The 56,825-nt window shown below is 71.1% G+C and carries 50 protein-coding genes, 4 tRNA genes and 2 pseudogenes (2 of these 56 running past the window's edge); 21 read left to right on the top strand and 35 right to left on the bottom strand.

Annotated features, from left to right (window positions below; all coding sequences use genetic code 11):
* The 3 genes in view from KZQ38_RS29580 to KZQ38_RS29570 are tightly spaced (each overlapping or abutting the next) and all read right to left on the bottom strand, a layout consistent with a single transcriptional unit that may run on beyond the window.
* Positions 1–401 carry the 5' portion of a response regulator transcription factor gene (locus KZQ38_RS29580; RefSeq protein ID WP_219446578.1) on the bottom strand. The gene continues 256 nt to the left of window position 1, outside the view, so 401 of the gene's 657 nt are visible here — the first part of the coding sequence; it begins with the start codon at positions 399–401; its stop codon lies beyond the left edge, outside the window.
* A complete protein-coding gene (locus tag KZQ38_RS29575; protein ID WP_219446576.1) occupies positions 383–1,486 on the bottom strand; it encodes a hypothetical protein in 1,104 nt (367 codons plus the stop codon). Before KZQ38_RS29575 ends, KZQ38_RS29580 begins: the two co-directional genes overlap by 19 nt.
* A complete protein-coding gene (locus KZQ38_RS29570) occupies positions 1,479–2,603 on the bottom strand; it encodes a sensor histidine kinase (RefSeq protein WP_219446575.1) in 1,125 nt (374 codons plus the stop codon). Before KZQ38_RS29570 ends, KZQ38_RS29575 begins: the two co-directional genes overlap by 8 nt.
* Before the next feature lie 341 nt (positions 2,604–2,944).
* On the opposite strand from KZQ38_RS29570, the gene KZQ38_RS29565 reads away from it, so the two are divergent.
* A complete protein-coding gene (locus tag KZQ38_RS29565) occupies positions 2,945–5,773 on the top strand; it encodes an AfsR/SARP family transcriptional regulator (protein WP_219446572.1) in 2,829 nt (942 codons plus the stop codon).
* Positions 5,774–5,790: 17 nt separating this feature from the next.
* On the opposite strand, the gene KZQ38_RS29560 is transcribed toward KZQ38_RS29565, so the two are convergent.
* The 7 genes from KZQ38_RS29560 to KZQ38_RS29530 form a co-directional block, all read right to left on the bottom strand.
* Positions 5,791–6,150 carry a hypothetical protein gene (locus KZQ38_RS29560; protein WP_219446570.1) on the bottom strand — a complete coding sequence of 120 codons (360 nt, stop codon included), beginning with the start codon at positions 6,148–6,150 and terminating at the stop codon, positions 5,791–5,793.
* A gap of 6 nt (positions 6,151–6,156) precedes the next feature.
* The gene (locus KZQ38_RS29555) at positions 6,157–7,212 is read right to left on the bottom strand and encodes a GNAT family N-acetyltransferase (RefSeq protein ID WP_219446569.1); all 1,056 of its coding nucleotides are present in this window, start codon (positions 7,210–7,212) and stop codon (positions 6,157–6,159) included.
* 94 nt (positions 7,213–7,306) lie between these two features.
* On the bottom strand, positions 7,307–10,075 hold the full coding sequence (locus KZQ38_RS29550; protein WP_219446567.1) for an AfsR/SARP family transcriptional regulator: 2,769 nt from the start codon (positions 10,073–10,075) through the stop codon (positions 7,307–7,309).
* A 321-nt stretch (positions 10,076–10,396) separates the two neighbouring features.
* A complete protein-coding gene (locus KZQ38_RS29545; RefSeq protein WP_219446565.1) occupies positions 10,397–10,666 on the bottom strand; it encodes a hypothetical protein in 270 nt (89 codons plus the stop codon).
* A gap of 72 nt (positions 10,667–10,738) precedes the next feature.
* Entirely contained in the window at positions 10,739–11,278 is a 540-nt protein-coding gene (locus KZQ38_RS29540; protein ID WP_308258660.1) for a TetR/AcrR family transcriptional regulator, read from the bottom strand.
* Between the two features lie 131 nt (positions 11,279–11,409).
* Positions 11,410–12,594, bottom strand: a complete 1,185-nt coding sequence (locus tag KZQ38_RS29535) for an MFS transporter (protein WP_219446564.1) — start codon at positions 12,592–12,594, stop codon at positions 11,410–11,412.
* A 494-nt stretch (positions 12,595–13,088) separates the two neighbouring features.
* A complete protein-coding gene (locus KZQ38_RS29530; RefSeq protein WP_257902509.1) occupies positions 13,089–14,645 on the bottom strand; it encodes an MFS transporter in 1,557 nt (518 codons plus the stop codon).
* 247 nt (positions 14,646–14,892) lie between these two features.
* Between KZQ38_RS29530 and KZQ38_RS29525 the strand changes: the two genes are divergently transcribed.
* A complete protein-coding gene (locus tag KZQ38_RS29525; RefSeq protein ID WP_219446563.1) occupies positions 14,893–15,366 on the top strand; it encodes a GNAT family N-acetyltransferase in 474 nt (157 codons plus the stop codon).
* 53 nt (positions 15,367–15,419) lie between these two features.
* Here KZQ38_RS29525 and KZQ38_RS29520 read toward each other — a convergent pair whose 3' ends face one another.
* From KZQ38_RS29520 to KZQ38_RS29515, 3 genes are all read right to left on the bottom strand, one after another.
* Positions 15,420–15,902 carry a hypothetical protein gene (locus KZQ38_RS29520; RefSeq protein ID WP_219446561.1) on the bottom strand — a complete coding sequence of 161 codons (483 nt, stop codon included), beginning with the start codon at positions 15,900–15,902 and terminating at the stop codon, positions 15,420–15,422.
* A 971-nt stretch (positions 15,903–16,873) separates the two neighbouring features.
* On the bottom strand, positions 16,874–16,996 hold the full coding sequence (locus KZQ38_RS36620) for a hypothetical protein (RefSeq protein ID WP_257902508.1): 123 nt from the start codon (positions 16,994–16,996) through the stop codon (positions 16,874–16,876).
* 307 nt (positions 16,997–17,303) lie between these two features.
* Positions 17,304–17,450: a hypothetical protein gene (locus tag KZQ38_RS29515; RefSeq protein WP_219446559.1), complete on the bottom strand. Its 147-nt coding sequence runs from the start codon at positions 17,448–17,450 to the stop codon at positions 17,304–17,306.
* 73 nt (positions 17,451–17,523) lie between these two features.
* On the opposite strand from KZQ38_RS29515, the pseudogene KZQ38_RS37625 reads away from it, so the two are divergent.
* Positions 17,524–18,157: pseudogene (locus KZQ38_RS37625) on the top strand (aldo/keto reductase).
* Between the two features lie 117 nt (positions 18,158–18,274).
* Here KZQ38_RS37625 and KZQ38_RS29505 read toward each other — a convergent pair.
* Both KZQ38_RS29505 and KZQ38_RS29500 read right to left on the bottom strand, forming a co-directional pair.
* A tRNA-Val gene (locus KZQ38_RS29505) sits at positions 18,275–18,346 on the bottom strand.
* 51 nt (positions 18,347–18,397) lie between these two features.
* Positions 18,398–18,826, bottom strand: coding sequence for a TIGR02611 family protein (locus KZQ38_RS29500; protein ID WP_219446557.1), 429 nt, complete (start codon positions 18,824–18,826; stop codon positions 18,398–18,400).
* 496 nt (positions 18,827–19,322) lie between these two features.
* Between KZQ38_RS29500 and KZQ38_RS29495 the strand changes: the two genes are divergently transcribed.
* The 4 genes from KZQ38_RS29495 (at position 19,323) to KZQ38_RS29480 (ending at position 20,173) form a co-directional block, all read left to right on the top strand.
* Complete coding sequence (locus tag KZQ38_RS29495; protein WP_073893954.1) at positions 19,323–19,748, top strand: SsgA family sporulation/cell division regulator; 426 nt, start codon at positions 19,323–19,325, stop codon at positions 19,746–19,748.
* Between the two features lie 148 nt (positions 19,749–19,896).
* Positions 19,897–19,969: transfer RNA gene (locus KZQ38_RS29490), tRNA-Gly, on the top strand.
* Between the two features lie 56 nt (positions 19,970–20,025).
* Positions 20,026–20,097, top strand: a tRNA-Cys gene (locus tag KZQ38_RS29485).
* 1 nt (position 20,098) lies between these two features.
* Positions 20,099–20,173: transfer RNA gene (locus tag KZQ38_RS29480), tRNA-Val, on the top strand.
* Between the two features lie 1,178 nt (positions 20,174–21,351).
* On the opposite strand, the gene KZQ38_RS29475 is transcribed toward KZQ38_RS29480, so the two are convergent.
* The 5 genes from KZQ38_RS29475 to KZQ38_RS29455 form a co-directional block, all read right to left on the bottom strand.
* Entirely contained in the window at positions 21,352–21,699 is a 348-nt protein-coding gene (locus KZQ38_RS29475; protein ID WP_219446556.1) for a DUF1036 domain-containing protein, read from the bottom strand.
* Positions 21,690–21,896: a hypothetical protein gene (locus KZQ38_RS29470; RefSeq protein ID WP_219446553.1), complete on the bottom strand. Its 207-nt coding sequence runs from the start codon at positions 21,894–21,896 to the stop codon at positions 21,690–21,692. Before KZQ38_RS29470 ends, KZQ38_RS29475 begins: the two co-directional genes overlap by 10 nt.
* A 65-nt stretch (positions 21,897–21,961) precedes the next feature.
* Positions 21,962–22,852, bottom strand: coding sequence for a hypothetical protein (locus KZQ38_RS29465; RefSeq protein ID WP_219446551.1), 891 nt, complete (start codon positions 22,850–22,852; stop codon positions 21,962–21,964).
* A complete protein-coding gene (locus tag KZQ38_RS29460) occupies positions 22,849–23,631 on the bottom strand; it encodes a hypothetical protein (RefSeq protein ID WP_219446545.1) in 783 nt (260 codons plus the stop codon). The genes KZQ38_RS29465 and KZQ38_RS29460 overlap by 4 nt, the downstream gene beginning before the upstream one ends.
* A 287-nt stretch (positions 23,632–23,918) precedes the next feature.
* On the bottom strand, positions 23,919–24,698 hold the full coding sequence (locus KZQ38_RS29455) for a glucose 1-dehydrogenase (RefSeq protein WP_219446543.1): 780 nt from the start codon (positions 24,696–24,698) through the stop codon (positions 23,919–23,921).
* Positions 24,699–24,828: 130 nt separating this feature from the next.
* Here KZQ38_RS29455 and KZQ38_RS29450 point away from each other — a divergent pair, with 130 nt between their 5' ends.
* The gene (locus tag KZQ38_RS29450) at positions 24,829–25,458 is read left to right on the top strand and encodes a TetR/AcrR family transcriptional regulator (protein ID WP_219446541.1); all 630 of its coding nucleotides are present in this window, start codon (positions 24,829–24,831) and stop codon (positions 25,456–25,458) included.
* A 122-nt stretch (positions 25,459–25,580) separates the two neighbouring features.
* Here KZQ38_RS29450 and KZQ38_RS29445 read toward each other — a convergent pair whose 3' ends face one another.
* The 4 genes from KZQ38_RS29445 to KZQ38_RS29435 form a co-directional block, all read right to left on the bottom strand.
* The gene (locus tag KZQ38_RS29445; protein WP_219446539.1) at positions 25,581–25,838 is read right to left on the bottom strand and encodes a hypothetical protein; all 258 of its coding nucleotides are present in this window, start codon (positions 25,836–25,838) and stop codon (positions 25,581–25,583) included.
* A gap of 331 nt (positions 25,839–26,169) precedes the next feature.
* Complete coding sequence (locus KZQ38_RS29440) at positions 26,170–26,640, bottom strand: RICIN domain-containing protein (protein WP_219446536.1); 471 nt, start codon at positions 26,638–26,640, stop codon at positions 26,170–26,172.
* A complete protein-coding gene (locus KZQ38_RS37535) occupies positions 26,640–27,485 on the bottom strand; it encodes a hypothetical protein (RefSeq protein WP_372452302.1) in 846 nt (281 codons plus the stop codon). The genes KZQ38_RS29440 and KZQ38_RS37535 overlap by 1 nt, the downstream gene beginning before the upstream one ends.
* A gap of 242 nt (positions 27,486–27,727) precedes the next feature.
* Positions 27,728–28,507, bottom strand: a complete 780-nt coding sequence (locus KZQ38_RS29435) for a hypothetical protein (protein WP_219446534.1) — start codon at positions 28,505–28,507, stop codon at positions 27,728–27,730.
* Between the two features lie 1,771 nt (positions 28,508–30,278).
* On the opposite strand from KZQ38_RS29435, the gene KZQ38_RS29430 reads away from it, so the two are divergent.
* Both KZQ38_RS29430 and KZQ38_RS29425 read left to right on the top strand, forming a co-directional pair.
* Positions 30,279–31,259: a helix-turn-helix domain-containing protein gene (locus tag KZQ38_RS29430; RefSeq protein ID WP_219446532.1), complete on the top strand. Its 981-nt coding sequence runs from the start codon at positions 30,279–30,281 to the stop codon at positions 31,257–31,259.
* 231 nt (positions 31,260–31,490) lie between these two features.
* Positions 31,491–32,636, top strand: coding sequence for a glycosyltransferase (locus tag KZQ38_RS29425; RefSeq protein ID WP_219446530.1), 1,146 nt, complete (start codon positions 31,491–31,493; stop codon positions 32,634–32,636).
* A 36-nt stretch (positions 32,637–32,672) separates the two neighbouring features.
* Here the strand turns inward: KZQ38_RS29425 and KZQ38_RS29420 are convergent, their stop codons facing one another.
* Positions 32,673–33,158 carry a gluconokinase gene (locus KZQ38_RS29420; protein ID WP_308258651.1) on the bottom strand — a complete coding sequence of 162 codons (486 nt, stop codon included), beginning with the start codon at positions 33,156–33,158 and terminating at the stop codon, positions 32,673–32,675.
* 188 nt (positions 33,159–33,346) lie between these two features.
* On the opposite strand from KZQ38_RS29420, the gene KZQ38_RS29415 reads away from it, so the two are divergent.
* Positions 33,347–34,390 (top strand): SGNH/GDSL hydrolase family protein, encoded by a 1,044-nt coding sequence (locus KZQ38_RS29415; RefSeq protein ID WP_219446528.1) that lies wholly within the window; start codon positions 33,347–33,349, stop codon positions 34,388–34,390.
* A gap of 119 nt (positions 34,391–34,509) precedes the next feature.
* On the opposite strand, the gene KZQ38_RS29410 is transcribed toward KZQ38_RS29415, so the two are convergent.
* The gene (locus KZQ38_RS29410) at positions 34,510–36,333 is read right to left on the bottom strand and encodes a S8 family peptidase (protein WP_219446526.1); all 1,824 of its coding nucleotides are present in this window, start codon (positions 36,331–36,333) and stop codon (positions 34,510–34,512) included.
* Positions 36,334–36,580: 247 nt separating this feature from the next.
* On the opposite strand from KZQ38_RS29410, the gene KZQ38_RS29405 reads away from it, so the two are divergent.
* Together KZQ38_RS29405 and KZQ38_RS29400 are read left to right on the top strand one after the other, a co-directional pair.
* Entirely contained in the window at positions 36,581–37,543 is a 963-nt protein-coding gene (locus tag KZQ38_RS29405; protein ID WP_219446524.1) for a helix-turn-helix transcriptional regulator, read from the top strand.
* 54 nt (positions 37,544–37,597) lie between these two features.
* Positions 37,598–38,218 carry an L-threonylcarbamoyladenylate synthase gene (locus tag KZQ38_RS29400; protein WP_219446522.1) on the top strand — a complete coding sequence of 207 codons (621 nt, stop codon included), beginning with the start codon at positions 37,598–37,600 and terminating at the stop codon, positions 38,216–38,218.
* Positions 38,219–38,221: 3 nt separating this feature from the next.
* On the opposite strand, the gene KZQ38_RS29395 is transcribed toward KZQ38_RS29400, so the two are convergent.
* Together KZQ38_RS29395 and KZQ38_RS29390 are read right to left on the bottom strand one after the other, a co-directional pair.
* Positions 38,222–39,028 (bottom strand): hypothetical protein, encoded by an 807-nt coding sequence (locus tag KZQ38_RS29395; RefSeq protein ID WP_219446517.1) that lies wholly within the window; start codon positions 39,026–39,028, stop codon positions 38,222–38,224.
* Between the two features lie 41 nt (positions 39,029–39,069).
* Positions 39,070–40,425, bottom strand: coding sequence for a Gfo/Idh/MocA family protein (locus tag KZQ38_RS29390; protein WP_219446516.1), 1,356 nt, complete (start codon positions 40,423–40,425; stop codon positions 39,070–39,072).
* A gap of 150 nt (positions 40,426–40,575) precedes the next feature.
* Between KZQ38_RS29390 and KZQ38_RS29385 the strand changes: the two genes are divergently transcribed.
* The gene (locus KZQ38_RS29385) at positions 40,576–41,451 is read left to right on the top strand and encodes an SIS domain-containing protein (RefSeq protein ID WP_219446515.1); all 876 of its coding nucleotides are present in this window, start codon (positions 40,576–40,578) and stop codon (positions 41,449–41,451) included.
* Between the two features lie 421 nt (positions 41,452–41,872).
* Positions 41,873–42,934, top strand: a complete 1,062-nt coding sequence (locus KZQ38_RS29380; protein ID WP_219446514.1) for a right-handed parallel beta-helix repeat-containing protein — start codon at positions 41,873–41,875, stop codon at positions 42,932–42,934.
* 11 nt (positions 42,935–42,945) lie between these two features.
* On the opposite strand, the pseudogene KZQ38_RS36610 reads toward KZQ38_RS29380, so the two are convergent.
* Positions 42,946–43,653, bottom strand: a pseudogene (locus tag KZQ38_RS36610) (AfsR/SARP family transcriptional regulator); the annotation flags it as partial.
* Positions 43,654–43,842: 189 nt separating this feature from the next.
* Between KZQ38_RS36610 and KZQ38_RS29375 the strand changes: the two are divergent.
* Positions 43,843–44,772, top strand: a complete 930-nt coding sequence (locus tag KZQ38_RS29375) for an XRE family transcriptional regulator (protein ID WP_219446513.1) — start codon at positions 43,843–43,845, stop codon at positions 44,770–44,772.
* Between the two features lie 155 nt (positions 44,773–44,927).
* Positions 44,928–46,418 (top strand): DUF262 domain-containing protein, encoded by a 1,491-nt coding sequence (locus tag KZQ38_RS29370; RefSeq protein ID WP_219446512.1) that lies wholly within the window; start codon positions 44,928–44,930, stop codon positions 46,416–46,418.
* Between the two features lie 132 nt (positions 46,419–46,550).
* Here KZQ38_RS29370 and KZQ38_RS29365 read toward each other — a convergent pair whose 3' ends face one another.
* Entirely contained in the window at positions 46,551–48,065 is a 1,515-nt protein-coding gene (locus tag KZQ38_RS29365; protein WP_219446511.1) for a chitinase, read from the bottom strand.
* 203 nt (positions 48,066–48,268) lie between these two features.
* On the opposite strand from KZQ38_RS29365, the gene KZQ38_RS29360 reads away from it, so the two are divergent.
* Genes KZQ38_RS29360 through KZQ38_RS29345 form a run of 4 tightly spaced genes read left to right on the top strand, consistent with a single transcriptional unit; the run spans position 48,269 to position 53,098 of the window.
* Positions 48,269–50,725, top strand: a complete 2,457-nt coding sequence (locus tag KZQ38_RS29360; protein ID WP_219446510.1) for an ABC transporter permease — start codon at positions 48,269–48,271, stop codon at positions 50,723–50,725.
* Complete coding sequence (locus tag KZQ38_RS29355) at positions 50,718–51,416, top strand: ABC transporter ATP-binding protein (RefSeq protein ID WP_219446508.1); 699 nt, start codon at positions 50,718–50,720, stop codon at positions 51,414–51,416. Before KZQ38_RS29360 ends, KZQ38_RS29355 begins: the two co-directional genes overlap by 8 nt.
* Complete coding sequence (locus tag KZQ38_RS29350) at positions 51,413–52,051, top strand: ABC transporter ATP-binding protein (protein WP_219446506.1); 639 nt, start codon at positions 51,413–51,415, stop codon at positions 52,049–52,051. Before KZQ38_RS29355 ends, KZQ38_RS29350 begins: the two co-directional genes overlap by 4 nt.
* Positions 52,052–52,057: 6 nt before the next feature.
* Positions 52,058–53,098 (top strand): GDSL-type esterase/lipase family protein, encoded by a 1,041-nt coding sequence (locus KZQ38_RS29345; RefSeq protein ID WP_219446504.1) that lies wholly within the window; start codon positions 52,058–52,060, stop codon positions 53,096–53,098.
* 129 nt (positions 53,099–53,227) lie between these two features.
* Here KZQ38_RS29345 and KZQ38_RS29340 read toward each other — a convergent pair whose 3' ends face one another.
* The 5 genes in view from KZQ38_RS29340 to KZQ38_RS29320 are tightly spaced (at most 18 nt apart) and all read right to left on the bottom strand, a layout consistent with a single transcriptional unit that may run on beyond the window.
* The gene (locus KZQ38_RS29340) at positions 53,228–53,875 is read right to left on the bottom strand and encodes a histone deacetylase (RefSeq protein ID WP_219446502.1); all 648 of its coding nucleotides are present in this window, start codon (positions 53,873–53,875) and stop codon (positions 53,228–53,230) included.
* Complete coding sequence (locus KZQ38_RS29335; RefSeq protein ID WP_219446501.1) at positions 53,854–54,429, bottom strand: GNAT family N-acetyltransferase; 576 nt, start codon at positions 54,427–54,429, stop codon at positions 53,854–53,856. Before KZQ38_RS29335 ends, KZQ38_RS29340 begins: the two co-directional genes overlap by 22 nt.
* An 18-nt stretch (positions 54,430–54,447) precedes the next feature.
* Entirely contained in the window at positions 54,448–55,635 is a 1,188-nt protein-coding gene (locus tag KZQ38_RS29330) for a dihydrolipoamide acetyltransferase family protein (protein ID WP_219446494.1), read from the bottom strand.
* Entirely contained in the window at positions 55,628–56,620 is a 993-nt protein-coding gene (locus KZQ38_RS29325) for an alpha-ketoacid dehydrogenase subunit beta (RefSeq protein ID WP_219446492.1), read from the bottom strand. Before KZQ38_RS29325 ends, KZQ38_RS29330 begins: the two co-directional genes overlap by 8 nt.
* Positions 56,617–56,825: the end of a thiamine pyrophosphate-dependent dehydrogenase E1 component subunit alpha gene (locus KZQ38_RS29320; RefSeq protein ID WP_219446490.1), read on the bottom strand. Its footprint extends 859 nt past the window's final position; only the last 209 of its 1,068 coding nucleotides appear in the window; its start codon lies off the right edge, out of view; the stop codon is at positions 56,617–56,619. The genes KZQ38_RS29325 and KZQ38_RS29320 overlap by 4 nt, the downstream gene beginning before the upstream one ends.

The raw sequence follows: 56,825 nt of genomic DNA, 5'->3' as shown, positions 1-56,825 counted from the left end.
GCCATCGAGGGCGGCGTGTACGGCAGACCCCGGCCCGCCGCGTGGATCGCGTGCACCAGGTGGCCCGGACCCTCGGTCTTCGCGAGGTAGGCGAACGCACCGAGTTCCAGGCAGCTGAGGATGGGGTCGCGGTCCTCCCTCATGCTGTACACGATCACCTGCCTGCCCGCGTCGATCAGCCGGCGCAGCTCGGCGTAGGCGGGCACCCCGGCGGAGAGCTGCAAGTCGAACACGACCACGTCCGCGGACAGGCCGGGGTCGGTCCACGCCACCAGCGGCGTCGGGCCCGAGTCGACCAACCGGACGGGCGGGTCGGCCGCCGCGCACCACACCCCGATCCCGGACACGATGGCCGGGTGGTCGTCCACCACCACGACCGTGGTCACGTCCGGGTTCGCCACGTGGCCTCCAACCAGACCGTGTCCCCGTCCACCAGGCGCGTCACGGTGATCCCGTGGTCCGAGTCGGTGCCCTCCCCGGCGACGCGGGCGTCGGCGACGACGCTCACCGTGACGCTCTCCGGCGTCCCGAGCACGGTCACCCGCGCCCGGGACCCGGCGGTCGTCACGACCTCCAGCACCGGTTCGGTCAGGGCGCGGCGCACCTCCAGCGGCGGTGTCGGGCCGGCGCCGCACGTTTCGAGGTGGACGACCACCCCGTTGCGCTCCGCCGGGTCCACGCACGCCGCCAGCTCGTGCAGCAACGGGTCCTCCACCTCGTCGTGCTCGGCGAACAGCCGGCGCAACCGGGCCGCGGCCACGGCGTAGGCGGCACGCACCCGCTCGTCGGACAGGTCGGCCCGGCCGGTCGTCAGGTCGGTCAGCAGCGGCACGGTGGTGGCCGCGAGGTCGGCGAACCGCTCCCGGCGGTCGGCGTGGAGCTGCTCGGCCACCGCGTCCGCGGTACGCACGCGCTCCGCCCGGTCGGTCTCGGCCACGACGGTGGCGGCAAGCGTGCGCAACGCCGCGGCGGCGGCCAGGACCGGCAGTTGCAGGCCGAGCACGACCGCGGTGACCACCACCAGGTCGGCCACCTCGTGGCCCTGCCCGACCAGGACCAGTTGAGCGAACGACATGACCGTGTGCACGCCGAGGAGCACGGCGGGTGCCGTCGTGCCGTAGTCCACCATCAGCAACAGCACGAACCAGCCGATCACGCCGTAGGACCACTCCTGCTCGGACATGAGTTCGGTGGCCGGTATCCCGGTGGTGGCCAGCACCGAGGCCGTGAACACCGCGACCACGAGAACCCAACGGGCCTTGCCCAGCGGTCGCCGCCGCACGACCCGCACCCCGGCCACGACCCCCGTGCCGGTCAGCAGGGCGAAGGCCACCACCTCCTGCGCCACGCTGCGGTAGACGCCGGGGTAGGCCGCCAGCAGCGGCAGGGCGAACACGGGCAGCACAGCGGCCGTGATGGCGAGCACGGCCAGGTGCAGTCCGGTGAGCAGCTTGTCCGCCACCAGCTCGCCGTTCGGCTCAGCCATCCGCCAGCTCCAGCCGGACCCGCGTGCCCGCGCCGGGACGACTCGTCACGTCCGCCCGCCCGCCGACCGCGGCCATCCGCTCCCGGACCGACCGCGACAGCCCGCGCCGGTGCGGCGGCACCCGGTCGGGCGCGAACCCCCGCCCCCCGTCGGAAACCTCGACGACCACCGCCCGGCCGACGTGGTCGACGACGAGTTCGGCCGTGTCCACCTCGGCGTGCCGGGCGACGTTGGTCAACGCCTCGCGGACCGCCGCGCCCACCGCCGCGGCGTGCTCGGCGCGTACCGGCAGGGTCGGCGGCGAGCGCAGCGCCACGGCGACCGGCGCCTGCCGCGCCACCTCGTCCAGCAACCGCACCAGGTCGGTCCGGCCGACGGGCAGGCCCGGCTGCGCGGCGAGCGCCGCCAGGTCGCGGGCGGCCTGCTCGGCGAGCCACGGGGCCTGGTCGCCGACCATGCGGGCCCCGACGGCGAGCAGCGTGGACGCCGCCGTGTCGTGCAGCAACGCCAAATGCTCGCGCTCGTCCTCACGCCGGGCCGCGGCCACGGCGGCGTCACGCCGCGCCCGCTCACCGCTCTCGACCGCCCGGTCCGCCCGCCGGGCCGCCGCCCGGACCAGTCGGAACAGCACCCCGGACAGGGCCGCCTCGCTGAACGCCCAGAGCCCCAACCGGACGGCACCGGTCGCGTCGCCCCCGACGGTGAGGAGGGACCCGGCCAGGTGCGCGGCGATGATCACCGTGGTCGACAGCGCTGCGGTGGCGGGACCGGTGAGCCACTGGTGCGCGACGGCGGTGGCGGAGACGACGGCCAGGACCCAGTTCGTGCTGGCGCCCAGTGCATCCGGCGGCACGGTCCAGCTCTGCGTGAGGCAGAGACCCATGACCACCAGTGTGTCCACGGGCAGCAGCAGCCGGCCGAGGTCGAAGCGCAGGTGCACCGCGTTCCACGCGACCAGCCCGACGACCGCGGCGGCGGTTGCCGCACGCTGTTCGGGCAACGCCTGGGCCAACGCCGCCCCGGACGCGCAGAGCAGCACCGCGGCGCGCATGACCACGACGATCCGGCGACCCAGCCGACGTACTTCGCCCTCGGTGGCACCGACCTGGAAGTCCATCCCGCCGAACAGTTTCCCCGAATCCCCGCCCGTCCGGACCACATCGCGGCCGGACCACCCGGACAGAGCAACGACCGGCACCACCGAAGTCCACAGTGGACGGCTGATCGTCCGCACAACTACGGGTTGGGGGCACACGCCAGGGGTCTTTCGCGAGCTGCCGAAGCGCGTCATTCCAGGACCGGTGGCATCGCCCGTGCTCGGTGCCCGAAAAGCCCGTGGAACCGGTGTGACGTGCACGATGCAGGGCCGATCGAGGGAAACCCCGGCGATCAACCGTGCGCCCCGAGCCCGTCCTGGTATCCCGGAACCGCACGGGAGCGGGCGATCCGGGAGTCGTGATGGTGGTGGAGTTCGGGGTGCTCGGTGGTGTGCGGGCGCAGCGGGACGGCACGCCGGTCGACCTCGGGCATCCCCGGCAGCGCGGCGTCCTGGGCGTGCTGCTGACCGAGGCCAACGCCCCCGTGCCGGTCGAGCGCCTGGTGGACCGCGTGTGGGGCGAACACCCGCCGCGCCGCGGCCGGGACACCCTCTACAGCTACCTGACCCGCCTGCGCAACGTGGTGGCCGGCCTCGACGGGGTCCGCCTGGAGCGCCACTCCGGCGGCTACCGCCTCACCCTCGACGAACAAACCGTGGACCTGCACCGGTTCCACGACCTGCTCACCCGCGCCAGAACCGTCCGAGACGACGAGCAGGCTGTGGCCTTGTTCGAACAGGCGTTGGCCCTGTGGCGGGGTGAAGCACTACCCGAACTGGACAGCCCGTGGGCCGCGGACCTGCGCGCCACCCTGGGCCGCCACCGGCTGGCCGCCGAACTCGACCACACCGACACCGCGCTGCGGCTGGGTCGGCACACTGACCTGCTGCCCGACCTGACCGACCGCGCCACCCGTCATCCCCTGGACGAACGCCTCGCGGGCCAACTCATGCTCGCCCTGTACCGCAACGGACGCCAAGCCGACGCGCTGGACCACTACCACCGACTCCGCACCCGACTCGCCGATGAACTCGGCGCCGACCCCGGCCCACCCCTGCGACAACTCCACCAACAGATCCTCACCGCCGACCCCGGCCTGGCCGATCCCGCGGTGGGCGCGAAGCGTTCCCGGATCGTGCCCCGCCAACTACCCGCCACACCACGACTGTTCACCGGCCGCACCACGGAACTGTCCGAACTGGACCGGATTCTCACCACCGCACCCGACGGCGGATCGGAGCCCGTCGCCACGGCGGAGTCCGAGAACTCACCGGTCACGGTCCTGATCTCGGCGATCGGTGGGTCGGGTGGGATCGGCAAGACCTGGCTCGCGCTGGCGTGGGCGCACCGCAACCTGGACCGGTTCCCCGACGGGCAGCTGTTCGTGGACCTGCACGGGTTCAGCCCCACCGGGCAACCCGTCACCCCCGATGTCGCCTTGTTCGGGTTCATCACCGCACTCGGCATCGCGCCCGAACACGTACCGTCCGATGTGGATGCCCGTGCCGCGCTGTACCGCAGCCTGGTCGCGGGCAAGCGGGTGCTGGTGGTGCTGGACAACGCCGCCACCCCCGACCAGGTCGAGCCCCTCCTGCCCGGCGGCCACGCCGGCACCGTCCTGATCACGAGCCGGCACAGGTTCCACCGGCTGATCGCCCGGCACGGCGCCCGCCACCTCGACCTGGAGGTGCTCACCGACACCGAAGCCCGCACCCTGCTGCGGCACCACCTCGGAACCGAACGCCTCGACGCCGAACCCGAGGCCGTCACCGCCCTGCTCGCCCACTGCGGAGGCGTCCCGCTCGCACTCGGCATCCTCGCCGCGCGTGCCCACACCGACTCGGACCTGCCCCTCGCCCACCTCGTCGTCGAACTGCGCGACTACGGCGTGGACGCGCTCGGGGACACCGACCCCGCCGTCAGCCTGCCCGCGGTGCTGTCCTGGTCCCTGCGCCACTTCACCGACCGGCAACGCACCGCGTTCGCGTTGCTGGGCATCGCACCCGGACCCGACATCAGCCTGCCCGCTGCCGCCGGCCTCTTCGGCCTGCCGGACCGCGAAACCCGCGGCACGCTCCGCAAACTGGTCGACGCCTCGCTGGTCAACCACGATCGTGGCGACCGATACGCGATGCACGACCTGGTAAGGGGTTATGCGACCACCATCGCCCACTCATTGCCCGAAGCGGTGCGGGTTGCCGCGTTGGAGCGGGTGGTCGACTTCTACCTCCACAGCGCCTACAGCGCCGATCGCCTCTTGGATTCCCGCCGCCCGCCGATCCACCTGGATCCCTCGCTCCCCGGCACAAGCGTGCTCTCGCTGTCCGACGACCCGGCCGCGCTGGCGTGGATGGACGCCGAGCACCGCCACCTCATGGCCGCCCAGCACTGCGCTGCCACGCACGGCAGGCACAACGTCGTCTGGCAGTTGGCGTGGACGTTGACCACCTTCCACGACCGACGCGGGCGACACCACGACAACATGGCCGCGTGGCAGGCCGCACTGGACGCCGCTGTTCATTTGCCCGATCCCGCCACGCGCATCCACGCCCACCGACGCCTCGGCCTAGCCCATGCCGCGTTGGGATCGCCCGACAAGGCCACCGAGCACTTGCAGCATGCCCTGGACTTGGCTCAACACCAACACGATCCCGTCCAGCAGGCTCATGCGCACTACACCCTCGCGTGGGCCTGGGAGCAACGGGGGATGCACCGTGACGCCTTGGACCACGCCGGCCGCGCCCTGGTTCTCTACCGCAGCCTGGGAAAGCACGCGGCGGAGGCCAACGCGCTGAGCGCGATGGGCTGGTACGCGGCCCGCCTGGGCGACTACGACACAGCGCGTGAACACTGCCAAGCCGCCATGGCCCTCTACCGCCACCAGGACCCCGCCGGCGAGGCACACGTCCTGCACAGCCTGGGCTGGATCGCCCACCACTCAGGTGATCACCAACAGGCCGTCACCCGCTACCACGAAGCACTCGGCCTGCTCGATTCGCTGGGCCACACCGAGGCGATCGCCGAAACCCTCGACAACCTCGGCCACTCCCACGTGAGCCTCGGCCAACAGGCGGAAGCCCTCGCCGCCTGGCACAGAGCGCTCCGGCTGTACCGGGACCAGGGCCACGACGACGACGCCGCACGCGTCCAACGGCAACTCGACGCCCTGGACCCGATCGAAGCCCCTTGACCCGCGACGCATGCCCCTCACGCGCTTCCCGAGGCGCCACCCAGCGACGCCAGGCGATCCCCCTCCTCGGTGTTGAGGAACCAGCAACCACTCCCCTGCGGCTGCCAGGACTTCGCTCGACAGTCCTCGATCACCCGCCTGATCAGACTTTCCCCCGTTCCGCCCCACGCCTCAAAAACGCCCGACCCGATGTCACCCGGCATCATCAGGCCATCCCGTATCAGCCGCACGATGAGCCTGCTCGCGACTTCGACGTAGTCGGACGGAGTTGATTCCGCGATGTCGCGCGCGTACCCGATCACGCGATCAACCGGCACCCAGTCCGTCAGCCCCTCGTCCAAAAGCTCGCGAACAGCGTCATCATCTTCAGCCGACATACGCCTTCAGCCTTTCGGAGCGCGACCGACCGCGTCACCGGACAATGACCCGAGGTCGGCCTCCAGCTCCGCGAGGTCGCGATTGACCGCGACCATGGTGCGGACCGTGGTGTACCCCAACTGGTGGTTCACCCGGATCATGTGCTCGTTGCCGGCGCCGGTCGTCGTGTAGATCCGGTCCAGGCCGGGGCGGTCGGCCAGCAGCCATGTGGTCAGGTGCCCCTTGACGCACCTCCCGAGCCCACGCCCCCGGTGCGCCGGCACCACCGCCGTGTCGCGCTGGTACCCCCGGGACGGGCGATGCGGGTGCACCTCCAGCTCGGTCAGCCCGACCACCTCACCGGTGCCCTCGTGCACGGCCACGACCGCCCGCAGCTCGATGTCGTTGCGCCGCAACTCCTCCTCGCGAGCCCGCACCCTCGCCACGCTCCACGTGGGCTCCTGGTAGCCCAACTCCCCCAACGGGGCGTCGTGCATGGCGTTGCGGGCAGCCGCGAACGACGCGACGAGGTCCTCGGGCGCGGCGCCCACCCAGCGCCGCAACCGGTATCCGGCGGGAACGTCGACCCGCCAACGGTTTCGGTCGACCTCAGGAATCATCAACGCCTGCAACACCACCGTGTGCACCGTGCGGAACCCCAGCGACTCCGCCCACCGCTCCCCCTCGCCGCCCTTGGTGATCTCCCACGTCTCGACCAGGCTCCGGCCACGAGCACGCAGCTCCGGGACGACCGCTTTCAGGATCGCGGTGCCGACACCCCGACGACGGACCCGCGGGTGGACGACGACCTCGGTCAGCCCGATGTGGCCGCTCTCCTCCTCCAGGAAGTAGACGATCGCCAGCCCCACCACCTCGCCCCGCGAGCGGGCCACCCAGTGGGCCACCGGGCCGAACCCGACGAACGGGTTCTTCAGGCGGCCCACCACGTTCTCATACGACAGGCGAGGCTCGTCCGGTCGGTCCGCCTCCTGCCTGGCCACCATCACCTCGTGATAGCCGCGAAGGTCCTCCTCGGTGGCGTGCGCGGGGTCGAACCGCCCGACCTCGACACCTGCGGTCACGAACGTCCCCCTTCCTCGGCCACAACGCTCCGGCGACCCGTGCCGCTGCATCGAACTCGTCGCACGCATTCTCGTATCGCGACGAGCCTTGGGGTCAAGGGGTTTTGACCGGGTCGATGTCGTCGAGTTGCCGTCGCACGCGGTCGGCGTCGTCGTCGCGGCCTTGTTCCCGGTACAGCCGGAGCGCTTCCCGCCACACCTCCCGGGCGTGGTCGGGTTGTCCGAGAACGGCGTGGGGGTGGCCGAGGTGGTCGAGGGTGTTCGCGACCTCGGAGTTGTGGTCGATGGCGCGAAAAAGGGCGAGCGCCTGGTGGTAGTGGTCGATGGCCTGGTGGTGGTTCCCGGTGTGGTGGGCGATCCAGCCGAGGCTGTCCAGGGTGCTCGCCTCGCCCTCGACGTTGTGGTGGTGGCGGTGGAGTTCGAGGGCTCGGCGGCAGTGGTCGCGGGCGGTGTCGTGGTCGCCCAGGCGGGCGGCGAGCCATCCGGTCATGGTGAGCGCGGCGGCTTCACCCACCGGCTGGTCGAGGCTGCGGAAGAGGTCGAGGGTGTGCTGGGCGTGCTGTAGCGCCTTCCGGTCGTCCCCCCGCAACGCCCACGCCACCGAGAGGCCGTTGCTGACGTGGGCTTGGCGGGCGATGTCGTGGTGGTGGTCGGCCAGCGCAAGGGCGTGGTGCAGGTGGTCGTCGGCTTGTTCGTGCTGTTCGAGCCTGGCGTAGGCCAAACCGAGGTACCGGTGGGCGAGGATGCGGACCACGGGGTCGGGTAGCTGGTCGGCGGCGGCGGTGGCGGCCTGCCAGACGGCCAGCGCTTCGCGGCGGTACCCGCGGCGTCGGTGGAGGGTGTGCAGCGTCCACGCGAGCTGCCACACGGCCTGGTGGCTGCCGGCGGTGTGTTGGGCCGCCAGCAGGTGGGGGTGGTGGCTTTCCAACCACGCCAGGGCGGCGGGGCGGTCCGGCAGCGGCTGGGGGTGGGTGCCGGGCACGGGTGGGTCGGGCCGGATCGATTCCCGTTGGGGGTACAGCAATTGGGCGGCGGCATGTGCGGTGTGGAGGTAGAAGTCGGTCACCCGCGCCAACGCCGCCCGCACGTGCTCGGACAGGTCGTGGGCGAGGGTGGCGGCGTAGGCGCGGACCAGGTCGTGCATCGCGTATCGGCCGCTCAGGGTGTGGTCGATGAGGGATGCGTCGGTCAGGGTCCGGAGCGCGGACCGCGCCTCCCGTTGGGAAACGCCGGCGAGGGACGCGGCGGCGGGCAGGCCGGTGTCGGGACCGGGTGCGATCGCGAGCAGTGCGAACAAGGTCCGCTGCTGATCGGTGAGGTACCGCAGGGACCAGGACAACACGGTGGGCAGGCTGGCGGCCGGGTCGGTGTCGTGGTCCAGCATTTCCAGCCCCAGCTCGCGCAGTTCGGTGGCGACCTCGGCCAGCGGGACCGCGGGATGGGTGGCGGCGGTGCGGGCGGTGATCGACAGTGCGAGCGGGTGGCCCCCGCACAGTTCGATCAGCTCCTCCACGGCGTCGGGCTCGGCGGCGACGCGGTCGGCGCCCAGGCGGGCGGTGAGCAGGGTGCGGGCCTCGTTGTGGGACAGGACATCCAGGGACAGGTGACGGGCGCCGTGCCGGTCGATCAGGGAGGCCAGCCGATGTCGACCGGTGACCAGCACCGTGCACGACGGGCTGCCGGGCAACAGCGGCACGACCTGTTCGGCAGTGGCGGCGTTGTCCAGCACGACCAGCACTTGCTTGTCGGCGACCAGGCTGCGGTACAGGGCGGCCCGCGCGTCGACGTCGACCGGGATGCGGTCGGGGTCGACGGCGAGGGCGTCGAGGAACCCGCGCAACGCCACCGCCGGCTCCACCGGATCCCCCGCCGGGCTGAAGCCGTGCAGGTCCACGAACAGCTGCCCGTCGGGGAACCGCTCCAGGTTGCGGTGCGCCCAGGCCAGCGCGAGCCACGTCTTGCCGATACCGCCCACACCACCGATCGCCGACACCAGCACCGTCGCACCCGCGTCGAACGACGTGTCCAGCTCGGCCAGTTCGGCGGCACGGCCGGTGAAGTGACCCGGCACGGCGGGCAACTGACGGGGCACCTCCCGGGTCCGGGCCGCCTCCGCCGGTTCGGCCAGGTCGGGGTCGACCGCGAGGATTTGCTGGTGGAGCCGCTGGAGGGACGGGCCCGGGTCGGTGCCGAGTTCGTCGGCGAGCCGGGCGCGGAGCTGCTGGTAGTGGGACAGGGCGTCGGCTGGGCGTCCGTTGCGGTACAGGGCGAGCATGAGCTGACCCGCGAGTCGTTCGTCCAGCGGATGACGGTCGGTGCGGCTGGTCAGCACGGGCAACAGGTCGGCGTGGCGGCCCAGGCGCAGGGCGGTGTCGGCGTGGTCGAGTTCGGCGGCCAGCCGGTGACGTTCCAGGGCAGCCCGCAGTTCGGCGGCCCACGGGCTGTCCAGCTCGGGCAGCGGCTCGCCCCGGTACAGGGCGAGCGCCTGCTCGTACAGCGCCATGGCCTGCCCGTCATCCCGCGTGGCCCTCACCTCGGTGAGCAGGTAGTGGAACCGATGCAGGTCCACGGCCCGCTCCTCAAGCGCGAGACGGTAACCGCCGGAGTGCCGCTCCAACCGAACCCCGTCCAGCCCGGCCAGCACGCCACGCAGACGGGCCAGGTAGCTGTAGAGGGTGTCGCGCCCGCGCCGCGGCGCGGGTTCACCCCACACCCGGTCCAGCAGCCGCTCAACGGGAACGAGCCGGTCGGCTTCCGCCAGCAGCACACCCAGCACCCCGCGCTGCCGGCGGTGCCCCAGGTCCACCGGTGTGCCGTCCCGGTGCGCCCGCACGCCGCCGAGCAACCCGAACTCCACCACCATGACGCGCCCCCTGGCCACCGCTCTCACCGGGCGCGTCCGGCATACCAGGACGACCGGCGGTCTCGGGTGTGTTCGCCGGGTTTTCCCCCGGTCGGCCCCGCACCGGTCCGTCGTCGTCGCGATGTCCGGCCCCAGCGGCGCGCCGAACCCGGCCGTCGTGGCGCGTACGGATGCGGCTGAGCCTGCTGCCAATGGGGCAATCGAGGACTGTTACCGCGCGGATTCCCTCCGACGTTCCGATCGGTGCTCCACTTGGGACTGTTGTCGAGCGAAACCGGCTCCACACAGCGATTGTCCGCCGGTGGGGCTGGTCGGCCGGAGTCAACGGGTCGCCGACCTCTGCCTGCCCGTGGTCAGCTGCCTGATCGCGAAGACGAACCGGGCAGCCGCGATGAACGCGCCCAGCCCCAGCACGAGGAACCACATCTGCCACGGCTCACCGAGGAACGCGATCAAGAGGCACGACGCCACCACGTGCGAGGCCAGTACGGACAGGCGGACCCCGGTCGGCCGCAGTGGCAAGACAGCCACTGCGACGGACGCGACGAACATGGCCACCAGCAACGGCCAGAGCGTCAATCCCGCTCCCATGCACCCGAGCGTAGCCGCCTACCGGCCAGTGGCACCGCAGGGTAGCGCGACGCGACGGGTTCGCCGGTCGACTCATCTCCTCCTGCGTCGGGAGCCGGTCGCCGTCGCTCCCGTTCCGGGCAGCAGGGCGCGCAGCATGGTCTCGAAGCGGTCGGCGGTGGGTGGGGTGTCGGTGAGCAGGGCTTGCAGCATCAGCCCGTCTACGGCGCCGACGACGACCTCGACCAGGGCGGGGTCGTCGGTGTGGCGGCGGGCGAAGTCGGCGACGGCCGCCATCCAGCGGTGCGTCGGGCCGCGCAGCGCCCGGTCACGCGCGGCGAGCAGGTACAGCTCGTACTCCGCCAGCAACCGGCCCGGGTCGGCGACGACGCGGGCCATGAGTTCCGCGAACGCCCGCAGGCTGTCCACGCCGCCGTCGGCGGCCTCCGCGAGCACGCGCATCCGTTCGGCGTCCTCGTCCATGCACGCGGTCAGGGCGGCGGTGAGCAGGTCGTCGATGCCGTCGAAGTAGTAGGCCGCCGCGGTGGCCGGCTGGCCCGCCTCCTGGGCGACGGTGCGGTGGCTGACGCCCGCCACACCCTGCCTGGCCACCACGCGGAGGGTGGCCTCGATCAGTTCCCGCTTGCGCCGCTCGCCCTTGAGCCTGCGCCCGTCGGTCGGCCGCTCGTCCAGGGGTCCACCTCGTACGCCTCGTCACCACGATGTCCAGCAGGACGATACCGGCCGAGCCGCGCCGCCCGCGGTCACCCGGCCGCGCGGGCCAGGGATCGCGTGCTCACCAGCGCGATGAGCAGGCCGACCGCACCGGCGACGACGGCGACGACGGCACCGCCCCGCGGCCCCCACGCGTCCACCGCCTGACCGGCCACCGCCGAGCCGAGGGCGACACCCGCGCTCAGGCCGGTGATGACCCACGTCATGCCCTCGGTGAGCTGCGCGACCGGCACGATCCGCTCCACCAACGACATCAGGACGATCATGGTCGGCGCGAAGAACACACCGGCGAGCAGCACCACCACGGCCAGCCCCACGACGTCGGACACGAACAACAGCGGCAGCGTGGTGGTCGCCGTGCCCAGCACGCCGAGAACCAGCAGGCGGGGCAAGGGGATGCGGAGGTTCAGCGCACCGAACGCCAGGCCGGCCACCGCCGAACCCACCGCGTACGCCGACAGCACCGCACCGGCCGCCGCGGGGTGGCCCTGCTGGTCGGCGAACGCCACGCTGATCACGTCCACCGTGCCGACGATCGCGCCGCCCGCCAGGATGATCAGCACCAACCGGACCACTCGCGGGTCGCGGATCGCCGACGACCCGGAGTCCGCGACCCGGGGGTCCACCGGTGGTTCGGTGCCGCGCTGCACGGCGAACAACAGCACCCCCGCGGTGAGCAACCCGGCCGCGACCAGGAGCCCGGCTTCGGGGAAGACCATGGTGGACAACGCGACGGACAGCGCCGGGCCGATGACGAAGGTCAGCTCGTCGACCACCGACTCGAAGGACAGCGCCGTGTGCAGGCGCGGCGAGCCTCGGTACAGCTCCGACCAGCGGGCCCGGACCATCGCCGCCATGTTGGGCATCGCGCCCGCCGGCACGGCACACACGAACAGGGTCCACTTCGGCGCGTCGAAGTGGGCGCACAGCAGGAGAAGGCCGAGCCCCACGACGCTGACGGCCGCGGCGGGCACCAGGACCCGCCCTTGGCCGCGGCGGTCGACCAGCCGGGAGACCCGCGGGCCGAGCAGGGCGGTGGACAGGGTGAAGACGGCGGCCACCGCGCCTGCCAGCGCGTACTCGCCACGGGGTTGGGACAGCATCGTGATGACGCCGATCCCGGTCATCGGCAACGGGATCCGGGCCAGGAACCCGGCGGCGGCGAAGGCCCGCGAGCCGGGCGCGGAGAACAACTCCCGGTAGGGGTTGGGCATGGGGTCTTCCCTCGGTGGCGATCGGGGGCGGTGGCACCCTCGGAAAAAAATTGAACACTCGTTAGATTTTCTACCACACGCCGGGCCGCGCCGGCAGCCACCCTGTCCGCACAGCGGACGCCACCACCCGCCGCGCCCTTGCCCGGCGAACGCGCGGGAACCTGTTGCGTCGCACGGGCTCGCGAGGTCAAACCACGGCCGACACGGGGCCGTACCGCCCCGCCCGGCTTGGCCTCGCTGCGGCAACGGCTCATCCCCCGCGAACTGCGCGGAAGGGCAGGCAGCGTCTACCGCCTCATCGGCTGGGGCGGCATCCCCATCGGCGCGGCGCTGAGCGGCGTCCTCGGCACCACCTTCGGCGTGCGGGTCCGCTTCTTCGTCAGCGGGGCGCTCCTACGGAGTCCAAGAACACCACCGCCAAACCGTGGCCGAAGTCGGCGTTCGTGCCGCCCTGTCACTGTCGCGCCCGGTGGCAGGTAACGGTGGAGCCCGGGTCAAGACTCCTGTCGAGGTCGTTCTCGGTGACCAGCGTTCTCGGTGATGGCTCGGCCGGAACGGGTGAAGTGCAGGAGTGCGACGGCCGCGGTCAGCAGCAGGCACAGCACGCCGACGCCGACCTGGGTGAAGTGCCAGGAACTGGTCAACGCATCGATCTCAGTGCCGTAGCCGGGATCACCGGCAGCGGTGAGACGGCCGGCCGCGACGTCGGCGGCATGCTGCGAATCGCCGAGCCTACTGGTGAGGAATCCCAGAAGGGATGCGCTGAACGCCGCGATCACGATCGCCTCGGCCGCACCGCGCAGCGTGTTGAGGAACCCGGCGGCAGTTCCCACGAGCCCGGCTGGGACCAGCGCCATGGCCTGCCCATCGGCGATGCCGAACGAGGTCCCCATGCCGATCCCGATCAGCAGCAACGGAAGTGCCACGAGCACGGTCGTGTTCTCCGGGCGCAGGACCAGCAAACCGGCATTGCCGACAACGACCAGCACAAGAGCGGTGATGATCAGGTGTCGGGCCGACATGCCGCGGTTCACCAGCGCGGCAGCGAGGATCGGCATCACGAGTACGGGTGCCGTCAGCAACAGCATGACAAGCCCGGCTGCCACCGGACTGTAGCCGGCGGCAGCTTGCAGGTAGGTCGGCAGGAAGACCAGCGCACCGAGGAATCCGATCGAGGTCGTCAGCGTGGCCAGGCACCAACCCATGAACCCCCGGTTGGCGACGAGTTCGGGTGCGAGGATCGGCGCGGAACCGCGACGCTGCGCGACCGCGAACAACACCGACCCGACAACACCGACACCGAAACCGGCGAGGACCATCGGATGGCCCCAGCCGTGCTCTGGACCCTCGAGCAGCGCGAACATGACCGCACTCAGTGCCATCACGAACAATCCGCTGCCGATCCAGTCGGTGCGAGCACGCTCGTGACGTGATTCGGTCAGCCGGGTTGCGGCGACGGCGATGAGCACGGAGGTGGCCGCGAACGCACCGAAACTGCCACGCCAGCCGATCAGATCGACCAGACCGCCGACCAGAGTCGGACCGACCGCGATACCGGTACCGGCCATGGTGCCCATGAACGCGAACGCCCGGTTCAGGGCCGCACCTTCATATGCCGACGCCAACAGCGCGCCACCGGCAGCCATGACCCCGGCGGCTCCGACCCCGGAAAGGATGCGTGCCGCGTCGAGGACGTGGATCGTGGGCGCGAACGCCGTGGCCAGGAACCCGACCGCGAACAACGTTGCCGCGCTGATGAAAACGCGCCGCCGCCCGGCACGGTCGGCGGCGGCGCCGGCGACCAGGGTCATGGCCGCGAAGGCGAGGTTGTACCCGGCGACAGCCCAGTTCAGTGCCGAGCCCGCGGTGTCGAGGTCGGTTCCGATGCCGGGCAACGCGATCGCCGTGCCAGAGATCGACATCGCCACCAGCGCGACACCGATCAGCACAGTCGGCAGCAGAAGAGGTGAGGCGGCACGTGGTGGCACGTCGCCCGCTGCCGGGCCGGGTTCGGTGGACGAGGTGGTGGACGAGGTCATCGCGAAGTCCATTCGATCGTGCTCCGGTCCGGAGGAGACCAGTTCACTACCTCAACCTAAGTTGAGGTCAACTCGAGGCTGCCCGCGGACCGTTGATCAAGGGTCAACACCTCAAGCCCGCTCGCCGTACCGGCGAGGCTGCGACGACCCTTCCACCACTTGCCCGGCGGGATCGATCGCGATCCGCACGAGCCGTGATTGTCGGATACCGCTGGTATATGTTGCGCGGCGAGTCGATGCCAGTGCGAGGAGGACGTCGGTGGTGGAGGTCGCTCTGCGGTCGGTGGAGGACTCCGACCTCGATGCCCTGTTCGACCAGATGCGCGACCCCGAGTCGGTCCGGATGGCCGCCTTCACCGCCAGGAACCCCAACGACCGCGAGGCGTTCGAGGCCCACATGGCCAAGTTGAGGACATCCAGCGACATCACCCTGCGTGCCGTGACCCGTGACGGGCACTTCGTCGGCACCATCTCCAGCTTCGTCATGGAGGGCGACACCGAGATCACCTACTGGATCGACCGATCGGTCTGGGGGCAGGGAATCGCCGGCCACGCCCTCACCCTGTTCCTCGACACGGTCGCGGTCCGGCCCTTGTACGCGCGCGCTGCGAGCGACAACCTCGGATCGCTCCGAGTCCTGGAAAAAGCGGGCTTCAGGGTCGTCGGCACCGAGTCCTCCTACGCCTCCGCCAGGGATGCCGAGATCCAGGAAACCATCCTCCGCCTCGACTGAACCCTCGGTGGCGGTTCGATGCGAACCTCCTTCGGCAGGGCGCGCCGTGCAACTCACTCGACCGCGACGACTCCGCGAACTTCTTCGGACCGCGCACCGGATCTCCGGACGAATGTAAAGCCGCAACCCTCGAAACCGACCACCACACGACCGCGGGGTACCAGCGTCACCGGATCAAGCTCGACACCCTCGACCGCGTCGAACGGTCCACCCGCAGAAACCAGTCGGACGAACACCACCAGGGACTCGCGATCATCCGCCGTGAGCCGAATCCAGCTGGACGTGGAGTACATCGAGTCGTCGATGTCGTAGCGGGGAAGGCGGTACTCGTCGTTCCAACGCCCCTCGTCCGCCTCGATGGGTCCGCGCACGCAGGCGTTGAACACGGCTTCGGCCATGTTCTCCCAATCGCGGTGCTGGTCCCCGTCACGCCAGCCCATCTTCAAGCGGTCGGCGATCGGGACCAGGGCGATCAACGCGTCGCGGAACGCACCGAGGAGGTCCGAAACCGATGAACGCAGCGTGTCGTCGTCCACGTCATTTACCCCACAGGCGCGGTGCCCGTTCCAGCGACTTCACTCGCACATCCATCGCGAACCAGCCCATCCGCCTCGCGCGGCTCCCAGGTGTTCTCCACGCTGCTACCGCTGAAGCTTCGACTCACTCGAACGTTTCGATAACCCGCGACGCGGTCCAGGCGAGCGCTGTCGACCGCGATCGTCCTGGCCTCGTCGACGGTCAGTTCCGTCGCGGGGACGGCATGGTCGGCGGAGCCTCTTGTGGTGGTGTGCTGCGCGGGACGGCGCGGCCACTGCGGCGATGATGTCATCGGCCAGGTCGGCGCCGCCCCGCGGGTGGGGTCAGGCCCGGTGGCCCCTGGCGCGGATCGGGCCTCGTCGAGCGGCGGGCACGGGGTGGTGGCGTGATCCCCGGGCCCTGCGTGACGGGGCGCGGCGTTGTCGGGCAGCGTCACGTCCGCCGCCGAACGACGGACCGTGACCGGGACCGTCGTCGGTGAACAGGCGCAGTCGGTCGCGGTCGCGGGTGCGCAGGTGGATGCGGTGGCGGGCGGGAGGCTGGGGCGTGCGGCCGGAACAGGTCAGGTGTCGGACATCGCGTGTGTCGACGATCCACAGCGCCTGGGTGTCGACAGCGGTCCGCTGACCCCCGACGGGCACGCTGGTGGTGCGCAGGGCTTCCATGGCTTCGGTGAACTCCAGTGCTCATGCGGGAGGCGGCCGGGGGCGCTTCGTGGCGCCGGGTCATCGCCTGGGGACCGGTGGCCGAGCGGCACGGTGAAGAGAGGCGGGGAGCTGGTCCAGCCCGCCTCCGGCACCGCACGTGTAGCCGGTCACTGCCGCATGTCGGCCATGATGTTCACCGGACGAACCGCGGTCAACGGGTTTTCGGGTGGCCCGGGGCCCCGACCCGGTCAACGTCAGGTCGAAGGGTCCGAGCTGCTTCCCGATCTGTTCCCACTCCGGTCGGCCATCGCGCTGATCGTGGGCTAGTCGAGGTGGTCCCAGTGGTGGTGCGAGATGAGCACGACGTCGATCGGCCCGATCTCGGTGAGGGCGGCGGGTAGCAGGGCTTGATGCCGGTCAGGCTCGACGAACCGCGAGGTCTCCATCCTCGCCAGCCGGACGCGCCGAACGGCGTGCTGCGCGCCCAGCGACGACGCCGTCGGCGCGGTCGGACGGGCTCGGGTGCGTCGGGAAGGTGGTCTTCATCGCCCGATTGTGGCGTCATCGCATTTACCTCGCCCGGTCGCCTTCCAGGAGCAACAGGAACGATCTTCCGGGCCGCTCGACCACCACGTCAACAACTCAGGGTGACCCCTGCCGGTGTCTGTTTCACCGGGTCGCCCTCACCATTCCGCGCTACGAGAAAGACAGCATCGGTCTGCTCGACTTCGACGCCGACGGCAGGATCATCCGCTACACCGAGTGGTTCAGCCCGCTGGGTTCCTCGGACAGCTTCGGGGTCACGTGCTGAGGGGACGACGAGGCGAACCGCACCCGGTCCGCGATGGTGCCCGCCGAGTCGGACTGCCACCCATGCAGGAACACCGCCGCGACCAGCACGCCCGCGAGTGTCACTGGCTTGCAGGCGGCGCGGCTGAGTGCCCTGCGCGTGAGCGAACAGGGGCTGGGGTGCATGGGCATGAGCGCGTACTACGGCTCGCGCGCTGGACCTGGGCGTGACCTTCCTCGACACCGCCGACATCTACGGCCCGTACCTCGACGAGGAGCTGGTTGGCCGGGCGATCCGGGGCAGGCGCGACGAGGTCGTGCTGGCCACGAAGTTCGGTGCCGCCCCCGAGCCGCCGCATCCGAGGCGACGCCCCATGTCCGCCAGGCGTGCGACGCTGCGCCGCGCGCACGCCGTCCACCCGATCGCGGCGGTGCAGAACGAGTGGTCGCTGTGGTCACGGGACATCGAGCGCGAGGTCGTGCCGACGTGCCGCGAGCTGAGCGTCGGCGTGGTGCCGTACTCGCCGCTCGGCCGCGGTTTCCTCACCGGGCGCTACCGGTCTGGCTGGCCGCCCTACACGGCGACACCGCCACCGACCGTCCGCGCATCAACCCCGACATGCACTTCCACGACCCGCGCGACACCCACAAATCTGGCTCATCGAAGACGGCGTCCCCGAAGTCCTCCAGCACAAACGCATCGGCCACGAGTTCCACGGCGTCATGGGCGTCTACTCCACGTCACCCGACCCATGATCGACACCATGGTCACCGCACTCCAACACCGCTGGGAGCAAGCAGGGAGCACAACACCATGACCACCTTCGTAAATAGAAGTGTGGCCAAGATCATCCGCTCCCGAATTGCTCCCCACAACGATCAGCGGCCCGCAGACGATGTCCGTCTACGAGCCGCTGACCTGGAATAACACACTGTGGGCGATACAGGGATCGAACCTGTGACCTCTTCGGTGTGAACGAAGCGCTCTCCCGCTGAGCTAATCGCCCGTATTCAGTTCTCTTTCCGCCGCTCTCGCGGTGTGTCCATACCTTACAACATCAACCCCGGGATCCAAAAATCGGGCTCCCCAGCCAGGGCCACTCCAGCCCGAACCAGCCCCCGACCAGCGCGAACGCCCCGAGCAGCCAGCAGGTCGCGGCGACCACCAGGGCGGTCGCGGAGAGGACCAGGGCCTTCACCAGGACGTTCTGCCGCTTGAGCCACGCCACCCAGGCGTCGTAGTAGCGCTTGGCGAACCGCAGCAGCCGGCCCGCCCACGCGAACTCGGTCGCCAGGATCGCCAGGCCGGCGAAGACGACCAGCCAACCCGGCCCGGGGTACGGGATCATCAGGATGCCGCCGAGCAGCACCAACCCGCCCACCACGCCGACACCGACGCGGTAGGTCAGGTTCAGGGCCGGGTTGCGGCGGAACCGGTGGCGGAGGCCGGTGGGTTCGACTGCCTCTTCGCGCTGCTCCGCGGTCATGTCCCCCATCATCTCTCATGACGCGCCCACATGGCCCTGACGATCTCAACCTGCTCCGTGCTGCTGACGTCGCCAGCGACACGGCTTCCGGGGTGCCCACGGGACGTAAGCGCAAATCGATCACGGCCACCTCTTCGGTGGCCCGAACCGTTCAACGGCACTGCCCGCAGCCGAACAGGTGGGCGCTCAACCCACCGCGCGACGGAGTGGGAGGGCCAGGCGTACAGGACCCCGGGGCGAGCGCGTCAGCCGTCGGAGATGTCCTCGCGTCCAACATTCGCGCAACGGCGGGTACCGGGTGCAGGTCGAACCCAGCAAGATGTGGTGCGGCCCGGATCTGGCGGACACGCAACGCGACGAGGTGGTAGCCCAGTGGAGTTTCGCGGCCCCGATCGGGTGATAATCCACCCGGTGTCGAGCGTTCCTCGCCACATACCCGTCACAACTGGCGAACTCGGTCGTTTCCTGGACCGGAAGGGAGAAGAGGGTAACGACGATGCGCAATGACCACGTGACGCTCCGCTCAACAGCGGTCTTCGACCTGCTGGCACCCAGGACGCCTGCCGTCCCGGTGCAGGTGGAGCTTCGTTATGACACGAAAGACCCGTACGCGGTGGTGGCCGCCTTCCGCACCGGCCGGGCCGGCTGGGTCGAGTGGGTGTTCGCCCGCGACCTGCTCGCCGACGGCCTGATCGCCGACGCCGGCGACGGCGACGTCCGGATCCGCCCCGCGGCCGACGACCCGGAGGTCGTCGTGATCGAACTCAGCTCGCCGTCCGGGCACGCCATGTTCGAGGCGTCGGCCCAGGAGCTGGCGGACTTCCTCGACCGCACGTACGACGTCGTGGTGCCCGGCAACGAGCACCTGTGGGTGGACGTGGACGAGGCGTTGACCCACCTGATCTCCAACGACCTGACCTGAAAGCCCAGGTAGCGGGCCTGCCGGGGGTCGTGGGGACCCCCGATTTGATCCCGCGGTGGGTGATGTAATAAAGTTCCTCTCGCACCGGGGAAGACCGGAACGCCCCGGCCCCAAAAGGGCCGATAAGTTCCGGAAATCCACGGGGTATGCGGATGTAGCGCAGTTGGTAGCGCATCACCTTGCCAAGGTGAGGGTCGCGAGTTCGAGTCTCGTCATCCGCTCGGCAGGGGGCCCCTTGGGCTCAGGCCAGCTTCCTGGTGCTAGCCTTCAGGAAACCGGCGGAGTGGCCGAGTGGCTTAGGCAAGGGCCTGCAAAGCCCTGTACACGGGTTCGATTCCCGTCTCCGCCTCGGACGATTAGCTCAGCGGGAGAGCACTACCTTGACACGGTAGGGGTCACTGGTTCAATCCCAGTATCGTCCACCACCGAAGTACGCAGGTCAGAAGCCCGGTCCTCGATCTTGAGGCCGGGCTTTCTGCTTGTTGAACAAGATCAGCGGAGAGGATCCGGGGACATCTCCGAGACTCTGCCGTCTCGGAAGACGCTTACCGCGTCCCTTGCATGGCGCTCGTCACATGGCGGTAGATCCGCGCGATGCCCTTCATCCGGTGCTCCAACTGGACCCGCCGGGCCTTCCCGGAGGATTCCCGAGCACTCGGATCGTCGGGCTTGCCCCCGCCCACACCCGTCGCCAGAACCGTTGAGGGGTTCGACCGCCTCAACAACGCGCAGTCGGGACTGTGAAACGAGCTGGCGTGGAGCGGCGTCTCGTAGGAGTCCGCGATGCTCGTCGGCCGTTCGTGTGGACCCTCGGCGAGGTCGGCGCATTGGTCCGGTGTGCGCGCCATCCCTGCTGCTCGACGGGGATCCGGAGTTCGAAGAGGGCGACGGGCATGGCGGTGGGTTTGCCGGGTGAGGTGACCGCCCACGTCGCCGGCGGGAGCACTACCGGCGGATGCGGGAACGACTGGTCGAGGAGCTGGGCACCCGGCCCCGCCTCCAGGACCTGTACCGGCGCACCCTCAACTCCGACCTGGCCACCATGTCCACACCAAGAGCTGCCGCCGCGGCACCGGCGGTTCCGCGTCAACTGCCTGCCCCGCCCAGGCTGTTCACCGGCCGCGCCGAACAACTCGCGGCGCTGACCACCGCCCTGGCCTCCGCGACGACCGAAGACGCCACAACGGTGGTCATCCCGGTGCCGGCCGGGACCGGAGGGCCACCGCTCGCCTTGTCGATCATCGCCCGCACCGTTGACGCACGTGGCCCTGGACGCCGCTACCTGCCTGCCCGGCCCCGCCACCCGCAGCCGCAACCCACCGGTTCCGACGATCACCGCAAACGTGGGAACCACCAGCGGTTGACCCGCTCGTTGGAGCGGTTGGCGGCCCGCCACCGCACGAGGGCGTTCTCGGCAGCGAAGAGGCAGCGGGTCGGTGGCGCTGGTCGCGTCGCCATCGGAGACCACAGCCTCAGCCGGTCTCACTCGCTCTCCCCGAATCGACCGCCGAACAACGAGAATCGACCATGGTCCCGAAGCCGCCGCGGCACACCCACGCCCGACACCTCGGGTTCACCGCGGACCCGGCCGGGGTGGAGGGGGTCAGCCGACGAGGTTGAGGGTGAAGTCCTCGTTGTCACCGACGAAGAGTTCGCGGAAGCCCCGTGGTCGGCCGTCGGCTTCCGGTCGCCAGCACCGGTTGAAGGCCGTGTCCGGTACTCGGGCGACGTACGGCCCGTTCCACACCGCGCCGTTGGCAGCCTCGGCCAGGTAGAACCACATCGGGCTGTACTGGTTGACGTCGTTGGCGTAGACCAGGGCCTGGCCGCCGGGGTCGATGCCCCACCACCCGATGATGTGCGGGCCGGTGTTGTCGGGGCACGAGTCGTCGGAGAAGCCGATCGCGACGTAGACGCGCGAGCTGTACCTGTTGCGGATGGTCAGGCCCATGCCGCTCGTCCCTCCGGGGTGTCGGTCTCCACGACTCCGGGTGAGTGCGAGGTCTCGCCGTGGGAACGGCCCGGGGCGGGAGCCGTCGCTCCGTCGCCGTGGGTGCGCGCGGGTTCGTCGCCCAGTGCTCCGGGCGGGGTGACGATCGGGTCCGGGAGTTCGACGCCGTCCGATTCGTCCGGGCCGGTGTTCGCCATCGGGGACTCCCAACGTCGGCATCGCGTTCACACTGACCGTCGACCATTACACGCGGTGTGTTACCTCACGTTGGTGGGCCGGGCAGGAACTGCACCCGCACGGACCCGTCGTAGGGCTTGACGACGGTCGCGGCGCGGCCGGACCAGGTGGCCGGGACGAGGTACAGCCGGCCGCCGGCTTCGGTGAGCAGGTGCAGGCCCCGGTAGCGGTACTTGAACTTCTGCCCGTCCGCAGCGGGCAGCACGGTCTCGGTCACGCCGGGAACCGCGAGGTACAGCCGTTCCTCGGTGTCGAGGACCACACCGGGGCGGGTCACCAGTTCGGAGGCCGTGTCGACGGCCCGTCCCCGCCCGTAGGCGCCCGCGAACGCGTTGGTCGCCCAGAACAGGCCCAGCACGACCGATCCGGCCAGTGCGGCACGCACCACGCCCTGCCCACGTCTCCGGCGGCGCCGTCCGGGTGGGCTGATCGAACGGAGCAGCCACACGCCGTAGGCCACGAGCGGAAGGCCGAACCCGAACGTGATCGGTGTGGTGCCGGGGAACTCGTAGCGGGCCATGGCCGGCCACAGCACACCGACCACACCCCTGGCGAACGACGCCGCACCGGCCACCGCGACGACGACGGCCAGGACTCGGGCGATCGCGGGGTGCTTCCCGCTCATGGCACGGCTCAGACCTCGATGGGCGGCCCACCCGGTGACGGTCACCACGACCAGCCCGGCGAGGGGCGGGAACAACACCTCGGTCCCCAGTAGCAGCATCTCGGCGGTGGTCAGGTCCAACACCGTGAGATCGATGCCGAAGTGCTGATAGCGGGCGTAGGTCGCGACGTAGCCGAAGTAGAACAACAGGGCCGTGAGCACCGTGGTCGGCGCGGCGATCCCGGCGAAGGTCTCCAACCGGCGCGTCAGCGTGCTCGACTCCTGCCTGCCGGCGCGCTCCGGTCGCCTCACCTGCTCGTCCTGCTGGCCGGCGGCGACGTCGGCGAAGGCGGGGACGACGCTACCGGGCAGGTGCCGTCGGGGGTTTTGTCAGCCGCGCGGCACGGCAGGCTGCGAACGGTGAGCGTCCTGCTCCAGGTGAACGACACGAGGACCGGGTTCGCACGGGTCGGCGACGCCTTGCCGCGCAGACCCGAGCAGGGCACCCCGTCCAGGGACGGGCACCGTGCCTCGGCGGTGAAGGTCAAGGGAACCTCGACTTCGCGCACCTCGGAATGAACGGCGCGCTGGGACACCGTGCAGCCCACCGGGTTGCTGTCGCCGGACGGTGGAAGCGTGCGACCGCGGCACCCCTGCGACCACGTCCCGGCAGCCCCGTTGTCAACGCAGTGCTTCGGCGACTGGTCAAGAGTGATGTGCTTGCTGTTCAGCGCGACATCCACGACGGTGAACGGGATGTTCGACGTCACCACGGACGACGGGTTGAACCAGTAGCTGCACAGCTCCTGGGTCGGTCGGTCCTCGGCGAGTTCGAAGAGGGGCCAGTTCGTCGAGTCCGGCCGTCCGTCGAGCCGGGGTCCGCCGATGCGGATCGGCCCGCTGGGCGGGGTGTCCGTGACGACCTCCGTGCTCGGCACGGCGGTGGGCTCGGGGTTGGGCGTGGTGTAGGTCGTCGGTTCCGGCGGTGTGCTCGTGATCTGCTCGGGTTGGGCAGGTGCCCCGCAAGCGCACACCAACACCAGTGCTGCCAACCCGACGATGCCCGTGGTACGCGCCACACGACTCGACATGTCCATGTAGTCGCCGATTGCATACTGATCGTAACGACGCGGCCTTCGAGGAACATCGGTACAAGAACCGATTGCCGGTTGATCAGGCCACGGCCTGGCGCGGGCATCCGTTGCCCCGCAGGGGACTGCGTGGACACGATGCGCACCAGCCGACTGTCGGCCCGTTCTTCGAGCCGAGTCGGCGTGGTGCCCGCGGTGGGTGCGATCTCGCCGGCTCGCTGGATGTGATCAGGCAGCGACGAAGATGCGCATGCGGAACCGTTCCATCCGGTCGGGTCGTGGGCTGCTCATGCGGCCTCGGCCTGGAGGGCGGGACCGAGGAGGAGTCCGCCGTCGATGACGTACTCCGACCCCGTGATGAACGACGCCTCTGATGAGGTGAGGAACAGGAGGAGCCGGGTGACGTCGGTCGGCTCTCCGAGTCGGGGGATGGCGAACGGCTCGGGTGAGTAGAAGTCGGCGATCGCCGCGGTGGCGCCGGCTGCCGGTTCTTGGATGAAGGGGGTCGCGATCACGCCGGGGTGGATGGTGTTCACGCGGATGTGGTCCCGGCCGAGTTCGAGCGCTGCCGTTCGGGTAAGACCGCGCACGGCCCACTTGCTGGCGACGTACGGCGCGTAGTGCGCCGTGCCGCCCATGCCCACCGTCGAGGCGATGTTGACGATGGCTCCCCCTGTTGCGCGGCGCAGAGCGGGGGCGGCGACCTTGATGCCGAGGAAGGTGCCGGTGAGGTTGACGTCGAGGATGCGCGACCACGTGGCCTGGTCCGTGTTCTCGATCGGTGCCGGCGGGTTCTGGACGCCCGCGTTGTTGACGAGCACGTTCAGGGTGCCGAAAGTGCTCTCGGCGGATAGCACGGCGGCGGACCACGAACTCTCGCTGGTGACGTCGAGGTGGGTGAAGTGGGCACGGGTCCCCAGTTCGTCGGCGAGGGCGGCGCCGCGTTCGGTGTCGATGTCGCCGATCACCACGTTCGCCCCCTCCGCGTGGAAGGCGCGCACGTGGCTCGATCCCTGGCCACCGGTCCCACCGGTCACGAGCACGGTCTGGTTGTCGAAGCGGTTCATCGGAGGTTCCTTCGGTACGTGGGTGGCCGGGCGGCGGTGAACGGCCGGCCGATGGTGAGCCGAGTGACTCGCCTCGAGACTAGGGTGACGGCAGAGGTGAGTCAAGCCACTCACCTCGTATACTCGGTCCATGAGCAGCGTCGCACCGACGTACCACCAGCGCGTCGCACAGGAGAAGCGCGCGCTGATCGTGACGGCCGCGACCGCGCTGTTCCTGGAGTTGGGCTACGACCGGACGTCGCTGGCGCGGATCGCGGAGCGCTCGGGTGTCTCGCGGGCCACCTTGTTCAAGCAGTTCCCGACCAAGGCCGCCCTGTTCGACGCCATCGTCACCGAGTCCTGGTCAACCGCTGACGAGGAGGGCCTTCCGCCGGCGGGCAACGTCGTTGACGGGCTCAGCGCCATCGGTCGCCGTTACGCCGAGCTGTTGAGCCGACCCCGGATGACCGACCTGTTCCGGATCGTCATCGCCGAGCTGCCGCGGTTCCCGGAGTTGGCCCATGCGCAGTTCTCGCGCGGGAAGATGCCCTACTTCGAGTCCGTGCGCAGCTACCTCCTGGCTGAGCAAGAGGCGGGAACGGTGCGGGTCGAGGACGTGGACCTCGCCGCCACCCAGTTCCTGGGCATGATCTCCAACTACGTCTTCTGGCCGACGCTCCTGGTGCCGGGCTGGGAGGTGAGCGCCGAACGCGTCGCCCAGGTGGTCGACGAGGCCGTCCGCACCACCGCCGCCCGGTACGGGACGTCCACCAGTGACTGAATCGCGCTGTCTTCCCCGGCAGTCGGCTCCGGCGGCGATGGTTGGCCGGCTCCGGGATGCGCTGGAAACGGGGTGCCGAGTCGGCGGGGGCCGCGCGGCCCCCGTCGACTTCGTTCACGGCCTCAACGCCGCAGCGTGCCCCGGTAGCCGACCGGCCCCTCGTTGGGGAACTGGGCGGTGCCCTCGAATCGCGTGCCGTCGTCGAAGAAGGTGACGCTGCCGTTGCCGGCGCGCGGGCTGCTCCAGGTGACCGTGGCGCCGGTCGGAGGCGCGCCGTTGGTGGGAACGACGTCTGCCCGGTTCCTGATGTGCACGGTCAGGTCCTGGTCCCGCTGCCAGCCCCCGCCGCCGGTGTGGATCTCGGTCTCGTAGACGGCCATGCAGTTGCTCCCTGTCCTCGTCATCGCCAACGGTGCACCACGGGCGAGTTACCGGACCGGCCCGCGGTCACCCTGGCCCTGCCCCTCCATCCTCTCGATCTCCCCACCGCCAATGCGAACATCGACCGCGCACACCATCCCTTCGTGTGGATCACCGCGCCGGCCCTTCCGTTCGCCACCGAAGGTCATGCACACGAACGAGCAATGACGCGGGACGCCGAGTCCGCCCGACCACGCGCGAGGCCACTGATTTTAGTCAGCACTGAAGTGATAGTGGTGACATCGTACTGAACGACGACGCGAATCCGCTCACCCGGATCACGTCACCCCGTCAGCGGGACCACTTCTGGCCCTTGCCGCCGCCGCAGTCGGCGACGTTAACCTTGCCGCTGCTGAAGCTGGACAAGCACTGTCCTACCTGGACGTTGCGGAAGGCCCTGGCGTTCCTCGGGCCGCTCCCCTTCCACTTCTGCGCGGCCTTGTTGTTGCACGCCTCCACCGCCAGCTTCCCCTTGCCGGGCGAAGCCAGGCACTGGTCGGTGTTGACGTTGCGGAAGATCCTGCCGTTCTCGGGGCCCGACGCCGTCCACTTCTGCCCGGCCCCGTTGTTGCACTTGGTGATCGACACGCTGCCGGGGCTGTAGCTGGCCAGGCACTGCCCGGTGCTGTTGTTGCGCAGCCGCCTGTTGTCGACCTCCGGATCGACGCCGTAGGCCACCGGGACGGACACCGAAACCGCGGCGACCACCGCCACGGCCACCGTGATCACCGACATGAACCCGCGCGCTGCTGTTCGAACCATCACGAACTCCCTGTCTCCGGGCGGTCGACACCCCGACGCGGGAGCGCACCGGTCGCGTCGGGGAAATCGAGTGCACGATCCCTCATCCGATGTCGCCACGCCGCACGTGACACAGAGGCTTCACCCTGCGGTGCGGCTACTTCACACCGGACGGTGAACACACGACGTGAGAAGCCCGCTAGGAACAGGTCGGCCGGTACGGGACGTCGCCGCTCGCCGACGCGGGGAGCCCGCCGTCCGAGGTGAACGCCAACGCGTACACGATGACGTCGGGCCCCGTAATGGCAGGGCGCAGCCGGGTCGGCGCATCGGGATCCGGCACGTCCCACAGTTGCACCGCCCCGTTGGCCAGGCCGACGGCAAGGGTTTACGCCGTCAGGACTGATCGCCACGGCGAAGACAAACCGATGTCCGGTTTCGGAGCGGGCCAGGGCGGTGGGCTCGCCGCTCACGTCCCACGGGCGGACGGTGCTGTCGTCACCGGAGGTCGCGAGGAGTTGGCTCCGAGGGCTGAACTGCACGTCCTCGACGTGTGCGCCACGAGGTCCCGCAGGTGAACCGCGCCACCCGCGTCCGCGATCGCGGCGGTCGTGCCGTCCGGGTGAACGCGATGGTCTGGACAGCGCCGGACGGGCACTGGTTCGGCACCGTCGCGGACGTTCTACAGCCAGAGCGCCTTGTCCCGGCCACTGGCGGCGAACGTGGTGCCATCGGTGCTGAACCCGACAGCACCGGTCGTCCGACCGCGGTAAGAAGTTCCCCGACCGGCCTTTTCTTGAGGTGCGCCGGTTTACCTGCGGCCAGCCGCCACACAGAGGTGCCGAGCGACCGTAAACCCGAAGCATCAACCGCCATCCGACGCCCACCACCACGAGCACGTGGCCCAGTGCCGCTGCGCACGACGTGCCCGATTGACCGGCGAAGCCGCGCGCTGCTTGGTGCCGGAGTCGGCCGGGTGTGGCGTGCCATCGGAAGGATCAGCGGAGGAGGCCGTGCTATCCCGTCCATCCGACGTTGGTCGACTTCATTAGTCGGCGGGATGAGCCGGGTGGTCGCTGGTGCCCGGTTCTTCCAGGCTGGGTGGCTCTCAGTCGGTCTGCTGCCTTGATGCCGGATCCGACTCCAACACGACCCCCGGCACGACTCCGGGCGGCGTCACGTGCGAGGGCTCTGGTTCGGGCTCCGGCCATGACTGCGGGGCCGGGCCGAACGCGTGCCGGGCGGCCCGGACGGCCAAGGCGGCGACGGTGGCGTTGGCGCCGCCGCCGATCACCGCACCGATGCCGAACGGGACCACCCTGCCGAGCACGATGATCCCCTGCTTGGTGCCGTACTTGGTGATGAAGTTCTTGCCCAGGACGCCGTTGATCTGGCGCAGCGTCTCCACGGACACCTTGCTGACGAGCTGGCGGCCCCAGTGCCGGCCGGTGCGCTCGGCGACCTTGCCGATGGTCGTGGAGCCGGACCGGCCGAGCAGGATACCCATGACCAGCGTGCGGCGGCGTTCGATCTCGTCCAGCCGGACCCCGTGGACCTCGGCGACCGAGAGCACGAACAGGGTGCTCAGTTCAAGCGAGGAAAAGGCTTCGCCCGCCGACAGCGCCAGCGCGATCCCGGTGCCGATGGCCGGTGCGGCCGCGGCACCCCCGACTGCGGCCCCCGTGCCGGCCAAGGCGCTGACGTACATCCGCTCCAGGGTGCGGATGACCTCCTCCGGTGTCGCATCCGGGTTGCGCTGGCGGGCCCGGGCGATGTTCTTGCGAACCAGCGGTGCCTGCAGCCCAATGGCTTTGTCCAGCAGGTCGAGGATCGGCTGTCCCCGTCCGCTCGATGCCGGGACCGGCTTGTCGAGGGCGTCAGAGTCCACACCAAGCTCCCTTGGGTTGTCACGTCCGCGCACCTGAGCGACCAGAACCAGTTCCAGCGCTTGGACAACAGGCGGAGACCTGCCGAAGAGTATGACGATCACACCTGCGGAGAGCCAGAACCTCGTTCCGAACCGAGGTAGGCCCCGTCCTGGCATTGGAAGCCGACGCTGTGGCGGGTATCGGGCACGTCGTAGCTGTTGGCGAAGGTGGTCGGCTGGCGGGGGTGGCAGGTCGCGGCGTTGCCACGGCTCGAAGGCCGGGGTGGGCATGACGACTTCGTGCGCAACGTTGGAGAGACAGGTAAACGTAGCCGAGGCGACCGATGGCTTGGTGCGGTTCGTACTTGCAGTTCCTTCGTAGGGGCGTTGCACAATCACGGCTGAAGCGAGTGCGGTCCGATACCGCCATGGGTCGGTGTCGTCGGTCGCACCCGGAGCGCCACGGTGAGCAGAGGTTTGACCACCGTGCTGGCCCGACCTCGGGCGGCGCAACCCGCGGCCCCGCGCCCACGGCGGGAGTACGCCGCTGCCGTCCCCACCTGACGTCATGGGTGACCGCGTGGCGGCTGGTAGGGAACACCTCGATCAGTCTGCGGCCATGCGGACCACTGCTCTGCTCGGCATGGGCAACTCGCCGCTGCCGACCCGTGGCGGACTCCACGCCGAAGTCGACGGGAGAGCAACGGGTCGATCACGACCCTGGGCATGGCACCACGTTGGCCACCACGACGCTTCGACGGACCAGCAACCCTGGACGCCGGTGTTGTCGGATACCGACGCCTTCCCTGCACCCACTCGTCGCCCACCCCGCCAAGCAACGGCATTGATGACTCGTAACGAGACCAAGGTGAACCGAATGAAAACCTCCCCACCCCGATGTAATGTCGCAGGTCAACAAGAGTCTTCCCCGCGCCAGCGGGGATGGTCCCTTCTCGCCCATCGCCTTGCCCGCGCAGAACCCGTCTTCCCCGCGCCAGCGGGGATGGTCCGTTCGTGACCCAGCCCGGTACGAGTACCCATCCGTCTTCCCGCGCCAGCGGGGATGGGCCCCAGGTGGCCCACCGGTGGACGGCGGCGTTCGCCGTCTTCCCCGCGCCAGCGGGGATGGTCCGGTCGCCCGGTCGAACCGGGCGTTGTCCAACACGTCTTCCCCGCGCCAGCGGGGATGGTCCGTGTCGTCCCTGTGGAACGCGCCGCCCGTGCCGGTCTTCCCCGCGCCAGCGGGGATGGTCCCGATGCTGGAGCCCGGCCGGGTGGTGCTGTCGCGTCTTCCCGCGCCAGCGGGAATGGTCCGCTCTACGTCCGCAAGATCGGCGCGGTCGCTCAGTCTTCCCCGCGCCAGCGGGGATGGTCCCCGCGGGTAGCGGACCTGACGCCACAGGTTCAGGTCTTCCAGCGCCAGCAGGGTGGTTTCAGCTCTGCTTCCACCTCGCGGCTACCGCCATATCGGTGTGACGCGCGACGATCGTCGCAGCCGCCTCCGCCGCCACGCTAAACGGCCTCACCAACGGCGGACGCGGGTGTGGCGGACGCGATCAAGGCCGGCGGCCGGCGTCGCGATCGCCAGGGCGATGATCCGGGACTTTTCCATGCGAGCCGCTCCCAGGAATGGTTCACACGAGTCCTTCTCCCCCAGGAGGTCGGGATCGATTCCACAACGCGACAACACATGCGCCTTAGCGATGAGCGCACTGCTCTACGCATTCAGCGTCTACCGCCTTTCAGCACGGCGTGGGACCCTCGCCTCGGGCGGAGCGGGATCGGGGAAGTTATGCGGAACGTGTTCGACAGCGCTGTAGTGCCTGGTCACGAGCGGGTGGAAGCCTGGCGGCACGTCACCGGGGCCGCATTGGTGGCCACGGAACTCCACATACCGGAGCCATCCGCGTTCACCGCTCGACTCGACGCCATGTCATTGGGAATAGCGCAAGTCTCGGCGGTTTCGTACGCGTCGCTTTCCTCTCGCCGGACGCCCAGGCTGATTCGGCGGTCGGACCCGGAGCAGTACCAGGTCGGCCTCATCCGCACCGGTCGGCAGGGGATCGAGCAGAACCGCACGCGCGATCTCATACACCCCGGCGAGTTGGTGGTGTACGACAGTTCGCGCCCCCTCGACGCGTTCGTCGACAGCACGCCCCCGGCGGCCGAGTCGGTGATCTTGCAGTTGCCCAAGCGCCTGCTGCCGTTACCGGAGGCGCGAGTAGCCCGACTGCTCGCGGTTCCCCTGTCGGCGACGAGCGGCATCTGCCGCCTGCTCACCCAATTCCTGGTCACGCTGGCCGACAGGGCCGACTGGACCGAACGCGACGCGCTCCGCCTGGGGCACACCGCGGTCGACCTGACGAGCGCCGTGCTGGCGCACTACCTCGATGACGACACCCCGCCGCCGATCTCCCCGACGCACGTGCTGTACCTGCGCATCACGTCGTTCATCGACCAGAACCTGCACGAACCGGACCTCGGACCCGCGGCCATCGCCGCGGTCCACCACATCTCCGTGCGCTATCTGCACCGGATTTTCCAGCAGCACCACGACACCGGTGTCAGCGCGTACATCCGAACTCGCCGCCTCGACCGCTGCCGGCGCGACCTCGCCGACCCGAACCTACGACACCTGACCATCTCCGCCATCGCCACGCACTGGGGCTTCGCACGCGCCGCCGAGTTCAGCCGCACCTTCCGCCGCGAGACAGGTGTATCGCCCAGCAGTTACCGCATCGCGAGTCATGTGCGGAGCCTTGACACCGACTGAAGCGGGACAAGCACGTGGCGCAGGTTGACCTCGACGGCGGTCGTGCTGGTGCTCGACCGGGCGCCGCACATCCGAGCACGCGCCGGTCGCGCGGACGTGTTCTTCCTCTCCTTGACCTGCGCGCACAACCGGAGTCCGCTCCGGATGCGCTGGTCCGGACCCCGGCGGACACTGTCCACAGCGGAATGCCGGAATTCACCCGGTGTCGAAAAAGTGGGTACGATCAAGCTGGTGAAGATCCTCTTTTCGAGCCTCGGCTCGCACGGGCACACCTACCCGTTACTCCCGCTCGCGATCGCGGCGCGGGAGCGGGGGGACGACGTCGTCTTCGGGACCTCCGCCGACTTCGCCCCCGCCGTCGAACGGCACGGCATCCGGCACTTCACCACCGGGCTCGCCATCCGCCAGGCGTTCATCGAGACGCTCGGCGGCGATCCCGACACGACGCCCACCGACGTGACGCCGGACGTCATCGTCGAGCTGTTCGGCACGGTTCTCCCCCGCCGCATCTACGACGACACCACCGCGTTGCTCGCCGACTGGCGGCCGGACCTGGTGGTGCACGAGATCGGCGCCCCGGGCGCGGGTATCGCCGCGCGCGTGGCCGGCATCCCCGCGCTGTGCCACGGCTTCGGCCGGATGTGGGAGCCCGAGCACATGCCGATCGACCCCACGGCGAAGCTGCCGCTGGCGGAGGAGCTGGGGATCGAGCTGCCCGCGTCGAACCCCGCCGGCCTGGGCAACCCGTTCATCGACGTGTGCCCGCCTTCGGTGCAGAACAAGCAGTTCCTGGCCGAGCACGACACGATCCCGCTGCGGCCGGTGCCGTTCTCCGAGCCGGGCGAGTTGCCGTCCTGGGTGACGGCGCACGAGCAGCCGCTGATCTACCTCACCCTGGGCACCGCGTTCGGTGACGCGCGCGTGCTGCGGGCGGCCATCGACGGTCTCGCGACCGTGAAGGGCGCGCGGGTGCTCGTGGCCGCCGGGCCGTCCGTGGAGGTGGACGCGCTGGCGGGCGTGCCGGAGAACGTCACCGTGCTGCCGTGGGTGCCGCAGGCCGAGCTGATGCCGCACGTGGACCTGTTGGTGCACCACGGCGGCAGTGGCACGACCATGGGCGGGTTCGGCGTGGGTGTGCCGCAACTCGTCCTGCCGCAGGGGGCGGACCAGTACAGCAACGCCGCCGTGGTGGCCGAGCACGGCCTGGGCAGGCAGCTGCGGGGCGATGAGGTGACGGCCGGGACCGTGGCCGAGCAGGCACGTGCGCTGCTGGCCGACGAGGAGGTCCGGGCCGCCGGCCGCGCCATGGCCGCCGAGGTCGCCGCCATGCCGTCGCCGGCCGACGTCGCCGCGCGCCTGTCCGACTACGCGGGCTGACCACCGGCGCACGCGGGCACGCCGTGCCCGCGTGCGTCAGGTCGCGTCGGCGGCGGCTTCGACCAGGGCGGGCACGGGCTGGTCCAGGTCCAGCACGACGCCGGGCTCGTCGGGTCCGAGCGGTTCCAGGTCGGCGTACTGGGAGTCGACCAGGGAGGCCGGCATGAAGTGGCCGCTGCGCCGGGCGACCCGCCGCCGGACCACCTCCGGGTCGCCCGCGAGGTGCACGAACCGGACACCGGGCGCGGCGGCGCGCAGCCCGTCCCGGAACACGCGCTTGAGCGCCGAGCAGGTCACCACGCCGCCGTCGGGGTGGGCGGCGAGCCAGTCGCCGATGGCGCGCAGCCACGGCGCGCGGTCGGTGTCGTCCAGCGGCACGCCGGCGGCCATCTTGGCGATGTTGGCAGGTGGGTGGAAGTCGTCGGCGTCGGCGAACGGCACGTCGAGCCGACGGGCGAGCGCCTTGCCCGTCGTGGTCTTGCCCGACCCCGACACGCCCATGACCACGATCGGCTGCGGCACCGCACGCTCCCTTCCTCGTGCCGCACAGCCTCGACCGTACGGCCGCGCGGGTCAATGACAGCCTGCTCACCTGGGAGTGGGGACTCCGCGACGTCGGCGGGCGGTGGTGCGGAAGTGGTGGTGCGGTCGGGGAGCGCCGGGGACGTCCCGGCGACCCTGCCCCGACGCAACGCGATTCGGAGATGACCATGCGTGACCTCACCCGCCGGCTGGTCGCCGGCCTGTCCGTCGTCTGCGCCGCGTCAGCGGCATGGGCGGTGCCGTCCGCCACCGCCACCGCCCAGGAGGAGCTGCGGTGGGCCGCTTTGGGCGACTCCTACACCGCCGGGGTGTTCATCGGCGCACCGACACCGCCGCTGGGCTCGGCGGACCGGGACGGGTGCGACCGCACCGCCAACTCCTACCCCGACCTGGTCAACCGGGAACTGGCCGAGTTCCCGCCGGGCAAGCCGGTGCGCCTGACCGACGTCGGCTGCGGTGGCGCGGAGATCCGCCACATCGCCAAGGACCGGCAGCGGCCGGTCAGCCCGGTCGACCCGCCTGCCGCCGGGTGGCCGGAGGTGGACACGCAGGTGAAGCGGGCCGGGCTCGACGGGGAGACCGACGTGGTCACCATCGGGGTGGGCGGCAACAGCCTGCCCTTCACCGGGATGCTCGCCACCTGCGTCCAGCACGGCTCGGCGCCCCGGACGTGCCAGGAGCACTACGAGAACCCGCCGGACGGCGAAGAGGGCATCGACGCCAAGCTGGCCCGCGTCCAGGACGAGTACATCGGGATGCTGGTGGAGGTCCACCAGGCCGCCCCGAAGGCGAAGGTGATCACCGTCGGCTACCCCGCCGTGCTGCCCGAGAACGCCGCGGACTGCACCCTCGGGGACTGGACGAAGCTGCTGACGATCCGGCACAGCGACGTCGACTGGCTGCGCGGCGTCCTCGACCGGCTCAACCAGACCATCAAGACGGTCACCGACTTCTTCGGGGACCGGTACGTCGACGTCCACTCCTCCAGCGTCGGCCACGACGCCTGCCAGGCGGCGGAGAGCAAGTGGGTCGAGGGCATCTGCGGCGACGCGGAGGACTTCTGGCCCACCGAGCTGACGATCCCCGGCGGGATGGCCGTCCCGTGCCCCGCGGGCAAGCACGCCACCCTGGTCCACCCCAACGCCCGCGGCCACGCCAACACCGCCCTGCACGTCGAACGCGCCATCCGCATCGCCCTGCTCGAATCCTGAAATGCCTCCGCCACCCCGTCGGGACGGCGGGGTGGCGGAGGCGTGAGGACGCTCACCGCGGCCATCGGATCGCGGGCCCCACCCCCGGCGGAGGCTCTGCCGGGATGCCCGCGCCGGCGCTAGAGCGTCAGGGTCCAGCTGTCGAGCGTGCCCGCGTCGGCCCGCGCCACGTCCCGCACGCTGAGCCGCCACGTGCCGTTGCGCGTTTCCGCCGCCAGGTCCGCCGTGTAGGTGGTGTCGATGTTGTCCGCGCTGTCCGCGCCGTTGGAGTTCTTCAGCCGGTACGGCGTGCCGTCCGGTGCGATCAGGTCGATCTCCACGTCACCGCGGTAGCTGTGCTTGACGTGCACCTCCACCTTGCTGGTCGCCGACGCGTTGCCGGTGCAGTCGGTGAACGTCACCGCGCTGGTCACGGCCGCACCCGCGTCGGGGATCGCCACGGCGGTCCCGTTGGTCTGCGGCGCGCACGTGACGGCGGTGACCGCCCAGCCGAACGTGGTGCTGCCCGCACCGCCCGCCGACGCGGTGGCCGTGACCGTCACCGAGTACGTGCCCGCCGTGGTGGCGGTGCCGGTGACCAGGCCGTTCGACGGACCGATCGACAGGCCGGGCGGCAACCCGGTCGCCGACCACGTGTACGGCGCGGTGCCGCCGGTCGCGGTGATCCGGAGGTTCGCCGCGCCACCGACGGGCGTGCTCTGCGTGCCGGGGTTCGTCACCGCGACCGCGCCCACCGCGTTCACCCGCAGCAGCCGGTTCGGGGTGCCGGCACCGGGGTTGGTGATCTTGCCCGGGGTCGCCGCCGCGGTGATCGCGCTGTGCACCTCCGCGGGCGTCTTCGCCGGGTTGTCCGCCAGGTACAACGCCACCGCGCCCGCCACGTGCGGCGAGGCCATGGAGGTGCCGCTCATCGTCGCCGAGCCGGTGTTGTTCGAGTACGACGCGGAAACGATGTTCTGGCCGGGTGCGAACAGGTCGCTGCACGTGCCGTAGCTGGAGAACGAGGCACGGGCGTCGGTGTTCGCCGACGCCGCGACGTTGATCGTCTCGGTGACCCGCTGCGGCGAATACTTGCAGGAGTCGTCGTTGAAGTTCCCGGCGGCCACGACGTACGTGATGCCCGCCCGGATGGACGCGCGCACGGCGTCGTCCAGCACGCGGCTGGGCTCGTTCGCCGTGCCGGTGTAGAGGCTCATGTTGGCGACGGCGGGCCGCACGGCGTTGGCGGTCACCCAGTCGACGCCCGCGGCTTCCGTGGACACCGAGCCGCTGCCCTGGCAGTTGAGCACCCGCACGGCGGTCAGCTTGACCCGCTTCGCGACGCCGAACGTGTCACCGCCGACCGTGCCGGACACGTGCGTGCCGTGGCCGTGGCAGTCCTTGCCGTCGCGGCCGTCGGAGAACGCGTCGAAGCCGGGCTTCGCGCGACCGCCGAAATCCGTGTGGCTGTAGTTGATGCCGGTGTCGATGACGTACGCGTTGACGGTCGCCGCGTCCGTCGAGTAGCTGTACTTCTGGTTCAGCGGCAGGGAGTCCTGGTCGATCCGGTCCAGTCCCCACGACGGCGGGTTGAGCTGGTCGGTCAGCAGCCCGACCGCGCGGTCCTGCTCGACGAACGCCACGGCGGGATCGGCGGCGAGGCGCTTGGCCTGCCGTGCCGACATGGTGGTGGAGAAGCCTTTCAGCGCCGCGCGGTAGGTGAAGCCCACCCGGCCGCCGTAGCGGCTCGCGAGCGCGTTCACCGCGTCGCCCACGGCGGCGCGGTCGAGCCCGTTGTCCTTCAGCACGACGATGTAGCTGTCGGGGAGCGCGTTCGGCGCGCCCTCCGCGACGATCGGCCCTTCCTGGGCCGCACCGGCGGTACCCGGTAACGCGATCACGGCGACCGCGGTGGCCGCGACCGCGCCCAGGGCGGCGAGCCGCCCCGTGGTTCGATGTCTCATCACTGCTCCTCGGTGCAGGGCCACCCGGCCGGCCTCGACGGCCGCGGTGCCGGGGCGGGGACGAGCGGTGTTCTGGCCGGGTCCGCCGGACCAGACAAGAGACTTCCGTACAGTTGCGGTCCGGTTCCATCGGCCGGGCTGTCCGGTTCCCGACAATGTCCGGGGTCCGCCGACACCCGTCGTCCGGCCCCTTGACGCGTCGCGGGCGCGGCCATACCTTCGCCGCACGTTCGCCTGCGAGGTGTTGATGTTCCTGTTGGAACCGGTCGGGTTGGGTCGGCGGGACAACGACGTCTACCTCGCCCTGATGGAGCTGCGCCGCGCCACGGCGGTGGAACTGGCCGAGCACGTGGGCGAATCGGCCGCCGACGTCCGCTCGTCGCTGGCGACGCTGGTCGCCTCGGGCCTGGTGCACCAGCTCGGCTACGCGCCCGCCACCTACCTGATCGTCGCGCCGGACGAGGCGCTGGCCGCGTTGATCCAGCGGCGGCGGGGTGACCTGGCCCGGATGCAGGTGCGGGCCGAGGAGCTGGCGCAGCGGTTGCGTGCCGGGCCGCCCCGGGCCGGGTCGCCGGTGGAGCTGGTGGAGGGCGAGGACGCGGTGATCGCGTCGGTCACCCGGCTCCAGGCGCAGGCCCGCAAGGAGGTGCTGGCGGTGGACGCCCCGCCGTACCTGGGCGGGCAGTGGAACCCGAACGACTTCGAGATCACGCAGCTCGCCGGCGGGGTGGAGTACCGGTTCGTGTATTCGGCCGACTCGTTGTCGACACCGCTGCACGTGGCCAACATGCGCCGCTGCGTGGAGGCGGGCGAGCAGGCGCGGCTGCTGCCGGACGCGTCCATGAAGATGCTGATCGTGGACCGGCACACGGCCCTGATGCCCGCGTCGTACCAGGAGCCGGACCCGGCGGTGCGGCTGCTGGTGCGCGAGTCCGCGTTGATCGACGTGCTGGTGTGCTGCTTCGAGGAGATGTGGGGCCGCGCCACGCCGGTGCTGCCGGAGCCCGCCGCCGAGCGGCCGGTGCTGTCCGCGCGTGACGGTGAGCTGCTGGCGCTGCTCGGGTCCGGGATGAAGGACCGGTCGATCGCGCGGGCGCTCGGCGTGACGGAGCGGACGGTCGGCCGCCGGGTCACCGAGCTGATGGCCGAGCTGGGCGCGCAGTCGCGGTTCCAGGCCGGGCTGCTGGCGGCGCGGAAGGGCTGGATCTAGGCCACGCGGCACGCCGCCCGCGCGCACCCCGAACGCGGCCACTAGGCTCCGCGCATGGCGAGGTACTTCGACGTGCACCCGGTGAACCCGCAGCGCCGCAGCATCGACGCGGCGGTGCAGCTGATCAGGTCGGACGGTTTGATCGCCTACCCGACGGACTCCTGCTACGCGTTGGGCTGCCAGTTGGGCAACAAGGACGGGCTGGACCGCATCCGCCGCATCCGGCACCTCGACGACCGCCACCACTTCACGTTGATGTGCCGGGACTTCGCCCAGCTCGGCCAGTTCGTCCACGTGGACAACGCGGTGTTCCGCGCGATCAAGGCGGCGACACCGGGCCAGTACACGTTCATCCTGCCCGCGACCCGCGAGGTGCCGCGCCGCCTGCTGCACCCGAAGAAGAAGACCGTCGGCGCGCGCATCCCCGATCACCCGGTGGCGCAGGCGCTGCTGCACGAGCTGGGCGAGCCGCTGCTGTCCAGCACGCTGCTGCTGCCCGACCAGGACGAGCCGCTGGTGCAGGGCTGGGAGATCAAGGACCGCCTGGACAACGAGGTGGACGCGGTCCTCGACTCGGGCGAGTGCGGCACCGAGCCGACGACCGTCGTGGACTTCTCCGCCGGTGAGCCGGAGGTCGTGCGCCGCGGCGCGGGCGACCCGGCGCGCTTCGAGTAGGCGTCAGGCGACCAGCCCGGTCATGAACGACAACCACATCACGGTGCCGGTGCTGTAGGCCGCAGTGACGCCGAACGCGACCGCGGTCAACCCGACCCGCTGCCGCAGCCGCCCGGTGATGCCGCCGCCGAGCAGCCACTGCCAGCCCAACAGCGACAGCACCGCCGGTGCCAGCACGACGGCGGGACCGAGGAAACCGGTGTACGACGCCGGGTTCAGCAACGCGCACGCCGCCACCACCGGCAGCACCGCCGCGACGGCGACGAACGCCAGGCGCGCGCGGCGGTCCCGTTCCGGGGCGAGGCGCTTGCGGGACAACAACCACGTCGCGCCCGCCGCGCCCGCGCTCGCCCCGAACACCAGCCACAGCAGGCCGAACGTCACGCCCTTGTCGTCCACGCCCGCCCACCACGGCTGCGCGGCGCGGACCTCCCGCGCGTCCTCCTCCGGCACCGACAGGCCGCTGACCCGCAGGGCGTGGGTGAACACGTTGTTCAAGGCGCGGTCGCGGGTGCAGGCCACCGGTTGGCCGGCGAACGCGGCCGTGCAGCCCGCTTCGTCGCCCGCCGGTCCGACGTCGGTGCTGACCACGAGCGTCCGCTGCCCCACCGGCACGGTGCAGCGGGTGATCGTGCCCTCCGCCTCGCAGTGGGGTCCGTAAGCGGTGAACTGCCCGGTGGTGACGCGGTAGACGGTGCCGTCGTCGGGTGCGAGGAACGCCAGCACCACCGCCACCACCACGGCGAACCCCGCGACGAGCAGCGGCAACGAGCGCAGCGGATCGGCGTTGTGCCGGTTGGTCGTGGTCAAGCCCCGCCTCCTGTCCCCGCCGGATCGGTCACGTCCTCCCGTCAGTCGCCGGGCATGTCGGTCTCCACCGAGTCGAGGCCGGCTCGCGGGCGCGACCAGTCGCCGCGGGTGAAGTCCGGCACCGGCACGGCCCGGCCGCCCGCGTCGAGCGAACGGGCGCTCAACGGGATCGGCGCGCACCACGCCGCCGAGTCGTAGACGTCGATGTCGGGCGTCAGGCCGCGGCGCATGAGCTGCACGGTGCGCCACTGCATGATCCAGTCCATGCCGTCGTGGCCGCCGACCGGCACCGGGAACTTCCGCCACAGCCAGTGCTTGTGCTCCTCGCGGAACGGTGCGAAATCCCGCCAGCCGTGGTTGTCGTGCGCCGGTTCGAAGTACACGCGTGCGCCGGACGGCGTACCCGCGTAGTCCTCGAAGATGCCGCGCGTGCCCGCGATGCTGTTGATCCGGCTGTACGGCCGCGGTGTGCTCACGTCGTGCTCGGTGCGGATTTGATAGCCCTTGGCCGTGCCGATGTGGCAGGTGACGAGGTCGCCGTTGACGTAGGTCTCCCGCCACGACCGGTGGTCGCGCGGCACGAACCGCTCGCGGTAGTCGGCGAGGCCCCGCGCCGGGGTGGACGTGGCGGAGACCGTGGTGAGGCGGTCGCCGCGGTTGATGTCCATCGCCGCGGCCACCGGACCGAGGCCGTGCATGTGGTAGAAGCTGGCCCTGCTGCGGGTGTGCCACGACCTGCGCCAGTCGTCGGTGTAGTAGTCGTCGTCGAACAGCAGGGCGCGCAGGTCGTGCAGGTAGCCGCCGTGGCCGTTGGTGACCTCGCCGAACACGCCCGCGTGGGACATGCGCAGCATGGCCAGTTCGTTGTTGCCGTAACAGCAGTTCTCGGCCAGCATCAGGTGCTTGCGGGTGCGCTCGGAGGTGTCGACCAAGCTCCACAGCTCGTGCAGTTCGGTCGCGATGGGCAGTTCCACGACGACGTGCTTGCCGGCGAGCAGCGCGTCCCGGCTCTGGGCGTAGTGGAAGTCCCACGGCGTCGCGATGTACACGACGTCGACGTCGGTGCGCGCCAGCAACTCCCGGTACGAGTCGGGGGAACCGCCGAACACGGCGGGCGCCGGTTTGCCCTCCCCCACCAGGCGGTCGGCGACGCGCCGCGCCCGGTCGGCACGCACGTCGCAGACGGCGGTGATCAGGCAGCCGGGCACGGCGGCCCAGCCGGGCACCATCGACGCGCCGCGGTTGCCGAGCCCGATGAGTCCTGTTCGGACGGTGCGCGTGGGTTGGAACGGCACGTCGAGCATGGAGGTCCGGCCGAGCGGTTGCGCCGGTGCGCCGAGGGTGACGCCGGTGGCGATCGCTCCTCCGAACAGGGAACGCCGGGACACGTCCGCCATGGGATCTCCTCCGCCACCGCCGTTGGTCGATGCTCTGAAGTACCGCAACGGGGCCGGTGCGAGGAAGGGCCGGCGCACCCCGGGGCGGGCGCGCGAGGTCATGCAGTACGTTTCGGTGCGCGGGAACGCGCGCAGCCGGGAGGAGAGCCCGTGAGCACCCACGTCGCGGTCGAGATCGCCACCCAACCGGACTGCTGGCGCCGGGCGACCGCGCTGGTCGACGAGGCCGCGCCACGCCTGCCGCGCCCCGGTGAGCGGGTGGCCGCCGTCGGCTGCGGCACGTCGTGGTTCGTCGCCCAGTCCTACGCGTGGCTGCGCGAGGGCCGCGGTCAGGGCGTCACCGACGCGTTCGCCGCCTCGGAGTTCCCCGGTGTGCGCGATTACGACCGGGTCGTCGCGATCACCCGCTCCGGCACCACGTCCGAGGTGCTGGACCTGCTGGAATCGGTGGACGTGCCGACGGTGGCGGTCACCGCCGACGCGGGCACGCCGGTCGCCGACGCGGCGGACGAGCTGGTGGTGCTGGACTTCGCCGACGAGGTGTCGGTGCTGCAGACCCGGTTCGCCACCAGCGCGCTCGCCCTGCTGCGCGCCTCGCTCGGCGAGGACCTGGCGCCCGCGATCGCCGACGCCGCCACCGCGCTGGCCGCACCGCTGCGCCCGGACTGGACCGGCGCGGAGCAGTTCACCTTCCTCGGGCGCGGCTGGACGGTCGGCCTCGCCCACGAGGCGGCGTTGAAGATGCGCGAGGCGGCGGGCGCGTGGGCCGAGTCCTACCCGGCCATGGACTACCGGCACGGCCCGATCAGCATCACCGCGCCCGGCCGGGTGACGTGGGTGCTCGGTCCCCCGCCCGCCGGGCTGGCGGAGGACGTGGCCGCGACCGGCGGCACGTTCGTCGCCGCCGGGCTCGACCCGATGGCGAACCTGGTGCTCGCGCAGCGCCTGGCCGTGCACGTGGCGGTGACCGCGGGCCTCGACCCGGACCGGCCGCGTCACCTGACCAGGTCGGTCATCCTGTCCTGACCCGGGTCGGCGGTGGGGACCAACGCCGGCACCGGGCCCGTCGCGAACGCGCCCGGCGCCGTGCCGGCGTGCCGACCGGTCCCGCGGACCGGCGCCGGCGGCTCCTGCCACTGCCCGGTGGCTGCCGCGGGCGGCGCGGTCCCCGTCCGGGACCGCTGCGCCCCGGCGCGCCCGCGCCAGGACACCCGACAGTCTCAAGTGGACTGTTCCGGGGTGCGTCGCGGGCCCGGCGCACCCCCGCACTATTAAGCCGGCCACGGCACACCCCCGCGCGATAACGACGTCATGCCCATGACGCTAGGCCGTTCGGGCGCACCCGGCCACGCGGGCGCACGAAGGGGTGACGTGGGAATTCGAGAAAGCTCCCACTTACTCCGCAGCACGCCGCCCGACGGTGGTCACCCGGTGAAAGGGGGTCGCGGTGCGGAAAACCGCGTGGCCGGTGCTGGCGGTGGTGCTGGCCGGGGTGTTGACCAGTGGTGCGGCGCACGCGGGCGGGCGCACGAACCTGTTGTGCCGGAACGACACCGGCGACGACGAGCGGATCAACGCGGCCACCGCCGCGAGCGCTCCGGGCGACGAGATCGTGCTCACCGGCACGTGCCTGGTCGACGGCACCGTGCGGCTGGCGAGCGACCGGACGTACCGGGGCGTGTCCCGCTCCGGCACCGTGGTGCGGCAGGCGCCCGGCGCGAACCTGGACGCCATGCTCGCCAGCGACTCCTACCTGGACGACGTACCGTGGACCGGTGGCCCGGTGACCCTCCGGTCGCTGACGCTGCTCGCCGAGCGCGACACCAACCCGCACGCGCACGACGCGCTGGTGCTGCGGTCGTGGCAGGCGGTCGTGGAGGACGTCGTGGTGCTCGGCGCCGCCCGGCACGGCGTGCGCGTCACCAACCTGTCCGCCAACGGCACGCCGTTGACGAACACGCAGGTCAACGGGCGGATCGTGGGCAACCACATCGCCGGGTCCGGCGCACGCGGCGTGCACGTGGAGGACACCGGCAACTCCGTCACCGACTGGCAGCTGCTGGACAACTGGGTCGAGGACTCCGGCACGGACGGCATCGGCCTGGACAACGCCGCCGGGTGGCTGGTCCGCGGCAACCACGTGTACGGGGTGGGTGGCGTCGCCCTGTGGGCGCAACGCCTGTTCGGCTCCTCGGTCACGGACAACTACCTGGAGGACTTCGGCACCTCCGGCATCCGGGTGTCGGTGCAGGGCGAAGCGGCCTCCGTGGTGAGCGGCAACCGGGTGTTCAAGGCGAACGGCGGCTCCGGCACGTTCCTGGAGGTCACCGTGAACTACGGCGTGGGCAACCTGGTGGTGACCGGTAACGCGGTGCGCGGCAACGGTTCCGGCGTGGGTCTCGACTTCCGGGGTCCGCGGCTGGTGGTGGCGTCCACCGGCAACCTGGTCACCGGGGTGGCGGTGCCGCGGCGGGTCGGCGCGGGCGTGTCGTTGTCCGCCGGGATCTGAAGCAGTTCCCGGTGGGCCGCCCGCAGCACCGCGCCGGGATCGGTGCCCAGCTCGTCGGCGAGCAGCCGCCGCACCCGCTGGTAGTGGCCGATCGCCTCGCCGGTGCGGCCCGCGCGGTGCAGCGCGAGGACCAGCTGGGCGGCCACCCGCTCGTCCAGCGGGTGCGCCGCCGAGCGGGCGGTGAGCGCCGCCAGCTCACGCGCTCCGTGCCCCAGGCGCAACGCGGCGTCCGTGCGCTCGCACTCCACCAGGAACCGCTGCTGCTCGACCGCCGCCCGCACCGCGCCCAGCCACGGCGTGTCCAGGCCGGCGAACGCCTCGCCCCGCCACAGCACCAGCGCCTCGTCGAACGCGGCCAGCCGCGCGCCGTCGGACGTGGCGCGGCGGCCCGCGTCCAGCAGCCGCTCGAACCGCCGCAGGTCCACCACGTCCGGGTCGGCGGCCAGTTCGTAGCAGCCGGTGCGGCGCACCAGCGCCACACCCGTCGCGTCGGCCAGCGCCTGCCGCAGCCGGTACAGGTAGCCGTACAGGGCGGCACGCGGCCGACGTGGCGGGCAGTCGCCCCACACCCGCGTGACCAGCCGGTCGAAGCTCACCGGCTGGTTCACCTCGACCGCGAGCGCCACCAGGACGCACCGCTGCCGAGCGTGCCCCAGGTCCACCCGGTGACCACCCACGACCGCCTCCACCGCGCCCAGCAACCGGATCTCCACCGTCATGTGACACCTCCCGACCCCCGGTATAGCGGCGTGCGGGCGTTCGCCGCCGTTCGGACTTGTGCGAACCTGTTCGTGCTGGTCACGACGATGGGTGGGACGCCGGTCACGCCGACGCCGTGGCACTCGCAGCAGTGCCATGGCCCGAACCGCCGATGGAGGGCGACAGCCGGCTAGAGCAAGCTGTGGTGCGTGGAAGATCACCGGGCGGGGCCGCCGCGGCCCGAGGACGCGACCACGGCCGCCGAGTTCATCACCGCGATGAAGCAGCTGCGGTTGTGGTCGGGCTTGACCTACCGCCAGTTGGAGGGGAAGGCGCGGGCAGCGGGCGACGTGCTGCCGTCGAGCACGACCGCGACCATGCTGGGTCGCGCCACGCTCCCCCGCGAGCAACTGGTCAGCGCGTACGCGCGGGCGTGCGGGCTGGACGAGGACGACACCCGGCGCTGGGTGGAGGCCCGCCGCCGGCTCGCGATGGAACCGGCCGAACCCGTGGCCGTCGAACCGGCCGACCCGCCTGCCCGCGGGCGGGCCTGGTGGCCGTTGGTGGCGGGGGTCGCGGTGCTGGTCGCCGTGGCGGCCACGGTCACGGCGCTGGTCATCCGGCCGGGTTCGCTGGAGGACCCGCCGGACAACGGCTGGTACCGGCTGCACCCGGCGCATGTCGCGGAGTTGTGCGTGGGCGAGGGGCGTGAGCGCAACCAGCGCACGGACCGGCCGTTAGCCGTGCAGCGCTCGTGCGAGGGGCTGGTGCCGGACACGTACCTGGAGGCCGTCGGCGAGGGCGTGTACCTGGTGAAGTGGCGGCACCCCGCGGAGGGTTGGGGCTGTCTGGCGGTGGACGGCGCGCACCTCGGCGACGAGGCGTTGATCGCGCCGGACGACTGCACGGGCGCCGCGCACCAGCGCTTCCTCCTGGAGCCGGTGTCCATGCCGGTGCCGCGGGGATTCCTGCTGCGCCCCGTGCACAGCGGCAAGTGCGTCGGGCTGCTGGGCGGGCCGGCGGAGGTGTCGCCGGGCGCGGAGCTGACGCAGACGTCGTGCACCGGGCAGGCCGACCAGGAGTTCATCGTCGAATCCGTCCCGCCGCCGGACCAGAGCGGGGACAACGCGAGCCGCTGACCGCAAATGTGCGGTCTCCTCACCTCTCATGGATTGTCGGAATGCGCTTCTCCGGTGCCCGCGACTCACCCGGGGGGGACATCGCCGCCGGGCGCGTGAATCGTCCGGCCGCCCCCTCTCCGCCGGTCGCGGGCGCCGAAAGGTAGGATCCGCGCATGGATATGCAGTCGAAGCGCATCGCGCTCGATAAGATTTACAAGAGGCGAGATCGCTACGAAATCCCGGATTGGCAGCGCAAGGGGGTCTGGAACGACAGCCAGAAGAAGCGGCTGATCGACTCCGTGCTCCGCGGCTGGAAGCTGCCCAAGTTCTACTTCCAGAAGACGGGGTCGGATCCCGAGACGTTCGAGGTGGTCGACGGCCAGCAGCGGCTGACGGCCATCTGGGGGTTCTACGACGGCGTCTTAGAGCTGTCCGAGGAGAGCGTCGAGGCGTTCGGGGCGAAGTCGTACAAGGACCTGGCCGACTCCCTGTCGGACGCCTTCGACGACTACGAGATCGAGTACGACGTGATCGCCGACGCCACCGAGAAGGAGGTCAAGGAGTTCTTCCAACGGCTCCAGGCCGGTCTCCCGCTGACCAGCAGCGAGAAGCTGAACTCCATCCACAGCAAGCTCCGCGACTACTGCGTCGAGTTGTCCGAACACCCGTTCTTCAAGACCTCCACGGTGGTGCTGGACCGCCGGCACGCCTATTTCGACATCTGCTCCAAGGTGCTCGTGCTGGAGATCGAGGGGCTTGATTCCGGCATTCGCTTCGACGACGTCAGCGCCGCGTTCCTGAGCAACACCGCCTTCTCCCACTCGTCCGCCATCGCGCGCCGCGTGAAGTCCGCCCTCGACCTCCTCGTCGAGGTGTTCCCCGAGAAGAGCGCGGTGCTGAAGCAGCGGTCGATGATCCAGTCGATCATCACGCTCGTGTGCCACCTCCAGGAGGCCGGCATGGCGGACGACCAGGTGCCGACCCTCAAGGAGTTCATCGAGAGGTTCTCCGGCGAACTCGCCCGGCAGGTCGAGCTGGGCGCCGCGGCCACCGACTACGACTACATGGCCTTCCAGCGCACGGTCAACGCCAACACCAAGTCTGGCGTCCGCCAGCGGCACGAGGTGCTGCTGCGCAAGCTCTTCGCCGCCCACCCGGACTTCTTCTCGGTGGTGAACCGGTCGAGCGGCCTGGAGGAAGCGCTCCGCACCGACGTGCAGAGGTGCGCCAAGGAGATCCGCACCACCGTCCAGACCGTGAACGAGAGGTACGCGGCAAAGCACGGCGAAGACCTCTTCAAGGCCACGAACAAGACCGCGGCGACGCTGTCGTCGCTGGACGAGCGGATCAGCTCCCTGGACGAGTACAAGGCATGGGTGGACAAGCTCTACTTCGTCTTCCGCGAGAGCGTCGGCCAGCGGCTGAACGACCAGGTGCCGCAGTCGTTCCTGGACGTCAACAACCTGCGCACGTACTTGCAGCACGACGTGGACCACGGCAAGGGCGTCGCCGCCAAGCGGAAGAAGCTGGGCGAGACCTTCGCCAAGTACGCCGGCGACTCGATCCCGGAGGGCTACGACTTCGGGTTCTCCTCGTCGTTGCAGGCCAACCTGCTCAACGCGCTCGTGGCCGACCTGCGGAGCCTGGCCAAGTCGCCCGTGTGAAGGGGTCGCGCCGCGCAGCGCGTGGCAACGGGTTCCGCGCCCGTCACCGACCTCGACCCGGGCTCCGGACGAGTGCCCCGCCGGCAGGAGGGGCGGACGCCGGCGCGCGGTGTGCGCGCCGGCGTCCGGGCGTCACCGGGGCAGGTAGGCGCGGTGGGACTTGGAGAACTCGAAGTTGTTGTACTTGTCCCAGTTGATCGACCACGTCATCAGGCCGCGCAGGTCGGGGTAGGTCTGCTTCGGCTTGTACGGGCCGCAGTTCGCGCCCTTCATCAGGCAGCCCAGGGCCTTGTGGACGTCCGCGACCGACGTGAAGCCGTTGCCCGCGTTGACGCTCGCCGGCAGGCCGATCGCGACCTGGTCCTGCCGAAGGCCCGGGAAGAACTTGTTCGCGTCGCCGCGCACCGGGAAACCGGCCAGCACCATGTCCGCCATCGCCACGTGGAAGTCCGCGCCGCCCATGGTGTGGTACTGGTTGTCGGTGCCCATGATCGGGCCGGAGTTGTAGTGCTGCACGTGCAGCAGCGTCAGGTCGTCCCGCATGGCGTGGATGACCGGCAGGTACGCGCCGGCCCGCGGGTCCTGGCCGGAGCCGCCGCCGTAGAACTGGTAGCCGAGCTGGACGAAGAACGTCTCCGGGGCCATGGTGAGCACGAACTTGTTGCCGTACTTGGCCTTCAGGGACTTCAGCGCGGAGATCAGGTTCACCACGACCGGGGTGGTCGGGTTGCGGAAGTCGGTGTCGTTGGCGCTCAAGGACAGCGAGTGACCCTCGAAGTCGACGTCCAGGCCGTCCAGGCCGTACCGGTCGATGATGGCGGAGGCGCTGCGGACGAACGCGTCGCGCGCGGCCGTGGTGGTGAGCTGCACCTGGCCGTTCTGGCCGCCGATGGAGATCAGGACCTTCTTGCCCTGCGCCTGCTTCTCGCGGATGCCGGCGATGAACTCGGCCTCGGACTCGACGTTCGGGCACTCGGCCACCGGGCACTGCTGGAACCGCAGCTCGCCGGACGTGGCGGAGGTCGGCTCGGCGAACGACAGGTTGATGACGTCCCAGTCCGGCGAGACGTCCTTCATCCGCGTGTAGCCGGAGCCGTTGGCGAAGCTGGCGTGCAGGTAGCCGACCAGGACGCGCTTGGGCAGGCCGGTGGGCGGGTTCGTGGTCGTGGTCGTCGTCGTGGTGGTCGTCGTCGTAGTGGTAGTGGTGGTCGTGGTCGTCGTGGTGGTGGACGTGGTCAGCGTCGGCCCACCGGTGCACGGGGCGTCGTTGAGCTTGCAGTTGGTCGGCACGCCGGTGCCGGAGGCGTTGAAGCCGAACGTCACCGACGCGCCGGGCGCGACGTTGCCGTTGTAGTTGCGGTTGGTGAACGTGTAGCGCCCGCCGGAGTTGGTCTGGAGCGCGTCCCAGTAGGCGCCGACCGACGTCCCCGTCGGCATGTCGAACTCGACCTTCCAGCCGGTGAGGGCCGACCCGGTGTCGTTGCGGACCGTGAACTGCCCGGTGTAGCCGGCATCCCAGGACTGGGTCTTGGTGAACGTGGCCGTGGGCGTGGCGGCGTACGCCGGTGTGAACCCGACGGCCACGGCGGCGGCCACGAGCGAACCCACCGCCGCCACCCTGGCGAACAGGACTCTGCGCGACGACATCGTCTTCCTCCTAGCGGTGGCGGCCTCCAGGTGGGGGAAATTGGACTAGACCACATCACCGCGTGTCAAGGGTCGCCCGCGCTCCGCCACCACCGCGAAGTGCGTGATCATGCCGCTACGCTGCGTAAAAGCACCGAAGGCGCTCCCTACGAAGGTAGGGAAAACACCCCGGTGATCACCCTCGGCGGGTTACCGTTCACAGGGTGCAGATCCCGTGGAGAGCCGCACCGCGCGCGGCGCTGTCGAGCCCCCTGACGCTGCTCGTCAGCCTGGTGACCGCGTTGCTGCTGAGCTTCGTCGTGGCCGCCGCGGTGCTGCACTCCGGCGCCTCCGGCAGCGCCGCCATCGCCTACCACGCGGACCGGCTGTGCGCCGAGTCCTTGCGGCCCAACCTGGAGAGCAAGATCCGGCACGCCCAGGTGCTGTCCGCGCTGGACGACCTCAAGAGCACGCTCGGCGACCAGCCGATGCTGCCCGCCTTCTACACCGCGGAGGCGCGCACCGACTTCGGCGGCAGGCCCACGTACGCCAAGTTCGGCTACCGGCCGGGCGCCACCGACCACCTGAAGGTCCTGGAGGGCGGCGGCAAGGACGGCCTGTGGGTGCCCAAGAGCATCGCCGTCACCACGGACCTCCAGCTCGGCAAGCGCGGCATGGGCGGCGTGCTGCCCCCGGTCACCGCGGTCTACGAGGACGTCCGCGACCCGCTCGACCCGTGGTGGTGCTCGGAGCGGCAGTACGTCGTGCCCAACCCGATCTCCGCGCGCCTGGACTCGGTCACCGCCGTGGTGTGGATGCCCACCGCCGAGTCGTTCGCCGCGCTGCCGCCCGCGGTGACCGCGCAGGCCAGCGTGACCGTCCGGTTCCCCGGACCGGTGCCGCAAACCGTCGACGAGGCCGACGCGCTGGTCTCGGCGGGCACGGCGCGGCTGGAGAAGTACCGGGCGCAGGGCGTCCGGGTGAACTCGCCGCTGACGCTGCCGGTGGACAACGCCCGCGAGACGGTCGGCAACGTGCGCTCGGCGATCCTGCCGCTGGCGTTGATCAGCCTGCTGATCGGGCTCGCCGGCGTGGCGACGGTGACCGCCCAGTGGGCGCAGCGGCGGCACGCCGAGCTGTGGCTGCTGTGGGTGCGCGGCTCGGGACCGGCCGCCCTCGGCGGGCGCGCGCTGCTGGAACTCGGGCTGCCGCTGGTCGCGGGCGGCGCCCTCGGACTGGTCGCGGCCCGGCTGCTGCTGCCCGTCTACGCGCCGTCCACCGCGCTGCCACCGGGTTCGGCGGGCAACGCGGTGCTGGCCGTGCTCGTGGTCGTGGCGCTCAGCCTCGTGATCGTCTGGAGCACCACCGCGCTGCGCGCCCACCGCGCGTTCCAGAAGGCCGCCACGGGCAGCCGCGCGCGCCGCGTGCTGACGGCCCTGCCGTGGGAGCTGGTCACCGCCGGCCTCGCCGTGTGGTCGTGGTTCCGGGTGCGGGACAGCGGGTTCTCCGCCACGACGCAGATCGGCGGCCTGCCCCGGATCGACGCGGCGGCGCTGGCGTTCCCGCTGCTGGTGGTGCTCACCGCGGCGCTGCTCGCGGCACGCCTGGCGCGGTGGGCGTTGAAGGCGTCGCACCGCGCGGCGCTGTGGCGTCGACCCGCCGCGCAGCTCGCGATCCGCAGGCTCGCCGCCGCGGCCGGCCCGGTGACCGGCGTGCTGCTGGTCGGCGTGCTCGCCATCGGCACCATCGCGGTCGGCTCCGGCATCGCCGGTTCGCAGCAGACCGCGCTGGCGGACAAGTCCGGCATCTACACCGGCGCGGAGAGCACGGTGCGGTTGGTGGACAAGGTCGAGCTGCCGCCCGAGCTGCGCGGCAACTCCACCGTCGTCGGCATGGCGCAGGTCGAGGAGAACATCGCCCTCGTGGTCGACCCGGACACGTTCAACGACGGCGCGTACGGGGAGGACATCGACCGGGCCCTGCTGGCGCAACCGCTGCGGATCGGCGACGCGCCGCGTGGCGAGGTGTCGATGCCCGGCCTGCCCCGGTTCGACCCGCGGGCGCACCTCCCGTCGTTCCCCAAGCTCGGCACCGCCGGCTGGGTGGTGCCGATCGACCAGGTGCCGGACGAGGACGGGGTGGGTTCCTGGTACGTGTGGTCGGCGAAGCCGCTGGGCGAGCTGACCACCGCGCTGGCCGCGCACGACATCCGCTACCGCAACTCCATCGAGCGGACCAAGGCGGTGTCCGGCCTGCCTTTCCTCACCATCCAGTGGACGTTCGGCTTCGTCACCGCCGTCGGCGTGGTGCTCGCCGTGGTGGCGGCCATCGCGTTGCTGCTCGCGATCGAGGTGCGGCGGCGGCAGAACGCGGTGTCCGGCGCGTTCAGCACGCGGATGGGCCTGCGCCCGGCGGCGCTGCTGTCCAGTCACCTGCTGGAGCTGGGCGCGCTCGCCGTGGCGGCGGTCGTGGTCGGGTTGGCGGCGAGCACGGCGGGCAGCCGGATCGCCGTGCCCCGGCTGGATCCCGCGCCACGCCTGGCGCCCGGCACCGAGGTGCCGAACATGGCGCCGCTGTTCACCGCCACGGTGGTGGGCAGCGCGCTGGTGGTGCTGGTGGCCGCGTGGATCGCCGTCCGCGCGGTGCGGACCGCCCGGATCGGGGAGCTGATCCGTGGCTGAGCCGTTCGACGGAGGGGAACCGGCCGTGGCCGAGCACGTGTTGCGCCTGCACGGGGTGGGCGTCGAGTACCGCACACCCGCCGGCGTGGTGACCGCCGTGTCGGAGGTGTCGTTGGACGTGCCCGCGCACGGCATCACGGTGCTCGCGGGGCCGTCCGGCTCGGGCAAGTCCACGCTGCTGCGCGTGCTGAGCCTGGTGGAGCGGCCCACCCGCGGCGGGGTGGAACTGCGGGGCACGGGCACCGCGCGGCTGTCGTCCGGGGCGCGGCGGGCGTTGCGGCGCACCGAGATCGCGCTGGTCTTCCAGAACCCCGCCGACAACCTGGTGGCGCACCTGACCGTCGGCGACAACCTGCGTGCCGCCGCGCAGGCGGCGGGTCGCACCACCACGCCGGACGAGCTGCTCGACCAGCTCGGCCTGCCCGGCACGGCGGCCTGGAAGGTCAACGCCCTGTCCGGCGGCCAGCAGCAGCGGCTCGCGTTCGGCTGCGCGTTGGCGCGCGGCGCGTCCGTCGTGCTCGCCGACGAGCCGACCTCGCAGCTCGACAGCAGGTCGGCCGACCTCGTGCTGGAGACGTTGGCCGACCTCGCGCGGCGTGCCGTGCCGGTCGTCGTCGCCTCGCACGACCCGCGCCTGATCGCGTTGGCGGACACCAGGTACGACTTGCGGAACGGGGCGTTGGCGGCATGACGGCGTTGCGGGCGGTCGGGGTCAAGCGGTCCTTCGCGCACGCGGGTGGCCCGGTGCAGGTGCTGCGCGGCGTCGACCTGGAGGTGGCGGCGGGCGAGCTGGTGACGTTGTCGGGCCCGTCCGGGTCGGGCAAGAGCGCGCTGCTCACCGTGCTGTCCGGGTTCGACCGGGCGGACGAGGGCACGGTGGAGCTGTGCGGCGAGGTGCTGACCGAGCCGCCCACGTGGGCGGTGTGCGCCCTGCTGCCGCAGGCCCTCGGCCTGGCGAGCGAGCTGACGCTGGCGGAGAACGTGGCGCTGCCGCTGCGGTTGACCGGCCGGGACGCGGGTCCGGTGGCCGGGCTGCTGACCGAGCTGGGCATCGGCGCGCTCGCCGACCGGTACCCGGGCGAGGTGTCGTTCGGGCAGCAGCAGCGTGCGGCGCTCGCGCGGGCCGTGATCGCGTCGCCGAAGGTGCTGCTGGCCGACGAGCCCACCGCGCACCTGGACAGCGTGAGCGGTCCGGTGGCGGTGCGCGTGCTGCGGCGGGCCGCCGACGCGGGCACCGCCGTGCTGATCGCGACCCACCACGACGAGGTGCACCGGGCTGCGGACCGGACGGTGATCCTCTCGGACGGGCGCGTGTCCGTAGGATGAGCGGCGATGTCCCGCCGACTCGTCGCCCTCGTCCTCGTACTCCCGCTGCTGGCGCTCCTGCTGGTGGTCGCGGACAGCCCGCTGCGGGGTCCGGGTGGTCCGCCGCCGGACGCGCCGACGGCGTTGGTCGCGCTGGGTGACAGCACGATGTCCGGCGAGGGCGCGGGTTCCTACGAGCCGGGCACCGACGGCGAGAACGACAACTGGTGCCACCGCTCGGAGCACGCGTCCGTGCGCAAGACGGCGGTCGCGGGTGTCGAGAAGGTGTTCAACCTCGCCTGCTCGGGCGCGAACGCCGAGCAGGTCGGGCTCACCGACCAGGTGCGCAACAACGAGGGCTCGCAGGCCGCGCGGCTGGCGGAGATCGCTCGTGCGCACCGCGTGACGACCGTGCTGGTCGCGGTCGGCGCGAACGACGACCCGCGGTTCGGCGACGTGCTCGGCGCGTGCCTGCGTGCGTGGTTCGACCGCGCGGACTGCTCGCGCGCGATGGGCGACGAGTGGCGTGACCGCGTGGACCGCATGGTGCCGAAGGTGGTGAGCGCGCTGCGCGACGTCCAGCGGGTCCTGCGGGACGAGGGCTACACGCCCCGCTCCTACACCCTGGTCCTCCAGTCCTACGCCGCGCCGGTCGGGCCGGACCTGCCGTTCGACCTCCAGAACCTGTCCGGTTGCCCGCTGCGCACCGGTGATCTGCGGTGGGTGCGGGAGAAGGCGGTCGGCGAGCTGTCGGCGGGTCTGCGGGAGGCGGCGTCGGCGGTCGGCGCGCGGTTCCTCGACCTGTCGCGGGCGGGTGAGGGGCGCGAGGCGTGCGCGGGTGGGCGGAACCCGGACCGCGAGTGGTTCACCCGCCTCACGGTCGACTTCGACGGCCTGCGCGACGAGGCCCGCGCCCGTCACGCGCTCCAGGAGTCGTTCCACCCCAACGCCCGGGGCCACGAGCAGTTCGGCCGGTGCATGTCGGAGTTCCTGGCCACGTCGGCCCGTTCCGCGTCGTGCGTGGCCGGCGACGACGGCGACCTCCGGCCCGTGCCGGACGGCGACTAGCGCTCGGGGATCGGGGCCACCCCCGCCGGCGCGGGGACGAGGTGACGCACGGCGTGGCGGTCGCGCTGGACCTTGGGCCACCCCCGCCGGCGCGGGGAAGGCGGTCCCTGCCCGGTCACCCTACTGCCCCTACCGCGGGGTGGGGTGGTTCTCGTCCGGGTCTCCCGGCTGCGGCGTCACCCGCAGTTCCGCGATCTCCTCCGCGCTCCAGAAGTCGGTGCGGGCGGCCAGGTACTCGGCCGCCTCGGCGGTGCTCCAGCCGTGTGCCTCTCGCAGCCCCTCCCGCAGCATCACCAGGTACGGGCCGGACGGGCGCGTGTGCTCGACATCCCCGGCCCGCCACGGCGCGGTGAACGTCAGCGCCGGGAACCCGTCGAAATCGCCCAGGTGCAGCAGAGTCTCGTACCGGCCCGGCCCACGCCGCACGCGACCCGCGGCGATCACGGCCGCCAGGTCCAGCGACGGTCCGGGTTCCCGGTACATCTCCTGCTCCGCGACATCCGCGAACTGCTCGGCCGTGATCAAGTAAGCACGCACCGCCGCCTCGCCCGGGAGATCGGTGTCGAGGAACGCCCGGCCACCACCCCACACCGGCGACCAGGTCGCGAAGTACACGCCGCCCGGCACCCGCAGTCCGCGCACCGCGACCGGCGGGCTCCCGTCCCGACAACCCGGGTAGCCGCGCGCGGCGCCCTCCGGCGTCCCGCCGGCCAGGTAGCAGTCGAACCGCGCCGAGCGCATGTTCGACCCGTAGCTCACGTACCAGACCCGGTCCACCGATCACCCGCCCGCCACTCGTCTTCAAGGATGGCGTAGATGAACTCCTCGCCCCACGAACCCTTGAACACCTCGTTGTGGCGGAAGTGGGCTTCGCGGCGCATCCCAAGGCGTTCCATCACGCGCCAAGACGGTTCGTTGAACGCGTCGCACGACGCCACGATGCGGTGCAGGCCCAGGTTGTCGAAACCCAGCGCCAGCATCGCCCGCGACGCCTCGGTGGCGTAACCGCGACCGTGGTGGTCGGGGTGCAGCACGTAACCGATCTCGCCCTGCCGGAACTCCTCGTGCAGCCACTTGAGAACGGTCTCGCCGATCACGACCCCGTCCCGCTCGACGGCCAGCGACAGGTGCTCCCCCTCCTTCTCCGGCCACGTGACCGCCAACTTCCGCGCCAGGCTCTCCGCGCTCTCCTCCGGCGTCTTCGGCCCGCCGTACAGGTAACGCATCACGTCTTCCCGGGACTGCCACGAGTACAGGACCGCTTGGTCGCCCGCGGTGAACGGGCGCAGCAGCAGGCGTTCGGTGCGGATCGGGTAGGAGGGTTTGGTCACCTGTCCCAATTTACGCAGTCACAGCTCCGCGAGAGCGCCGACCGGCGACTCCACGCAGTCCGCGACGAACCGCAGGAACCCGCCCGCCGTGCCGCCGTCGCACACCCGGTGGTCGAACGACAACGTCAGCTCCGCGACCTTCCGCACGGCCAACTGCCCGTCCACCACCCAGGGCCGGTCCGCGATCCGGCCGATGCCGAGGATCGCCGCCTCCGGGTGGTTGATGATCGCGGCCGAGCCGTCGACACCGAACACGCCGTAGTTGTTGACCGTGAACGTGCCGCCGGTCAACGACGCGGGCGTGATCCGCCCTTCCCGTGCCGACGTGGCGAGTTCGGAGATCTTCGCGGCGAGGGCGGACGTGGTGAGCGTGTGCGCGTCGTGCACGACGGGCACCACCAGGCCGCGGTCGGTCTGCGCGGCGAAACCCAGGTTGATCTCGTCCAGGACCACGACCTCGTCGCCCTCGACGCGCGAGTTCAGCTCCGGGAACTTCCGCAACCCCAGCACGGTGAACCGGGCGAGCAGGCCGAGCAACGACACCGACGGCATGGCCGCCCGCGCGGCGACCAGCCCGGTGGCGTCGACGTCCACCCACACCGTCGCCTCGGGGATCTCCCGCCGCGACGTGGCGAGCTTCCGCGCGACCGCGCCACGCACCCCGGTCAGCGGAATGCGCCGCCCGGACCGACCCAGCTCCCGCTCCACGTCGGCACGCCGGATCACCCCGCCCGGCCCGGTGCCGGGGATGCGCTCCAGCGCCAGCCCGTGTTCCCGCGCCAGCAGCCGCACCAGCGGTGAGATCACCTTCGGCGCACCCGCGTGGCCATCGCCGCCGCCGGCAGGAACCGGTTCAGCCCGACGACCGGCCCGGCGACGCCGGGGCGGATCGCTGGTGCCGTACCCGACGAGCACGTTGCCGGACCCGCTCACAGCCGATTCGGACTCCGCTTCCGATTCGGGTCCGGAAGACGGTTCCCCCACCGACAGGAGCACGGCGCCCACGGCCAGCTTCTCCCCCGGTTCGCCGTACCGGGCACGCACCACGCCCTCGAACGGGCACGGCACCTCCACCACGGCCTTGGCCGTTTCGACCTCCACCACCGGCTGGTCGATCGTCACGCGATCACCAACGGCCACCAGCCAGCCGACGATCTCCCCTTCGGTCAGCCCTTCACCCAGGTCCGGCAACCGGAAGTCAGGCACCGTAAGCCTCCACGACCTCGTCGTCCCACTGGAGGCGGGCCACCGCGTCCAGGATGCGGTCCACGTTCGGCAGGTGGTGCTCCTCCAGCTTCGGCGGCGGGTACGGGATGTCGAAGCCGGTGACCCGCAGGACCGGCGCGTGCAGGTGGTGGAAGCAGCGCTCCGTCACGCGCGCCACCACTTCCGCGCCGTACCCGCCGAACCCGGACGCCTCGTGCACCACGACGGCGCGGCCGGTCTTGCGGACCGACGCGCACACCGTCTCGTCGTCGAACGGGGTGAGCGTCCGCAGGTCCACCACCTCGACGTCCCACCCCTCCTCGACCGCCGCGTCCGCGGTCTCCAGCGCGGTCGCGACCATCGGGCCGTAGGCGATGAGCGTGACGTCCGAACCGGTTTTCCGCACCAGCGCGCGGTCCATCGGCACGGCCGGACCGGACAGCTCGCCCTTCGCCCAGTACCGGCGCTTGGGCTCCAGGAAGATCACCGGGTCGGGCGAGGCGATCGAGTCGCGCAGCAGCCGGTAGGCGTCGTCGGGGGTGCCGGGCGTGACGACGGTGAGGCCGGGCGTGTGCGTGTAGTACGCCTCCGACGAATCGCTGTGGTGCTCCACGCCGCCGATGCCGCCGCCGTAGGGCACGCGGATCACGACGGGCAGCGACACCTTGCCCCCGGTCCGGTTGCGCAGTTTCGCCAGGTGACTGGTGATCTGCTCGAACGCCGGGTAGGCGAAGGCGTCGAACTGCATCTCCACCACGGGCCGCAGGCCGTTCATCGCCATGCCGATCGCGGTGCCGACGATGCCCGACTCGGCCAGCGGCGTGTCGAACACCCTGGTTTCACCGAACCGGTCGGCCAGCCCGTCGGTCACCCGGAACACGCCGCCGAGCGCGCCCACGTCCTCGCCGAACACCAGCACGCTCGGGTCGTCGGCAAGCGCGTCGGCCAACGCCCGGTTCAGCGCTCCCGCCATGGTGACGGTCATGCCGTTTCCCCCGCGAGCGCCGCCGCCTGCTCCCGGAGCTGCCGGGTGGGCGTGGCGTAGACGTGCTCGAACATCGACGCCGGGTCGTGCTCCTGGTCGGTGTTGAGGCGGGCGCGCACCGCTGCCGCGAACTCCTCCGCCTCGGCCGCCACGGCGGCCTTGCGCGTCGCGTCGAGCAGGCCACGCGAGGTCAGGTAGCTCTCGA

Origin of the sequence: Saccharothrix obliqua, assembly GCF_019375475.1 — a bacterium.
GTDB classification, from domain to species: domain Bacteria; phylum Actinomycetota; class Actinomycetes; order Mycobacteriales; family Pseudonocardiaceae; genus Actinosynnema; species Actinosynnema obliqua.
Note: the sequence above shows the minus strand (reverse complement) of the source record. Positions and strands in the feature narration are given on the sequence as shown.

What these genes read in the sequence shown, in the direction of transcription:
- KZQ38_RS29575 (WP_219446576.1), bottom strand. Translation starts at nt 1,486, where the DNA reads ATGGCTGAGCCGAACGGCGAGCTGGTGGCGGACAAGCTGCTCACCGGA.
- KZQ38_RS29570 (WP_219446575.1), bottom strand. Translation starts at nt 2,603, where the DNA reads ATGGACTTCCAGGTCGGTGCCACCGAGGGCGAAGTACGTCGGCTGGGT.
- KZQ38_RS29565 (WP_219446572.1), top strand. Translation starts at nt 2,945, where the DNA reads ATGGTGGTGGAGTTCGGGGTGCTCGGTGGTGTGCGGGCGCAGCGGGAC.
- KZQ38_RS29560 (WP_219446570.1), bottom strand. Translation starts at nt 6,150, where the DNA reads ATGTCGGCTGAAGATGATGACGCTGTTCGCGAGCTTTTGGACGAGGGG.
- KZQ38_RS29550 (WP_219446567.1), bottom strand. Translation starts at nt 10,075, where the DNA reads ATGGTGGTGGAGTTCGGGTTGCTCGGCGGCGTGCGGGCGCACCGGGAC.
- KZQ38_RS29545 (WP_219446565.1), bottom strand. Translation starts at nt 10,666, where the DNA reads ATGGGAGCGGGATTGACGCTCTGGCCGTTGCTGGTGGCCATGTTCGTC.
- KZQ38_RS29535 (WP_219446564.1), bottom strand. Translation starts at nt 12,594, where the DNA reads ATGCCCAACCCCTACCGGGAGTTGTTCTCCGCGCCCGGCTCGCGGGCC.
- KZQ38_RS29530 (WP_257902509.1), bottom strand. Translation starts at nt 14,645, where the DNA reads ATGGACTTCGCGATGACCTCGTCCACCACCTCGTCCACCGAACCCGGC.
- KZQ38_RS36620 (WP_257902508.1), bottom strand. Translation starts at nt 16,996, where the DNA reads ATGGAGACCTCGCGGTTCGTCGAGCCTGACCGGCATCAAGCCCTGCTA.
- KZQ38_RS29500 (WP_219446557.1), bottom strand. Translation starts at nt 18,826, where the DNA reads ATGACCGCGGAGCAGCGCGAAGAGGCAGTCGAACCCACCGGCCTCCGC.
- KZQ38_RS29495 (WP_073893954.1), top strand. Translation starts at nt 19,323, where the DNA reads ATGCGCAATGACCACGTGACGCTCCGCTCAACAGCGGTCTTCGACCTG.
- KZQ38_RS29475 (WP_219446556.1), bottom strand. Translation starts at nt 21,699, where the DNA reads ATGGGCCTGACCATCCGCAACAGGTACAGCTCGCGCGTCTACGTCGCG.
- KZQ38_RS29470 (WP_219446553.1), bottom strand. Translation starts at nt 21,896, where the DNA reads ATGGCGAACACCGGCCCGGACGAATCGGACGGCGTCGAACTCCCGGAC.
- KZQ38_RS29460 (WP_219446545.1), bottom strand. Translation starts at nt 23,631, where the DNA reads ATGTCGAGTCGTGTGGCGCGTACCACGGGCATCGTCGGGTTGGCAGCA.
- KZQ38_RS29455 (WP_219446543.1), bottom strand. Translation starts at nt 24,698, where the DNA reads ATGAACCGCTTCGACAACCAGACCGTGCTCGTGACCGGTGGGACCGGT.
- KZQ38_RS29450 (WP_219446541.1), top strand. Translation starts at nt 24,829, where the DNA reads ATGAGCAGCGTCGCACCGACGTACCACCAGCGCGTCGCACAGGAGAAG.
- KZQ38_RS29445 (WP_219446539.1), bottom strand. Translation starts at nt 25,838, where the DNA reads ATGGCCGTCTACGAGACCGAGATCCACACCGGCGGCGGGGGCTGGCAG.
- KZQ38_RS29440 (WP_219446536.1), bottom strand. Translation starts at nt 26,640, where the DNA reads ATGGTTCGAACAGCAGCGCGCGGGTTCATGTCGGTGATCACGGTGGCC.
- KZQ38_RS37535 (WP_372452302.1), bottom strand. Translation starts at nt 27,485, where the DNA reads ATGCTTCGGGTTTACGGTCGCTCGGCACCTCTGTGTGGCGGCTGGCCG.
- KZQ38_RS29430 (WP_219446532.1), top strand. Translation starts at nt 30,279, where the DNA reads ATGCGGAACGTGTTCGACAGCGCTGTAGTGCCTGGTCACGAGCGGGTG.
- KZQ38_RS29415 (WP_219446528.1), top strand. Translation starts at nt 33,347, where the DNA reads ATGCGTGACCTCACCCGCCGGCTGGTCGCCGGCCTGTCCGTCGTCTGC.
- KZQ38_RS29410 (WP_219446526.1), bottom strand. Translation starts at nt 36,333, where the DNA reads ATGAGACATCGAACCACGGGGCGGCTCGCCGCCCTGGGCGCGGTCGCG.
- KZQ38_RS29405 (WP_219446524.1), top strand. Translation starts at nt 36,581, where the DNA reads ATGTTCCTGTTGGAACCGGTCGGGTTGGGTCGGCGGGACAACGACGTC.
- KZQ38_RS29400 (WP_219446522.1), top strand. Translation starts at nt 37,598, where the DNA reads ATGGCGAGGTACTTCGACGTGCACCCGGTGAACCCGCAGCGCCGCAGC.
- KZQ38_RS29390 (WP_219446516.1), bottom strand. Translation starts at nt 40,425, where the DNA reads ATGGCGGACGTGTCCCGGCGTTCCCTGTTCGGAGGAGCGATCGCCACC.
- KZQ38_RS29370 (WP_219446512.1), top strand. Translation starts at nt 44,928, where the DNA reads ATGGATATGCAGTCGAAGCGCATCGCGCTCGATAAGATTTACAAGAGG.
- KZQ38_RS29365 (WP_219446511.1), bottom strand. Translation starts at nt 48,065, where the DNA reads ATGTCGTCGCGCAGAGTCCTGTTCGCCAGGGTGGCGGCGGTGGGTTCG.
- KZQ38_RS29350 (WP_219446506.1), top strand. Translation starts at nt 51,413, where the DNA reads ATGACGGCGTTGCGGGCGGTCGGGGTCAAGCGGTCCTTCGCGCACGCG.
- KZQ38_RS29345 (WP_219446504.1), top strand. Translation starts at nt 52,058, where the DNA reads ATGTCCCGCCGACTCGTCGCCCTCGTCCTCGTACTCCCGCTGCTGGCG.
- KZQ38_RS29325 (WP_219446492.1), bottom strand. Translation starts at nt 56,620, where the DNA reads ATGACCGTCACCATGGCGGGAGCGCTGAACCGGGCGTTGGCCGACGCG.